The sequence below is a fragment of the Dethiosulfovibrio salsuginis genome, from assembly GCF_900177735.1.
Lineage (GTDB): Bacteria > Synergistota > Synergistia > Synergistales > Dethiosulfovibrionaceae > Dethiosulfovibrio > Dethiosulfovibrio salsuginis.
Map to the genome: position 1 here is coordinate 1 of NZ_FXBB01000011.1, position 57671 is coordinate 57671.

The 57671-nt window shown below is 53.1% G+C and carries 52 protein-coding genes (1 of these 52 running past the window's edge); 25 read left to right on the forward strand and 27 right to left on the reverse strand.

The features are described from left to right. The first annotated feature begins 193 nt into the window (after positions 1–193). On the forward strand, positions 194–886 hold the full coding sequence (locus B9Y55_RS05415) for a TVP38/TMEM64 family protein (RefSeq protein WP_234986142.1): 693 nt from the start codon (positions 194–196) through the stop codon (positions 884–886). A 6-nt stretch (positions 887–892) separates the two neighbouring features. On the opposite strand, the gene B9Y55_RS13600 is transcribed toward B9Y55_RS05415, so the two are convergent. Together B9Y55_RS13600 and B9Y55_RS05420 are read right to left on the reverse strand one after the other, a co-directional pair. Continuing rightward, the gene (locus B9Y55_RS13600; protein ID WP_268753283.1) at positions 893–1015 is read right to left on the reverse strand and encodes a hypothetical protein; all 123 of its coding nucleotides are present in this window, start codon (positions 1013–1015) and stop codon (positions 893–895) included. 3 nt (positions 1016–1018) lie between these two features. Then, complete coding sequence (locus B9Y55_RS05420; RefSeq protein WP_159448246.1) at positions 1019–1819, reverse strand: sulfurtransferase; 801 nt, start codon at positions 1817–1819, stop codon at positions 1019–1021. A gap of 101 nt (positions 1820–1920) precedes the next feature. On the opposite strand from B9Y55_RS05420, the gene B9Y55_RS05425 reads away from it, so the two are divergent. From B9Y55_RS05425 to B9Y55_RS05455, 7 genes are all read left to right on the forward strand, one after another. Then, positions 1921–3042: a heterodisulfide reductase-related iron-sulfur binding cluster gene (locus tag B9Y55_RS05425; RefSeq protein ID WP_268753284.1), complete on the forward strand. Its 1122-nt coding sequence runs from the start codon at positions 1921–1923 to the stop codon at positions 3040–3042. Then, complete coding sequence (locus tag B9Y55_RS05430; protein ID WP_085544355.1) at positions 3039–4037, forward strand: biotin synthase BioB; 999 nt, start codon at positions 3039–3041, stop codon at positions 4035–4037. The genes B9Y55_RS05425 and B9Y55_RS05430 overlap by 4 nt, the downstream gene beginning before the upstream one ends. Before the next feature lie 283 nt (positions 4038–4320). Then, positions 4321–5256, forward strand: coding sequence for an ABC transporter substrate-binding protein (locus B9Y55_RS05435; RefSeq protein ID WP_200806629.1), 936 nt, complete (start codon positions 4321–4323; stop codon positions 5254–5256). Next, on the forward strand, positions 5253–6035 hold the full coding sequence (locus tag B9Y55_RS05440) for an ABC transporter permease (RefSeq protein ID WP_200806630.1): 783 nt from the start codon (positions 5253–5255) through the stop codon (positions 6033–6035). The genes B9Y55_RS05435 and B9Y55_RS05440 overlap by 4 nt, the downstream gene beginning before the upstream one ends. Beyond that, positions 6032–6769, forward strand: a complete 738-nt coding sequence (locus tag B9Y55_RS05445) for an ABC transporter ATP-binding protein (protein WP_085544357.1) — start codon at positions 6032–6034, stop codon at positions 6767–6769. Before B9Y55_RS05440 ends, B9Y55_RS05445 begins: the two co-directional genes overlap by 4 nt. A gap of 24 nt (positions 6770–6793) precedes the next feature. After that, positions 6794–8137 carry a TIGR04283 family arsenosugar biosynthesis glycosyltransferase gene (locus tag B9Y55_RS05450; protein WP_085544358.1) on the forward strand — a complete coding sequence of 448 codons (1344 nt, stop codon included), beginning with the start codon at positions 6794–6796 and terminating at the stop codon, positions 8135–8137. After that, complete coding sequence (locus tag B9Y55_RS05455; protein ID WP_085544359.1) at positions 8134–8796, forward strand: TVP38/TMEM64 family protein; 663 nt, start codon at positions 8134–8136, stop codon at positions 8794–8796. The genes B9Y55_RS05450 and B9Y55_RS05455 overlap by 4 nt, the downstream gene beginning before the upstream one ends. Positions 8797–8818: 22 nt before the next feature. On the opposite strand, the gene iadA is transcribed toward B9Y55_RS05455, so the two are convergent. The 10 genes from iadA to hcp form a co-directional block, all read right to left on the reverse strand. Then, a complete protein-coding gene (gene iadA / locus B9Y55_RS05460) occupies positions 8819–9988 on the reverse strand; it encodes a beta-aspartyl-peptidase (RefSeq protein ID WP_234986143.1) in 1170 nt (389 codons plus the stop codon). Further along, a complete protein-coding gene (gene nhaC / locus B9Y55_RS05465; protein WP_085544360.1) occupies positions 9985–11439 on the reverse strand; it encodes a Na+/H+ antiporter NhaC in 1455 nt (484 codons plus the stop codon). Before nhaC ends, iadA begins: the two co-directional genes overlap by 4 nt. Before the next feature lie 106 nt (positions 11440–11545). Beyond that, positions 11546–12457, reverse strand: a complete 912-nt coding sequence (locus B9Y55_RS05470; RefSeq protein WP_085544361.1) for an isocitrate lyase/PEP mutase family protein — start codon at positions 12455–12457, stop codon at positions 11546–11548. Continuing rightward, positions 12454–13356 (reverse strand): hydroxymethylglutaryl-CoA lyase, encoded by a 903-nt coding sequence (locus B9Y55_RS05475; protein WP_085544362.1) that lies wholly within the window; start codon positions 13354–13356, stop codon positions 12454–12456. The genes B9Y55_RS05470 and B9Y55_RS05475 overlap by 4 nt, the downstream gene beginning before the upstream one ends. Then, positions 13356–14549, reverse strand: a complete 1194-nt coding sequence (locus B9Y55_RS05480; RefSeq protein ID WP_085544363.1) for a CaiB/BaiF CoA transferase family protein — start codon at positions 14547–14549, stop codon at positions 13356–13358. The genes B9Y55_RS05475 and B9Y55_RS05480 overlap by 1 nt, the downstream gene beginning before the upstream one ends. Before the next feature lie 58 nt (positions 14550–14607). Beyond that, positions 14608–15888, reverse strand: coding sequence for a TRAP transporter large permease (locus B9Y55_RS05485; RefSeq protein WP_085544364.1), 1281 nt, complete (start codon positions 15886–15888; stop codon positions 14608–14610). Beyond that, a complete protein-coding gene (locus tag B9Y55_RS05490; RefSeq protein ID WP_085544406.1) occupies positions 15885–16334 on the reverse strand; it encodes a TRAP transporter small permease subunit in 450 nt (149 codons plus the stop codon). Before B9Y55_RS05490 ends, B9Y55_RS05485 begins: the two co-directional genes overlap by 4 nt. A gap of 137 nt (positions 16335–16471) precedes the next feature. Then, positions 16472–17464, reverse strand: coding sequence for a DctP family TRAP transporter solute-binding subunit (locus B9Y55_RS05495; RefSeq protein ID WP_085544365.1), 993 nt, complete (start codon positions 17462–17464; stop codon positions 16472–16474). A gap of 67 nt (positions 17465–17531) precedes the next feature. Next, complete coding sequence (locus B9Y55_RS05500; protein ID WP_159448247.1) at positions 17532–18215, reverse strand: GntR family transcriptional regulator; 684 nt, start codon at positions 18213–18215, stop codon at positions 17532–17534. 419 nt (positions 18216–18634) lie between these two features. Continuing rightward, positions 18635–20296, reverse strand: a complete 1662-nt coding sequence (gene hcp / locus B9Y55_RS05505) for a hydroxylamine reductase (protein ID WP_085544367.1) — start codon at positions 20294–20296, stop codon at positions 18635–18637. 123 nt (positions 20297–20419) lie between these two features. On the opposite strand from hcp, the gene B9Y55_RS05510 reads away from it, so the two are divergent. From B9Y55_RS05510 to B9Y55_RS05535, 7 genes are all read left to right on the forward strand, one after another. Further along, a complete protein-coding gene (locus B9Y55_RS05510) occupies positions 20420–21109 on the forward strand; it encodes a Crp/Fnr family transcriptional regulator (RefSeq protein WP_143340825.1) in 690 nt (229 codons plus the stop codon). Positions 21110–21132: 23 nt separating this feature from the next. Continuing rightward, positions 21133–23697: an ATP-binding protein gene (locus tag B9Y55_RS05515; RefSeq protein ID WP_143340826.1), complete on the forward strand. Its 2565-nt coding sequence runs from the start codon at positions 21133–21135 to the stop codon at positions 23695–23697. 26 nt (positions 23698–23723) lie between these two features. Further along, the gene (locus tag B9Y55_RS13210; protein WP_159448248.1) at positions 23724–24035 is read left to right on the forward strand and encodes a hypothetical protein; all 312 of its coding nucleotides are present in this window, start codon (positions 23724–23726) and stop codon (positions 24033–24035) included. Continuing rightward, a complete protein-coding gene (locus B9Y55_RS05520) occupies positions 23981–24520 on the forward strand; it encodes a substrate-binding periplasmic protein (RefSeq protein ID WP_234986144.1) in 540 nt (179 codons plus the stop codon). The genes B9Y55_RS13210 and B9Y55_RS05520 overlap by 55 nt, the downstream gene beginning before the upstream one ends. Beyond that, complete coding sequence (locus tag B9Y55_RS05525; RefSeq protein WP_085544371.1) at positions 24498–25403, forward strand: acetamidase/formamidase family protein; 906 nt, start codon at positions 24498–24500, stop codon at positions 25401–25403. Before B9Y55_RS05520 ends, B9Y55_RS05525 begins: the two co-directional genes overlap by 23 nt. Before the next feature lie 49 nt (positions 25404–25452). Further along, a complete protein-coding gene (locus B9Y55_RS05530) occupies positions 25453–26217 on the forward strand; it encodes a substrate-binding periplasmic protein (protein WP_085544372.1) in 765 nt (254 codons plus the stop codon). 69 nt (positions 26218–26286) lie between these two features. Continuing rightward, positions 26287–27066 carry a substrate-binding periplasmic protein gene (locus B9Y55_RS05535; RefSeq protein WP_159448250.1) on the forward strand — a complete coding sequence of 260 codons (780 nt, stop codon included), beginning with the start codon at positions 26287–26289 and terminating at the stop codon, positions 27064–27066. Positions 27067–27104: 38 nt separating this feature from the next. Here B9Y55_RS05535 and B9Y55_RS05540 read toward each other — a convergent pair whose 3' ends face one another. Continuing rightward, positions 27105–27521 (reverse strand): hypothetical protein, encoded by a 417-nt coding sequence (locus B9Y55_RS05540; protein WP_085544374.1) that lies wholly within the window; start codon positions 27519–27521, stop codon positions 27105–27107. 383 nt (positions 27522–27904) lie between these two features. Between B9Y55_RS05540 and B9Y55_RS05545 the strand changes: the two genes are divergently transcribed. After that, positions 27905–30427, forward strand: coding sequence for a winged helix-turn-helix domain-containing protein (locus B9Y55_RS05545; RefSeq protein WP_085544375.1), 2523 nt, complete (start codon positions 27905–27907; stop codon positions 30425–30427). A gap of 48 nt (positions 30428–30475) precedes the next feature. On the opposite strand, the gene fumC is transcribed toward B9Y55_RS05545, so the two are convergent. After that, entirely contained in the window at positions 30476–31846 is a 1371-nt protein-coding gene (gene fumC / locus B9Y55_RS05550) for a class II fumarate hydratase (protein WP_234986145.1), read from the reverse strand. Between the two features lie 46 nt (positions 31847–31892). Between fumC and nikR the strand changes: the two genes are divergently transcribed. Continuing rightward, entirely contained in the window at positions 31893–32306 is a 414-nt protein-coding gene (gene nikR, locus B9Y55_RS05555) for a nickel-responsive transcriptional regulator NikR (protein WP_200806631.1), read from the forward strand. Positions 32307–32349: 43 nt separating this feature from the next. On the opposite strand, the gene B9Y55_RS05560 is transcribed toward nikR, so the two are convergent. Both B9Y55_RS05560 and B9Y55_RS05565 read right to left on the reverse strand, forming a co-directional pair. Continuing rightward, positions 32350–32724: a RidA family protein gene (locus tag B9Y55_RS05560; RefSeq protein ID WP_085544378.1), complete on the reverse strand. Its 375-nt coding sequence runs from the start codon at positions 32722–32724 to the stop codon at positions 32350–32352. A gap of 285 nt (positions 32725–33009) precedes the next feature. Further along, positions 33010–34701, reverse strand: a complete 1692-nt coding sequence (locus tag B9Y55_RS05565) for a diguanylate cyclase (protein ID WP_159448251.1) — start codon at positions 34699–34701, stop codon at positions 33010–33012. Positions 34702–34804: 103 nt separating this feature from the next. Between B9Y55_RS05565 and B9Y55_RS05570 the strand changes: the two genes are divergently transcribed. The 6 genes from B9Y55_RS05570 to B9Y55_RS05595 all read left to right on the forward strand — a co-directional run bounded on the left by B9Y55_RS05570 (position 34805) and on the right by B9Y55_RS05595 (position 42687). Further along, positions 34805–35590, forward strand: coding sequence for an LmeA family phospholipid-binding protein (locus B9Y55_RS05570; RefSeq protein ID WP_234986146.1), 786 nt, complete (start codon positions 34805–34807; stop codon positions 35588–35590). 10 nt (positions 35591–35600) lie between these two features. Then, positions 35601–36743, forward strand: a complete 1143-nt coding sequence (locus B9Y55_RS05575) for an MFS transporter (protein WP_159448252.1) — start codon at positions 35601–35603, stop codon at positions 36741–36743. 19 nt (positions 36744–36762) lie between these two features. Beyond that, positions 36763–37440: an L-serine ammonia-lyase, iron-sulfur-dependent subunit beta gene (sdaAB, locus tag B9Y55_RS05580; RefSeq protein ID WP_085544381.1), complete on the forward strand. Its 678-nt coding sequence runs from the start codon at positions 36763–36765 to the stop codon at positions 37438–37440. Next, on the forward strand, positions 37437–38318 hold the full coding sequence (gene sdaAA / locus B9Y55_RS05585; protein WP_085544382.1) for an L-serine ammonia-lyase, iron-sulfur-dependent, subunit alpha: 882 nt from the start codon (positions 37437–37439) through the stop codon (positions 38316–38318). The genes sdaAB and sdaAA overlap by 4 nt, the downstream gene beginning before the upstream one ends. Before the next feature lie 13 nt (positions 38319–38331). Beyond that, positions 38332–41139 carry a UPF0182 family membrane protein gene (locus B9Y55_RS05590; protein ID WP_085544383.1) on the forward strand — a complete coding sequence of 936 codons (2808 nt, stop codon included), beginning with the start codon at positions 38332–38334 and terminating at the stop codon, positions 41137–41139. A 165-nt stretch (positions 41140–41304) separates the two neighbouring features. Continuing rightward, positions 41305–42687, forward strand: coding sequence for a 4Fe-4S binding protein (locus B9Y55_RS05595; RefSeq protein ID WP_085544384.1), 1383 nt, complete (start codon positions 41305–41307; stop codon positions 42685–42687). 250 nt (positions 42688–42937) lie between these two features. Here the strand turns inward: B9Y55_RS05595 and B9Y55_RS05600 are convergent, their stop codons facing one another. Next, the gene (locus tag B9Y55_RS05600; protein ID WP_085544385.1) at positions 42938–44164 is read right to left on the reverse strand and encodes an FprA family A-type flavoprotein; all 1227 of its coding nucleotides are present in this window, start codon (positions 44162–44164) and stop codon (positions 42938–42940) included. A gap of 97 nt (positions 44165–44261) precedes the next feature. Continuing rightward, entirely contained in the window at positions 44262–46391 is a 2130-nt protein-coding gene (locus B9Y55_RS05605) for a methyl-accepting chemotaxis protein (protein WP_085544386.1), read from the reverse strand. A 151-nt stretch (positions 46392–46542) separates the two neighbouring features. On the opposite strand from B9Y55_RS05605, the gene B9Y55_RS05610 reads away from it, so the two are divergent. Beyond that, positions 46543–47208, forward strand: coding sequence for a transglycosylase SLT domain-containing protein (locus B9Y55_RS05610; protein WP_085544387.1), 666 nt, complete (start codon positions 46543–46545; stop codon positions 47206–47208). On the opposite strand, the gene panF is transcribed toward B9Y55_RS05610, so the two are convergent. The 9 genes from panF to dnaA all read right to left on the reverse strand — a co-directional run bounded on the left by panF (position 47205) and on the right by dnaA (position 56441). Then, positions 47205–48680: a sodium/pantothenate symporter gene (gene panF, locus B9Y55_RS05615; protein WP_200806632.1), complete on the reverse strand. Its 1476-nt coding sequence runs from the start codon at positions 48678–48680 to the stop codon at positions 47205–47207. The genes B9Y55_RS05610 and panF overlap by 4 nt on opposite strands. Further along, positions 48673–48939 carry a YhdT family protein gene (locus B9Y55_RS05620; protein ID WP_085544388.1) on the reverse strand — a complete coding sequence of 89 codons (267 nt, stop codon included), beginning with the start codon at positions 48937–48939 and terminating at the stop codon, positions 48673–48675. Before B9Y55_RS05620 ends, panF begins: the two co-directional genes overlap by 8 nt. 55 nt (positions 48940–48994) lie before the next feature. Next, the gene (locus B9Y55_RS05625) at positions 48995–49720 is read right to left on the reverse strand and encodes a hypothetical protein (RefSeq protein WP_085544389.1); all 726 of its coding nucleotides are present in this window, start codon (positions 49718–49720) and stop codon (positions 48995–48997) included. Positions 49721–49761: 41 nt separating this feature from the next. Then, on the reverse strand, positions 49762–50241 hold the full coding sequence (locus tag B9Y55_RS05630) for a DciA family protein (RefSeq protein WP_085544390.1): 480 nt from the start codon (positions 50239–50241) through the stop codon (positions 49762–49764). Next, positions 50217–52109, reverse strand: coding sequence for a tRNA uridine-5-carboxymethylaminomethyl(34) synthesis enzyme MnmG (gene mnmG, locus B9Y55_RS05635; protein WP_085544391.1), 1893 nt, complete (start codon positions 52107–52109; stop codon positions 50217–50219). Before mnmG ends, B9Y55_RS05630 begins: the two co-directional genes overlap by 25 nt. Positions 52110–52113: 4 nt before the next feature. Further along, complete coding sequence (locus B9Y55_RS05640) at positions 52114–52623, reverse strand: hypothetical protein (RefSeq protein WP_085544392.1); 510 nt, start codon at positions 52621–52623, stop codon at positions 52114–52116. 2 nt (positions 52624–52625) lie between these two features. Then, entirely contained in the window at positions 52626–53690 is a 1065-nt protein-coding gene (gene recF, locus B9Y55_RS05645; RefSeq protein ID WP_085544393.1) for a DNA replication/repair protein RecF, read from the reverse strand. A 3-nt stretch (positions 53691–53693) separates the two neighbouring features. Next, entirely contained in the window at positions 53694–54857 is a 1164-nt protein-coding gene (dnaN, locus tag B9Y55_RS05650) for a DNA polymerase III subunit beta (RefSeq protein WP_085544394.1), read from the reverse strand. A 261-nt stretch (positions 54858–55118) separates the two neighbouring features. Then, positions 55119–56441 (reverse strand): chromosomal replication initiator protein DnaA, encoded by a 1323-nt coding sequence (gene dnaA / locus B9Y55_RS05655; RefSeq protein WP_085544395.1) that lies wholly within the window; start codon positions 56439–56441, stop codon positions 55119–55121. A 355-nt stretch (positions 56442–56796) separates the two neighbouring features. Between dnaA and B9Y55_RS05660 the strand changes: the two genes are divergently transcribed. Continuing rightward, positions 56797–57671: the 5' portion of an aminotransferase class V-fold PLP-dependent enzyme gene (locus B9Y55_RS05660; RefSeq protein ID WP_085544396.1), read on the forward strand. The gene runs 289 nt beyond the window's last position; only the first 875 of its 1164 coding nucleotides appear in the window; it begins with the start codon at positions 56797–56799; its stop codon lies beyond the right edge, outside the window.

The window sequence follows — 57671 nt, forward strand, 5'->3', positions numbered from 1 at the left end:
CCATGTCTATGGCTCTCGATGGTCAGATTCTCTTCCTGGATGGGGCGACTGAATAGTTACGTTGGAGGTATAATCTCCATTCTAAGATGTAATTTATCCGACGTAGGTGGAAAATATTCCCTTACGAGATATGGCGCTAGCTAAAAATAACGTGAGGTGATCGTCTGTGGGAAGGTTTTTTAGCAGGTCTTTTTTGTTGAAGGTTTGTCTGCCGGTGGGCTTGGTCCTGGGGGTGATGGCGTTCAAGCCATCGAGGGATTGGGTAAAACAGGTCTTTTTGATGTTTCAGCTTTTGGACGTAAACCTGATAAGGGGATATATCCTGTCCTTCGGTATATGGGCCCCTGTGATGTCATTTTTCCTCATGGTATTTCAGTCGGTGGTAGCTCCTCTCCCGGCGTTTTTGATAACCTTCGCCAACGCAGGGCTCTTCGGGTGGTGGAAGGGGGCCATACTGTCCTGGTCCAGCGCCATGGCAGGGGCGGCCCTGTGTTTCTTTATCGCAAAATGGTACGGAAGAAAGCCGGTTGAGCGCCTGACATCCAAGGCGGGACTTGAGGGAGTGGACCGCTTCTTCGACCGTTACGGCAATTACGCGGTTTTCATAACGAGGCTGCTTCCCTTCGTGTCCTTCGACATAGTTAGCTACGGCGCCGGGCTGACCTCCATGAGGTTCTGGCCATTTTTTCTGGCGACAGGATTGGGTCAGCTGCCGGCGACGATAGTCTACTCCTACGTGGGGGGAATGTTGACCGAGGGGACGAGAAAATTCGTCCTGGGCCTTTCCCTGCTTTTCGTTTTAACCGCATTGGTCGCGCTGTGGAAGAAGATATATAGGGATCGCAGAGACCCGGAAAGCTGCGTCGATTTTTCTACTGGAAAATGACCGAGGCTACTTTTCCATGGGCATATCCTCGTTTCCACCCCACTCGTATATGGATCCCTCGTAGTTTCTGACTCGCTCAAAGCCGACGGCTCTGAGGACCGAGGTTACGTACCCCGATCTTATTCCCATCGTTCAGTAGACCGTGAAGGAATCCTCAGGTGTCAGGGCAAATCTATCCTTCATGATGGACCTGATCTCCTCAGGTGACCTGGGGCTGCCGTCTTTGTTCAGGATATCCAGCCACAACATCCATTTTGCCCCTGCTATGTGGCCTCCTCTGGGTTCCCCGGCGTTGGTGCTGCCGTCGAACTCCTTCTTCGTCCTGGTGTCTATGAGCAGCTCCACGCCGAGGGATTCATGCACCTGGTCCATCGTAGCGTACCATGAACGATCGTAATCGTGAAGGGTCAGGGCTCCCTCGTCGGAGGGAGAGGGCTTGGTGACCTCCCTCGTCAGCTCGTATCCTAACGAACTGTAGAGTGGCAATCCACCGTAGAGGAGCTTTACGTTCTTCATACCGGCCATCCTAAGCTGCCAGAAGTTACGCCCGTCCGCCCCTGGCCCCTTGAACATGTCGGAGTAGAGCACGACGATAGAGTCATCGTTGATGCCGAGCTCCCTCAGTTTGGGCCCGAGCTCTTCGATAGGCAGAGACGTCCCCCATCCCGGGTCACCGGGCTTTCCCACCGTTTTGGAGAAGAAGTGGAAGCCGACGTGAACCGCCCCTGGGATGTGTCCCTTACCGTATACCTTGGGGTTGTTCCCGTCCAGAAGGACTAACTTGGGATCCCCCAGCATGGAGTGAAGCTTCTGGGGCGTTATGAAGTACTCGGGATGAAGAAAACCGGATAGGTCCGGCTCCTCGGCCCAAGCCGCCACAGATATGACCAGCACGAACATGGCAAGCCACGTTCGCATCAAGACATGTTTCATTAAAAAAAACTCCTTTCGCATGAAAATAAAATTACAATACGACCCCTACGAATGGATATTATACACACTATGACTAACGGTGACTAGAGCTATGAAGTTGATTGGGGGCGATCCACCTGAAACTGAACGAGACTGAGCTGTCAAAGCTGCGGCTTTTTGCGGATAGGTGCGTCGATTGCGGCCTGTGCCTGAAGGGATGCACGATGTCCGACGAGTTGAGAGACGGTCCTAAAAACGTCATATCCCGCTTCCTGACGGAAGGCACCATCGACGACGACTGGGCCTTTAGGTGCTCACTATGCGGTTACTGTTCAACCGTCTGCCCCACAGGAGCGGACCTGAGATCGGTCATGATCGCGCTCAGGGAGGCATCCTGCAAAAAGCCTCCGCTCAGAATGAAAAAGATTTTCGCAGGAGTCCTTCTCTTCCAGTTCATGGCGACATGGAGATATATGGGAACGCCTCCGGTGTTTCCTAAAAAAAGGGGCAAAAGACTGTTTTTTCCCGGCTGCGCCATGGCATCCTCCGACCCGGAGTTAGCCCTCAAGACGTGGAGGGCGTTGATATCCATGGACCCCGACATGGGGATCATGGTGGATTGCTGTGGAACCCCTGCTTCGTCCCTAGGACGAAGGGACATCTTCGAGAGGATAAGGGGCAGGCTCGAAAAAACCCTGACCGTCTGGGGAGTGGAGGAGATCATCGTGGCCTGTCCCAACTGTCTGAAGGCCCTATCGTCCCTCCCAGTGAAGGTGACCCCTGTGTGGGGATACCTGGAAAATACCATATCCGGCTTACAGGCCCTAGAGGGCAAGGAAGCCATGTTTCACGCTCCATGTCCTCTTAGGGACGAGAACAGGGAGTTGGCCGAGGTCGAACGGTTGGCCAGGACCCTGTTCCCCTCCATACGCACAAAACCCTACGGAGCTAACGGCGGGATGTGTTGCGGAGCCGGAGGAATGGTCCCTATCGTGCATCCTAAAACGTTCTCCGATTGGTCCAGGAGGATCTCCGATTACAGGAAGGACGGGGAGATCGTCCTGTGCTGCTGCCAGAGCTGCGTCGACGCCATGGGAGGACGGGATGCCGACGTGATCCACCTCCTGAGAGCAATGCTCGGTGGGGAGGCTCCCCCACCTCCGACGAGCCTCGGCAGGTGGATCAACCGCAGAAAACTGAGAAGGGCCATATTAGGCAAACAAAATTGGAGGGGTTCTTTATGACTTGGAAGATAGACGTCAAAACAGGGGAAATACTGAAAAAAGGCTCAGATGGGTCGAGCATAGACAGAGATGAGGCCCTTTATCTCATGGCTCTCCCGTTGGGCTCGAAGGAGACCTACGGCCTCATGGAGGCCGCCGATTACCTCTCCAGGGAGACGTTCCAGAATAAGGGGGAGAGACACTTTCACATAGGGCTGAACGTGGCGCCCTGTCCTCTCAACTGTAGCTTTTGCTCTTTGACCGTAAAGGCGGGGATATTCAAGGACTCCATCGACTTCTCCGACGATCAGATACTGGAATGGGCCAGATACGGTGAGTCTCAAAAGGCCGACTCGCTCAACCTCATGACGACGGGGAACTTTCCCATGGAGCGGCTTTTACACGTCGGCAGGATGCTGAGGGACAAGGTGAACGTGCCCCTTGTGGCAAACACCAGGGACATAAACCACGAGGAGGGCGAGGCCCTGCTCGACGCCGGTTTCGTCGGGGCCTATCACGCTGTAAGGCTGGGGGAGGGCAGGGACACCCCTCTGAAAAGAGACAAGAGGATCGAGACGATAAAGGTGTTCAGGGACGTGGGGCTCAAATGGATGAACTGCGTGGAGCCGGTGGGGCCTGAGCACGAGGCGGAGGAGATAGTGGACCTCATGTTCCTCGCCAGGGAATACGGGGCCACCTACAGCGGGGTGATGAGGCGGGTCAACTTCCCTGGCTCCCCTATGGAAAAGTTCGGAATGATAACCGAGCGAGAGATGGCCAGGATGGTGGCGGTGTCCCGACTGGTGATGGGGACGGTTCCCAAAGCCCACTGCACCCACGAGCCCAACTCCCTTTCCCTGATCGCCGGGGCCAACCTGCTCTTCCCTGAGGTTGGCTCCAGCCCCAGAGACGGCGAGGCTGACACCGCCAAGGGAAGAGGCAACACCGTCGAAAGCTGCGACAAAATACACATAGAGACCTGCTGGGACCCGGACAAAAGGTCAAACTGTTTCTAGCAGTAACCGCAAACTCACCTTTGAGTCCCCTCGGAGAGACCGTTCCGACGGCGCCCTGTCTCGCCCGGACGTATACTCGACCTGCCTGTTCCGTACGAACCGCCTCGGAGGGCACGTCCTGTGCCCCCTCGGCTTGGGGCGACGTCCTGTCGCCCCATTCATACTACACGACGGCAGGTCGAGTATACGGGCTCGAATGGGCTTCGTCGGAACGATCTCTCCGAGGATCAGAGTTTTAGAAGTTCCCCTAATAGAAAGTAAAAAACCGAAAGGACGTGGCTGTGTGAAAAAGATCATCGCTTTAGGCTTGCTATGTCTCTGTCTGATCTCGCCTGCGTTCGCCGAAAGACCTGTCAAGGTGGGCACCTGGAAGACCGCCCAGACGATCCAGCCCTTTTTCTACGGCGACTACACGTCGAGGGACATCGAGATCCTCTCCTTCACAAACCCGGCGGACCAGAAGACCGCCCTTTTGGCTGGAAACCTGAGCATGTGCGGTACGACCCTGGCCCACGCTATACACTCGGCCTCCCAGGGACAACCGGTGGTTCTGGTGGCGTCGCTTTGCAACCGATGTTCCGCCCTGGTTGTGAGAAAAGACGGCCCCGTAGAGAAGGTCTCCGATCTAAAGGGCAAAAAGATAGGCTACGTGCCTGGAACCATGCACGAGATCCTGCTGCGGGAGACCTTATCCCGAAACGGTCTGTCCCCCGACAGGGACGTGACCCTGGTCAGAATAGACTTCTTCGACATGGGAACGGCTCTGGCAAGAGGCAGCATAGACGGCTTTTTGTCCGGCGAGCCCTTCCCCACCATAGCCGTTACCGAGGGATACGGAAGGATACTGTCCTACCCCTACTACGACGACAGCGTGGGAACCATAAACGCAGGAATGCTGGTGACAGAGGAGACCGTAAGGGAGAATCCCGAGCTGGTACTGGACCTGGTGAGGGGCCACGCTATGGCGACGGAGAGCCTAAAGGCCAACCTCGATCTGTGGTTTAAAAAGGCCGTCTCTTTCGGGACCGAGAGGTCGGTTATGGAGGAGGCTTCCTCCAACATAGAGCTCTCCTGGGATATGGACGAGGCCTTCGTGAAGAGGGCTAAGGCCCTCGGTGCAAGGATGGAGGCCCTGGGGGTCATAGACCGTCAGCCGGACTACGAAAGGCTCTTCGACCTCTCCTTCGTCAAAAAGGTCAAAGAGGAGAGGGGACTTTGAGGGGAAAGCACCTGTTACTTCCCTGGATAATACCTATCGGCCTTATATCTGTGTGGTTATGGGCCAGTCGCACCGGGATTGTCCCCACCTATCTCCTGCCCGACCCGGCTCAGATAGGGAGGTCGGCCTGGACCTACATCTTCGGCGAGATCGGAAGCGCCCCTTATGCCGGAAGGTTCCATGGCGACCTATGGGCCAGCTCTGTCCGGGTGATCGGGGGATTCGCCCTGGCAGTCGCCCTGGGCATTCCACTGGGGGTGGTGTCCGGCAGGGTCCCTGCTGTGAGGAGCCTGCTGGGGACAACTATAAACGGCCTTCGATCGGTGCCGGGGATAAGCTGGCTCCCTCTGGCTATGGTGTGGTTCGGAGTCGGAGTTAAGACCACCGTCTTTCTGGTGGCCCTGGCGTCGTTCTTCCCTATATACCTTAACACCGCCATCGGGGCCAGAAACGTCGACTTCATCCTGTACCAGGCCGGAGCCACCATGGGAATCGGCAGATTTAGGGGGGTCTACGATATTCTCCTTCCAGCGGCAATGCCTCAGATACTGAGCGGCCTGAGGCTGGGGCTCGGGACGTCCTGGGCCTATCTGGTCCTGGGAGAGCTGACAGGGGTCCCCTTCGGCCTCGGCGCTTTGATAATGGACGCCAGGATGATGGGAAGGATAGACATGATAATAGTCGGCATAGTGGCTATAGCTGTCATGGGAAGGGTCAGCGACCTTCTTTTGACCCAGACTATGAAGTTTTGTTTTAAATCGGCGAGGCGGATGGCATGAGTTTAGGGCTGAACCCATCGCCACCGACCCTGTCGGTCAAAGGCATCAGCAAGGGCTTTTCGGAGAAAGGCGGAGAGCTCCAGGTCCTCTCGGACGTCACCTTCGAGATCGAGAGGGGGGAGCTGGTCTGCGTCCTTGGGCCAAGCGGATGCGGCAAGAGCACTCTGCTCAAGATCGTGGCTGGGCTGGAGGCTCCCGACGAGGGGACCGTGGAGGTGGATGGCAGGGCGGTATCGACCCCGGGGAGCGACAGGTGCGTGGTGTTCCAGGAGGACGCCCTCTTTCCCTGGCTGACGGTCTCGGAGAACGTGGCCTTCGGAGCGAGAGGAAGGATGTCAAAGTCGGAGCTGAAGTCGGAGGTCGACGGCTATCTGGATATGACCGGACTATCCCGCTTCGCCGACTACCTTCCCAGGGAGATTTCCGGCGGCATGAGACAGAGGGTCGCCCTCGCCAGGGTCCTAATACTGAAGCCCAAGGTTTTGCTGATGGACGAGCCATTCGGGGCGCTGGACGCACAGTCCAGGGAGGCCATGCAACGGCTGTTGCTGTCCATCGTAAAGGACCTCTCCCACACGGTGATGTTCATAACCCACGATGTGGCAGAGGCGGTGGCAATAGCCGATAGGGTTATAGTCATGGACAGGTCGCCGGGCAGGATAAGCTCCATCGTAACGGTGGAGGACCAGGCCGAGACCCACTCCAGGCTGAGGGCAATTATGCATAGCCTGTAGCCCCCTTGAGAGGAAGTGTTTTTAATGGACAGGGTGATAGTGTTCGTCAAATGGCCCGAGCCGGGCAGGGCGAAAACCAGGCTGATTCCAGCTCTGGGGCCTCAAGGTGCCGCCGAGCTGCACGATAAAATGGCCAGGAGGACCCTTTCTTCCGTGAGGCGAGGAGCCAAAAGGGCAGGTTGTTCGGTGGAGGTCCGATCCACCGGCGCGGTGACAGAGCGATTTCGAGGTTGGCTTGGAGACGACCTCTCTGTCGTGGACCAGGGCGACGGCGACCTAGGGGACCGAATGGCTCTGTCGGTATCCGACTCCCTCGATGGAGGGATAAAAAAGGTGCTTCTCCTGGGGACCGACTGCCCCGACCTGGATCCCTCTTTTATACATCACGCCATGGGCCTTCTCGAAGGCCATCCGGTCGTAATGGGCCCAGCATCCGACGGAGGGTACTACTGTCTGGGAATAGATCTATCCAAGGTGGGGGAGAGGGCTTTAGGGCTGTTCCGTGGCGTTCCCTGGAGCTCCAGCGCGACAGGAGAGGCCACATTGGATAGGGCTCGCTCTCTAGGGTTGAAGGTGGCCAGGCTTCCTGTCCTCAGCGACGTGGACAGGCCCGAGGACCTTCCCGTGTGGGATAGGGCTTGCCAAAAGATATCGGTGATTATCCCCACCCTGAACGAAAGGGACGGCATATCGATGTGCATAAGGTCCGCCCTGGGTGCCCAGGACGTGGAGGTCATAGTATCCGACGGAGGCAGCACCGACGGGACCATCGAGGTCGCCGAGAGCTATGGGGCCAAGGTGGTCCGTTCCCCTAAGGGCAGGGCCGCCCAGATGAACGCTGGAGCCAAGGTGGCGTCGGGGGATATCCTGCTGTTTCTCCACGGCGACAGTATCCTTCCATGGGGTTACGGGAGGTTGGTTCGGGAGGCTCTGAGCGACAAAAAACTGTCCCTAGGGGCCTTTTCTCTCAAAATAGGCCTGGCCGGAGAGCTGAATGACCCCGAGTTTCGCTCGTCGATGGACATGATCTCATTCTGGGCCAACGTCAGGTCGAGGTGGCTGTCCCTGCCCTACGGGGATCAGGGTTTTTTCATGGGGAAATCCCTCTTTCACCGTCTAGGGGGCTTCCCAGAGATGCCCCTTCTCGAGGACGTGAGCCTGGTCAGATCGGCGTCGAAGGTCGGCAGGATAGGGACCATTTCGGCGACGATCCGCACCTCCTCCCGTCGCTGGCGAAAACTGGGCGCGGCTAGGACGTCGATCCGCAACTCGATGATAATGCTAGCCTGGGCGATAGGGGTATCCCCAACTACATTGGCTGGGTGGTATAGGGCGGATAAACCGAGAAAAGGGGGAGTTTCGTCTTGAAAGGTAGACCGATAAACAGGATCCTTGTCGTCGCAGGTGGGCTTATAGCCCTATTCGCCGCGCTTCGTCTGTGGGGGATAGATGGAAGCTGGTTTAGCGAGGAGAACATCCTTTCCTTCGGCCCGATGGCTCCCCTGGTCTTCACCGCCATGTTCTCTATCGCTGTCATACTTGCCGTCCCAGGTGGTCCCATAACCCTACTGGCAGGCAGCCTCTTCGGCGTGATCCAGGGGACGATCGTCGTATCGGCAGGGTCCACCATAGGGGCGATGGCGGCCTTTCTCATTGCCAGATATGCCGCCAGGGACCACGTGGCCCGATGGCTCGCCGACAATCCAAGATTCCTGAAGCTCGACGAGATGATCAGGAAAAAGGGCTTTATAGTAGTGGCGTTGGTCAGGCTGATACCGCTCTTTCCCTTCAACCTCATAAACTACGGCATGGGACTGACGTCGGTGTCCTTCGGATACTACCTGTTCATGTCGTGGCTGTGCATGCTGCCTGGAACTATCCTCTACGTGACTGGAGGGGACGTCTTCAAGCGATTCTTTGTCGGTGGAGACCTATCGTGGCAGGCGATATCCCTCTGCGGTGCGATAGCCCTATGCCTGAGTGGGGCCTATCTATTGCTGAAAAATTCATTAAGAGGACGGCTTTGAAAGCCGTCCTCTTTCTGCAAAATTAAACCTCGAAATTGCCCTTAACCAAAACCTTCCCGTCCTTCATGGAAGTCCGCCCCCTCGATAGGACGTGGAGAAGCTCCAGGCCCTCACCCAGCACCACCGTATCGCCGTCGAAGCCAGGGGCTAGCCTGCCCTTGCCCCTCAGGCCCAGGTGGTCGGCCACGTTTTTGGTCGCCATGGAGACCATGGTCTCCAAAGGAGCGATATCCGAAAGGACCGTTGCCCTGATCTGGTTAAGTATGGAGTCGGGAGTACCTACCCCCATCCCTATCATACGCTTGTTCTCGTCGAAGACCGGAAGGCTGCCGTTGCCGTCGGAGCTTAGGGTGACCCGAGACATATCAGCCCCGGCCTTGAACAGCCTCTCCACGGAGGACGGTGTATCGTCCCCGGCGGTGAGATCCACGTGTCCTCCCTCGGAGATAAACCTGATTCCGTCCTCCAGGAGCTCGTCACAACGGCTGACGTGGGTCGGCAGGAAGTGGGGCATGGGGATATCGGTCCCACTCAGGGCCTCCCTCAACGGTTCAAGCCCCGATGACTCTGACCCCATGTGGACACACACGATGCCCGGTTTTCCCGATATCATCCCAGCCACCCTGACGTCTGACACCAGCCGCCGAAGCTCCTCGAGCGACGGATGGGAACACCGGTGATCCGACAGGGCCATCTTCACCCCTATGACCTTGTCTATCAGGGCTATATCCCTCATGACCGAGCCGGTCAGGGTCGGAGAGGGGATCTGATAGGAGCCGGTGTAGATCCAGGTGCTAAGCCCCTCCTCCTCAAGCCCTCTGGCCTTGGCCAGAAGCTCCTCCAGGGAGCGACATATTCCGTCGGTACCCAACAGCCCTACAGCCCCGGTGATCCCGGCCTTCACGAAGGACGAAAGCTGGGCCGGAGGGGTCCTGAAGGCAGGACCTCCCTCGCCTCCCGCGCCGTTGAAGTGGTTATGCTGGTCTATAAGGCCAGGTACCACCTTACAGCCGGAGCAGTCCAGGATTGAAAGGTTCGGCACCGCCGACAGGAAGGACCTGTCGATGGAGGGCTGTATGGAGGCCACCTTGCCGCCCAAAATGAGAAGGTCCATTTTCCCCAGGTATTCCGGCCCATAGACCTCTCCACCGGTCAAAAGAGCGTTTCGACTCGCCGTTCGATCATCTATCACTCTTTGGTCCCCTTATTCGTGCGCATGATGCCTATCCCGGTGAAACCGTAGATCCAGGCTACGATCGCTCCGGCGTAGCACATAACCGCCCATGGCAGGTACTGAAGCACCGGCACGTCAAGGACCGAGGACATGTAGATACCGGCGGCGGACCAGGGGACTATGGACACTATGACAGTGCCCGAGTCCTCCAAGGTACGGGAGAGAATTCTTCTGTCCACGGAAAGCTCGTCGCAGAGGTCTTTGTACATGGTCCCAGGCATGATTATGCTCAGGTAGGAGTTTCCAGTTCCAAGGGCGGTGATTATTCCCGTCAGGGACACGGAGAATATAAACTTGCCTACACTGCTCTTTATGAACCTCTCTCTGAGAGCGGTGGTCACTATTTTTATGGTTCCCGAGTATTCAAGCTGTCCAGCGAAGATGTAGGCGAAGAACACCACCGCCACCGCACCGGCCATGAAGGAAAATCCACCTCTGTTCAGAAGCTTGTCCACCGCCTCCGCTCCTGTAGCGAGAGAGGGTCCCTTCGCCATTATGGAGACTATCTTTGACAGGCTGTTGCCCTGCATCATGGCGAGAGGTGCGGCGGCTATCATGGAAACCCAAAGTACGGGAAGGGTCGGGTAGCGCATGTAGGCCAGCACCAGCAGAAGCACCGGGGGGATAAGGACCACCGGACCGAGGTTGAAGTTCCCCTGAATGGCGGAGATAATCACGTCTATCTTGGACATGTCCATCTCCCCGACGCTCCTGGAGCCCACTACGCCGTATATAGCTAGGCCGATCAAAAAGGCCGGCAGAGTGGTCCACAGCATGGACTTGATATGGTCGATCAGATCCGCCTCGGCGGTCGCAGCCGCCAGAACAGTGGTGTCGGAGACAGGGCTCATTTTATCCCCGAAGTAAGAGCCTGCTACTACCGCCCCCGCTGCCGCAGGGAGGGGAACCCCAAGGCCGTAGGCTATTCCCATGAAGGCCACGCCAAAGGTGGCGGCGGACCCCCAGGACGTTCCGGTCAGCACCGACGACATGGCGCAGATTATGGCGGCGGAGACCAGGAAGGTCTTTGGTGTCAGTATCTGAAGCCCCAGATATATGAGGTATGGGACCGTCCCGGAGGCCATCCAGAGGGCTATCATAGGACCGACGGTGAGCAGTATTAGGATAGCCCCAGAGGCCCTGGCTATCATGGGGATAACCCCTCCGTCGAAAAGCTCCGTCCAGGTAAAGCCGTAGCCGAAGATGTAGATCGCCGACGTCACCACCGACACCATCATTATAAGAATGGCGGTATCAAAACCCATAAAGAGCTTGCCGACTATCATCATCGCTAAAATGGTAAAAAGTATAAAAACCGAGCCCTTGAGGCCAACCTCCCTGTGTGCTGAACCACTTTCCTTCACAAAAACCATCTCCCTTCGCTTTATGAATCCCTTGTATGTATCCATAAACAGAATAAGCTCTAACGGCTAGGCTGTCAATAGAGAACTATCGGAATCACATAAACAAAAGAGAGGGGCCATAAATGGCCCCTCTCTTTTGTTGACAGGACGATCAGACTATCCTGGACCGTCCTCCGTATTTATTCATCTCACCTGGAGGAAGGTAGCGTTCCTCCATCTCCCTTATCTCATCAAGCCCTACGATATCCACGAAATCGCCGAAAGACATCAGCCTCGCCATAAGCGACTCGGAGAGGCCGTTTTTTCTGAGTTCCTCCATGCTTTCCCTCAAGGCCGCCGCCGCGGCGAAAAGAGGGGTCACAGGGTACATGACGTACTTAAAGCCCATAGCCTCGGCCTCGGACGTCGATATTAGAGGGGTCTTTCCACCCTCGACTAGGTTGAGCATCAGAGGTATCGGTATCTCCCTGACGGCCCTCTCCATCTGCTCTATCGTCTCGAGGGCCTCGACGAAGACCATGTCCACGCCTAGGTCAGCAGCGGATCTAGCCCTGTCGATGGCGTCGTCGAATCCCGACACTGCCACAGCGTCGGTCCTGTAGACGATCAGGGCGTCTTTATCCTCTCCGTCCCTGGCGAACAGGGCGGCCCGGAGCTTTCCCATCATCTCTTCCTTGGAGACGATCGCCTTTCCTGCCATGTGACCACATCTTTTTGGGATAACCTGATCCTCTAGAAAAAGACCTGCTGCACCAGCCCAGATATACTCACGGACCGTTCTGTCGACGTTAACGGCGTTTCCAAAACCGTTATCGGCATCCCCGATGATGGGGACGTCGACGGCCCTGACCATGCGGTGAAGCTGATCCCTCATCTCGGTCATGGATAGAAGGCCCACGTCTGGCCTTCCCAGAAGAGAGGCCGCCGTGCCGTACCCAGTATGTTGAAGCACCTCGAACCCAGCCATCTCGCATATCCTGGCGCTGAGGGCGTCGAACACCCCTGGAGCTACAACGATACCTGGCTCGGCAAGCCTCTTTCTGAGCCGTTTCCCCTTGGTCATTTTTTACACCTAGCGGATAGATGGCTGTTGACCGCCAGCCCCATTTCCTTCATCCTCGCAGCGACCTCAAGGACCTTATCAAGCCTGACCCCTGTAGACACGCCGATCCTCTCGAAGAAGTTGACCATATCCTCGGTAGCCACGTTGCCTGCGGCCCCTGGAGCGAAGGGGCATCCTCCCAGCCCTCCTGCTGCGGAATCGAAACGATAGAACCCGAGGTCCATCGCCGCCATGGTGTTCACCATAGCCATTCCGTTCGTGTCGTGGAGGTGAAGGAAGAAGGGATATTCGCCAAAACGACTTCGAACCTCCGTGAGGGTCTTCGTCAACATTAGTGGGTCGCAGGTTCCAACGGTATCGGCCAGAGTGATGGAGTCCACGCCGATCTCCAAGGCTTCCTCCACTATTTTTACTACGGCTTGAGGGTCGACCGGGCCGTCGAAGGGACATTCGAATGAGGTCGCGACAGATACCCCCAGTGCGGTATCTCCCTTTATGGAGGCCACCGACCTCAGCTCGTCCATAGATTCCCTGACCGATCGCCTGGTGTTAGCCATATTGTGGGCCTCGCTGGCTGAGACGACGAACCCAACCGCGTCGGATCCTACAGCCAGAGCCCTCTCCGCTCCCTTTAGGTTCGGTATCAGAACTATGGACTCCACCTTGCCCCTCCAACGACGGTTGAAGTGCTCCATTACCTCCGATGCGTCGGCCATCTGAGGTATCGCCTTTGGACTTACGAAGGAGGTCACCTCCATGATCGAAATCCCGGTCTGGGCCATGGCGTCCACCAGGGCTATTTTTTCCTCCGTTGGGATAAAATCCCTCTGGCTCTGAAATCCGTCCCTGGGACAGACCTCCCTTATCTGGACGTTTGATGGAAGCTTTTTATCGAACATCAGATGACGCCCTGAGAGCGAAGGTCCTCTACCTCCGCCTCGGTCAGACCGAGAAATTCACAGTAGACCTGGGAGTTATGCTCTCCCAGTACAGGGGAGGGCGTCCTTATCTCCGCTGGCGTGCCGGACATCTTGATATGGTTGCCTGTCAAGGTGGTCATGCCAGCCACAGGATGGTCCACAGGGACGAACATTTTTCTATCCCCTGCTATGTGGGGATCGCTGGTCACCTGATCGATGGACATTATGGGGGCGCATGGAATCCCCGCCTCATCCATCAAACGACAACAGTTCTGAACGGTGTTGCCCATGGTCCATTCCTCGATGATCGGCTTAATCTCGTCGTGATGGGCCACCCTGTCTCGAACCCTGAGGTATTTGGGGTCCTCCGCGATCTCAGGCCGCCCTATAAGGGAACACAGGCTCTGCCACAGCTTGTCGTTGGCCGCCCCTATAACCATACTGCCATCGGAGGCACGGAAGGAGTCGTAGGGATAGGTGGACTCGTAGCGGTTCCCTATGCGCTGGGGGACCCTGCCCTCCACAAGATAGATCATGTTTATTATCTCCAGGCTTGCCACGGCCGAGTCGACCAGGGCCACGTCTATCTTCTGTCCCTCTCCTGTCAGGTTTCTGCCGTTTACCGCCGCCAGTATCCCTATGGCACAGGAAAGTCCGGCAAGCACGTCTCCCATGGCGGTCCCGGTCCTGGTCGGTTCCCCTCCCGGCCAGCCGGTGGTGCTCATGAGTCCGCTCATCGCCTGGGCTATTATGTCGTAGCCAGGACGCATCTTGTAGGGTCCAGTGTGTCCAAAACCGGAAATCGCGGCATAGATGATTTTAGGGTTTATTTTTTTCATGTCTTCATAACCAAACCCCAGTTTCTCCATCGTGCCAGGGCGGTAGTTTTCCACGACTATATCGGCCTTTTTTACCATCTCGGCGAAAATATCCTTGCCCCTTTTGTGCTTGAGGTTAAGGGTCACTCCCCTCTTGTTTCGGTTGAGGTTCATGTAGTAGGCGCTTTCTCCCTTGACGAAGGGCCCCATCTGTCTCGTGTCGTCGCCTGTCTCCGGCACCTCTATTTTTATGACGTCCGCCCCCATATCGGCGAGCAGCATTGTGCAGAAGGGACCAGCCAGAACCCTGGTCAAGTCCAGAACCACCAAATCGGATAGCGCACCTTTAATCACCGTCGTCACATCTCCTTTTTTACAAAAAATCCACCGTTTCCCCTTTTACGTAAAGACCTCAGTGCATCACCGACGGAAGCCACGTGCTCAAGGTCGGGAACGCCATCACTATGATCAACATAACTACAAGCAGAAGCATGAAAGGAAGCACACCGGATATGATCTCCCCCATACTGATGTCCTTTCTCAGGCCCTTTATCACGTAGAGGTTCATTCCCACCGGTGGAGTTATTAGCGCCATGGTCATGTTGACCGTAAGTATGATGGCATACCAGATAGGATCTATGTGCAGCGCCAAAAGTATCGGCGTGACCAGCGGCATGGTAAGCAGCACGATGGACACCGTCTCAAGGACCATTCCCAGGATGACCATCAGCAGGTTCATCGCTATGATAAACATCATGGGAGAGAAGTTGTTCTGGATGATGAGCTCCGTAAGCTTCTGGGGGATCATGAGCAACGTCATAACCCTTCCGAACAGCACGGCTCCGGCTATGACCATGGCGATCATGCAGGAGGTTCCCAAAGCTTTCATGCATATCTCAGGGATATCCTTTATCTTTATGGTCCTGTATATGACCATGGTGATGAACAGGCTGTAGACCAGACCGACAGCGGCGGCCTCCGTTGGGGTAAAAGCACCGCTGTATATCCCACCGACCACCAACAGCGGCAGGATTATCCCCCATATGTTCTTTGCCGTAACCGATAGACGCTCCTTCCACGGGACCTTAGGCATAGGGGTGAAGCCGCCCCTCTTGCTCTTGACCACCGAGTAGACGACGAAAATACCTGTGAGGATGAGCCCAGGGATTATTCCAGCGATGAAAAGCTTTCCTACGGACTCCTCGGTGATGGCACCGTAGAGGATGAGTGGGATGCTGGGCGGTATCAATATCCCTAAGGTCCCTCCGGCTGCGAGAAGACCGAGGGTAAACTTTTTGTCGTAGCCCCTCTCTATCATGGCAGGATAGGCAACCATCCCGATCGTGGCAGCGGTGGCGGCGCCAGATCCGGTTATGGCCGCGAAGAAAGCGCACGCCATTATCGTTGCTATGGCTAGACCACCAGGAAGGTGGCGAACCCAGGCGTTCATTACCTCAAAGAGGTCGTCCCCTATTCTGCCGTCGAGAAGAACCTGGCTCATGAGGACAAACAGTGGTATGGACAGCAGGACGAAGCCCTCAAGGGACGTGAAGATAGACTGAGACAGGACCTTCATCGGCAGATCGTAAACCAAGGTTAAAAGGACCGACGTAGCCCCCAAGGAGAAGGCCACAGGCATGCCCATGAACAGGACCACCAGCAGAAGCAATATCACCAGCAGAAAAGAAGTCATCTATGCCCACCTTCCTGAACCGCCGGCCTCTCTCCGGTCCTGAGAAAATCAAACTCATCCAACACGATCACCACAAACTGTAGGGCTAAAAGGGCAAATCCGACGAACAAAGCGGACTGAGGTATCCAAAGAGGTATCTGAAGAGGCGTGGGGGAGTGCTTTTGATATTTCACCGCACTGGCTATCATTCCCCATCCCTGAACCGCTATCTCGCTGCAAAAGGCGACCCCGACCAGGCTGGTCAAGACCTTCAAAAGGCTCTGCTTTTTCTCCGACATCCTCATGGTCAGGAGGTCTATGTTGACGTGTTTACCTTTTTGAAGAGCGTAAGCCGCCCCGCCAAACATGCACCACATGAACAGATAGACAGAAACCTCTTGCGTCCATACAGTTGGAGAGTTAAAGAAATACCTCATAATAACCTCATAAAAAAGAATCAAACCCATCAACAAGATGCCAAGCCCACATAGACACCCTAAAGCATAGCTGAAACGATTGACCGTCTTTCTGTAAAATTCGATCACCTAAAACCCCTCCAAAAACCCTTTAAAGGAGGGAGAGGGAACCCCCTCCCTCTTTTCCATCACTCCAACCCCAGGGCGATGTCGACCAACTGCTTGCAAAGAGGGCTCTTCTTGGCGAACCCACTCCTGACCGTTTCAGTGGCCTCGACGAAGGCCTTTCTCTGAGCGTCATCGAGCTCCAGTATCTCAAGCCCTGCATCGGCTATGACCTTCTGAGCGTCGATCTCCGACTGGGCTATCTGGGTTCTGAGCCACGCCTCAGCGTCGCTTCCGGCTCTCTTAAGGATATCCCTATCTCCGTCGGAGAGCTTGTCCCACCACTCAAGGTTGCACTGAACCACGAACTGAGCTGTGGTGTAGTTGCAGACTGTGAGGTATTTTTGAACCTCGAATATCTTCCTGGAGACCGCCGCAGGCATACCTGTTGTCGCTCCATCGACGGTACCCCTCTGAAGCGCCATGTACATCTCCGAGGAGCTCATGACGACCGGCGTTCCACCGAGGGCGGCAACGGTCTCAGCGGTGCCGTTGCTGAAGGTCCTGATCTTTAGACCATCAAAATCTGAAGGAGCGGCGAGGGGCCGCTTGCTGTTGAAGAACTGCACGAAACCGTAGTCTGCCCAGAAAAGGTTGGTGACTCCCTTTTTCTTGAACTCCTCGTTCAGGAGGTCGCCAGCTCCGGCATCGATGAACTTCTTTATGGAATCAAGACCTTTAAAGACGAAAGGAACCTCGAATATATCCGTAGCCGGTATCATTCCAGCCCATTTGTTGACCGGTACCAAAGCTATTGGGACCAACCTCTCCTGAAGGGCCTCTACGACCTCTGTGTCCTTAAAAAGCTGAGCCGAATGGAATACCGTCACGGTCATACCCCCACCGGAGTATTCCTTGACCTTGTCGGCAAAGAGATCCAATGCCTTTGAGATATGGTGAGAGGGGGGAAGCTGGTTGGACAGCTTTACCTCGACAGCGTAAGCCGCCAGTGTGGATATGGCGACGGTCGCCATGGTTATGCTGGCACACAACACCTTGCGCATAGTTCCGTTCATGACATTACCTCCATCGATATTGAACAAAATAAAATCAACAAGCCCTCTTCCGCCTTTTTATCCTCTCTCATCCCCCCCCAGCTCCCTCTAGGGTGGTCTTTCTCCTGTTGAAATAGCTGTACCTTCTATCGGAGGTCAACTTCTCCAAGTCTCCGCTGGATAGATATTCAATTATGTGATAATGAAGTCTCACAAGATCGGCCAGCACCTCAACCTCCTCTAGCTCCCCCAAAAGGGCTAGGTGAAGCTGACAGTAGAGGGTCTCGAGGGCCCTTGAGGTCCAGATTTTACCTGAAAGCTCCGCCAGTGATTTATGAAATGCCAAGTCTCTGTCGCAGAAAAGCAGAATCTTATCCCGCCTGGATCCTTCGCCCTCGCATATGAACAAGAGTTCCTCCAACATTTTTTCGAACTTGGGCCTCACCTCGGAGGTAAAAAGACCGTTCTCGACGATGGTCCTGAATACTACACCCTCAAGAATAACCCTCATCTCGTAAAGCTCGTCCAGTTCCTCCTTGGAGAAGAGGCGGACCTTAACCCCTCGCCTCGGGACCGATACGACGAGCCCCATCATCTCCATCTGCTTTAAAGCCTCCCTGACCGGAGCTCGACTGACCCCAAGTCGCTCAGCTATATCCCCTTCCCTTATATAAACGCCGTCCTTGAACTCAGATGAGACTATGATCTCCCTCCGAAGGTAGTCGAACATCTGGCTGCTCAGCGTGACGTACTCCAAAGATCCAACCGTCATGACAATCCCTCCACAACTCGGTATCCTGTCGACCGAATAATTAAAGTATATTTCTTTTTTCTCTTCTGTCAAGAGGTTGCTCTCGAAATATAGAGACAAATCCCAAATATAAGAAAGCGAGCCGATCTCGTCCTTGAGATCGGCTCGCTTTCTTATAGGCATCTCTAAAAACGCTGATCCTCGGAGAGATCGTCCCGACAGAGCCCGTTCGAGCCCGTATTTTCGACCTACCGTAGTGTAGTACGAATGGGGCGACAGGACGTCGCCCCAAGCCGAGGGGGCACAGGACGTGCCCTCCGAGGCGGTTCGTACGGAACAGGCAGGTCGAGTATACGATTGGGTGAGACAGGGAACAGGCGGGACGGTCTCTCCGAGGGGACTCAAGTGTGAGTTTTTAGAGGTTCCCTTATGCTTTTTATCTATTTACCCGCCATTATGGCAGCCACGTCGGACTCCACCGTGTCTATGCCCTTTATGCCGAAGTTGTCGACCAACACCTTTGCCACGTTAGGGGAGAGGAATCCCGGTATGGTGGGCCCAAGCCGGATATCCTTCACTCCAAGGAAGAGCAGGGCCAGCAGGACCGCCACCGCCTTCTGCTCGTACCAGGCTATGTCGTAGGAGATAGGAAGCTCGTTGATATCGCTAAGGCCGAAGGCCTCCTTTAGCTTCAGGGCTATGACCGCCAGGGAGTAGGAGTCATTGCACTGACCCGCGTCCAAAACCCTGGGAATGCCACCTATATCTCCCAGGTCCAGCTTGTTATAGCGGTACTTGGCACATCCTGCTGTCAGTATGACCGTGTCTTTAGGCAGTGCCTGGGCCACCTGGGTGTAGTAGTCCCTGGACTTATGGCGACCGTCGCACCCTGCCATTACCACGAAACGCTTGATAGCCCCCGACTTGACCGCCTCGACAACCTTATCCGCCAGTGCCATGACCTGGTTGTGGGCGAAGCCTCCCACTATTTTGCCCGTCTCAAGCTCTTTAGGGGCGGGGCAGGCCTTGGCCTTCTCTATGACGGCGGAAAAGTCCTTTGGCTTTCCGTCCTCTCTGTCCGGTATGTGGACCACGTCGGGGTAGCCCGTCATCCCTGTGGTGAAGAGCCTGTCCTTGTAGGTGTTGTTGGACTTTAGGGGAACCAGACAGTTGGTGGTCATGAGTATGGCCCCGTTGAAGGCCTCGAACTCGTCGTTCTGGAGCCACCAGGAGTTGCCGTAGTTGCCCACGAAGTTGTCGTACTTCTTGAAGGCAGGATAGTAATGGGCGGGAAGCATCTCGCCGTGGGTGTAGACGTCCACCCCTGTGCCCTCGGTCTGTTTCAGCAGCTCCTCCATGTCCCTCAGGTCGTGACCGCTTATCAGTATCGCGGGGTTTCCACGGACCCCCAGGTTGACCTCGGTTATCTCCGGGTTGCCGTAGGTCTCGGTGTTGGCCTTGTCCAGCAGAGCCATGGTCTTTACGGCGTAATCCCCGGCCTTCATCACCAGAGCCACCATCTCGTCCACCGATAGATCTCTGGTGGTGGACTCGAGGGCCTCCATGAAGAAGCGGTATATACCCAGGTCCTCGTAGCCCAGAACCGCGGCGTGGTCGCCGTAGGCCGCTATCCCCTTGAGCCCTATGACAAGAAGCTCACGAAGGGAACGGACATCCTCGTTCTCCGTGGCGAGTATGCCCACCGATAGGGCTTTTTCGGCGTAGGCCGAGACAGGTCCGTTCCATGTGGCGCAGTCGTGGACCGATCCGTCGAACTCCGATCCGTTCTTGGCCTTATAGGCCGCCTTGAAACGGTCCCTGACGTCGTCCCTTACCGTCACAGCTTCGCCTATGAGCTTAACGAAGCGTCCATCGTCCCAGTTGGCGTTGGTTATGGTCGCAAATAGCCCCTGGGCCACGAACAGGCCGTCGAATTTGCGAAGCACACCGAGCTCGTCGGCCTTTACCCCCCAGACGGCAATCCCCTTTAAAATATATATCAGCAGGTCCTGAAGGTTCGCCGTCGATTCGGGCTTGCCGCACACGCCCCTCACGGTGCAGCCGCTGTTTTTCGCCGTTTCCTGACACTGGAAACAGTACATAAACTCTCCCCCTTCTGACTTGTGTGTGGATTTTGTTGACCGTAATACTATAATGACATATAGGGATGCTCTTTTCCTTGACATGGATCAATTTTGAAGTTTTCGGCAAAAGGAGGGGTAAGGTTGGAGGACAGAAAATCGCTTCTCACCGTTATAGCTGGATTTCAGGGTCTGGACCGAGAGGACCTTGAAAAACTGAGAGCTATCATAGTCCAGGGAGAACACAAAAAAGGGGACCTTATCTTCTCCGACGGCCAGGAGGGAAGGGGATTTTTCGCCGTTTTGAGAGGACAGGTCAAGGTCTACAAAATGTCTCCTGAGGGAAAAGAGGTGATCCTCCACGTATGCGGACCAGGGGATCAGTTCGGCCAGGCAGCTATGTTCGGGAATCAGCGATATCCCGCCTGGGCGGAGGCACTCTGTGCCAGTACGGTGGCCCTTTTTCCCGGAGAATCTTTTTTGGAGCTGATAGGGAGATATCCTCACATAGCCCTCGCCATGTTTCAGGATCTGTCCTCCAAACTCAGACAGCTCACCTCCCAGGTGGAGGGCCTTGCCCTTAAAGAGGTCCCCGGTAGGCTGGCGTCCTATCTGGTCTATCTGGCGGAGGAGCAGAAAAGCCCTGGATCTATAGTTTTAGACACGTCAAAATACCAGCTTGCCTCTATCCTCGGCACGACCCCGGAGACACTGTCTCGAATACTTTCCGACATGACAGAGAGAAATCTAATAACCGTAGATAGACGAGAGATAACCCTTTTGGACCACGACTACATTATCCAGCTGGCCAAACAGGGTAGATACGGAGCCTAGAGAGGAGTTTTTCTATGAAAACCATGGCCAGTAAGATAGCCCTTCTCATTGGGCTAAGCGTTATCTCCACAGGAATAGCCCTGTCCGCCCTGTCCATATTGGAAAACGACAGGCTCGTCCGATCTATGACCATGGTCACCAACGAAATACTGGACCATGACGTCCAAAACAAGTTAAAAAACGATGAGCTTTCGTCGGAAATATACGGAAAAGCGATGATCGACTACATGACCAGGATAGCCATGCCCCCCCTATGGGACCTAAACTACCGAACCTTAAAGGACTACGCCGACAGCATGGTCCAGGTCCCCGAGGTGGTGGCGGTGGCCATCTACCAAGAGGACGGCTCGGTGGTAGCGGGAAAACCGATGGATCGGGAGAAGGGGGGAGACTTAAACCTTTTTTCCTCCGATATAGTCAGAAACGGCGATATTATAGGGTCTATCAAGGTTTGGATAAGCAGGGAGAGGGTAAAATCCCTGAAAGTGGAGAACGAGGCGGTAAAAGATCTGTTACTGAGCTCTTTCCAGGATAGCTCCACCCACGCCAAAACCCAGGCATCCTCCAGAATGCTGCTCATGTCTCTGGCGGTCACTATATTAACGGTCCTAATTAGCTTTGTGCTGGTTTTTTACCTCATAAATCCTATCAGGAAGATCACCTCAGCCATAAGAAAGATAGGAAACAGCTCTACCGATAGATCGGTATCCGATTCAGGCAACACATTAGGTTCAAGGCTCTCGGAGCTAAGGACCTATCTGGAGAGCAACACATCCACCGTAGGTGACGAGGCCTCGGTACTATCGGACGCCCTGATCCGAATGGCGACCCTCATAGAGTCCCACGTAGCGATCCACAGAGCCGTATCGGACATAATGAACGTCGCCGCCGTATCCCAGACGAAAGACGATTTTGTCTGGAACTTCGTCAGACTTATTATGAGGGAAACCCCCTCCTGTATGGCCTCCTTCTACGTCGCCCGAGAGTCGGACCCTAAGTTTATGGACCTCATAGCCTCGGTGGGATTGCCAGCAGAGGCTCCAAAGTCCATAAAGATCGATCAATTAGAGGGACAGTTCGGCACCGCCATCATGGACGGCAAGGTCAAAATCACCGATGTTCCGCCGGGAAGGTACCTTCCCTTCAGGACAATGGCGGGAAATATAGCCCCGGTTCAGTTCATAACCGTCCCCCTTAAAAGCCAAAACAAAATAATGGCCCTTTTCTCCATGGCCTCTCTGACCTCCTACCCCGAAAACTACCTGCGAATCTTCTACCTGGTCCAGGAGGGGATGAACGCCGCCTTAGGCAACATGATCGCTGGAGAGAGGGAGAGGGAGCTGGTCCAGGAGCTCCAGGCCGCCAATCAGGAGCTGGCGGCCCAGTCGGAGGAGCTGGAGTACCAGGCGGGAGAGCTGGAGATCCAGAACCAGGAACTGGAGGTCCAGAGGAGAAAGTCCGAAGAGGCAAGCAAACTTAAGACCGAATTTCTGTCCAACATGAGCCATGAGCTGAGGACCCCCTTGAACTCCATTCTGGCCCTCTCAAGGGTCCTGAGGTCCGAGGGTAAGGAGCGGTTCGAGGAGGAGGAACTGCAATATCTGGAGATAATAGAGAGAAACGGCAAAAACCTCCTGGGGCTTATCAACGGCATACTGGATCTGGCGAGGATAGAGGCGGGGAAGGAAGACCTAGAGCTAAAGGAGTTTAACTTAAACTCCCTTCTGATCGACCTCACCGACAGCCTTCGCCCGATAGCCTCGGATAAAGGGATTCAGCTGGAGCTGTCCCTGCCTAATAAACCTCAGACGATAGTGTCCGACATCGACAAGCTGAACAGAATAATAAGCAATATAGCCTCTAACGCCATAAAGTTCACCGAGAGCGGAGGGGTATATATAAAGGTACTACCCGGAGGGGCCTCCATCTCGGTGGAGGTAGAGGATACGGGCATAGGCATACCGGAGGAGGACCTGGAGCTGATCTTCGACGAATTCCGTCAGGGAGACGGCTCTACGGTGAGGAAATTTGAGGGAACAGGTCTCGGTCTTTCCATAGCTAAAAAATACGCCGATATGTTGGGCATATCCCTGTCGGTGAAAAGCGAGGTTGAAAGAGGAACGACCTTTACCGTTACGATTCCCTACCAAAACGACGTAAAAAAGGAAAAACCACTGATGCCCCTACAGATGGAGGAGATAGGCATAGAGAGCTCTCCGACGGTTTACGTCATAGAGGATAACCTCGTATCCTCCAGCAACATCAGAAGAATTCTGGTGGCCCACGAGATAAGGACCATCACCTTCTCCAGAGCGAGAGAGGCCCTAGACGCAATATCCATAGCCCCTCCAGATGGCATAGTCCTCGACCTGATGATGCCCGAGATGGACGGATTTGAGTTCTTAAAGGAGCTTCGTTTTAAAACCCACGGGATCCCGGTGATGGTGCTGACCGCAAAGGTCCTGACCAGTGAGGATAAACGGTTTTTAAGGGATCACGAAGTGGACTGTATCATGTACAAAGGTGACGTAGAGTCACGAATACTGGTTACAAAGCTCAGGAGCCTCATGAAAAACAAGGCAACCTAACCTAATAGTCACATCGGAGGATTGTTATGCTTAGAAAGATTGCGATCATGACGATAACTACCTGCCTTTTGTTGCCGAGCATATGCTTAGCTGGGGAGAAAATCCGTATCGGAGTGGGAGAGATGCCTCCCTACGTATCGGAGAGGCTGGAGGAATACGGTTTTTTAGCGAAAATAGTGAAAGAGAGCTTCGCCTTTTCCGACATAGAGACCGAGTTCCATTTTGTTCCCTGGAACAGGGCCATAGAGAACACCAGACTGGGGCTTCTCGACGGGACGCCAGGATGGTTCAGCACCCCGAGAGGGAGAGGGACTTCCACGTGTCATCGCCTTTGGTGAACGATACCCAGTCCTTTTTTCATCTCAAGACATTCAAATTCGATTGGGAAACCGTGGAGGACCTGAAGGGAACGGTTATAGGTGCAACCCTTGGATATAGCTACGGCAAAGTTTTCGATCAGGGGGTCAGGGATGGCAAACTGGAGATCGACTGGATATCGACCGACTTACAGAATTTTCACAAACTACTGGCGGGCCGAATATCGCTCTTTCCTATGAACACCCTGACAGGGCTCGACATGATCGGCAAAGAGTTCTCGCCTTATCTAGCTAAGAAAATCGTATATCATCCCAGACCGCTGAGATCGGAGCCTCTCCGTCTTCTGATATCGAGAGCAACACCGGAACACAAAAATTTGCTCGACAAATTTAACCAGGGACTTGAGGAACTCCACAGAACAGGCGAATACGACGAGATAGCAAATAACTACTCAATAACCATCGACCTAAAGGAGGTTAACGATGAAAAAGCTACCGAAAAATAGCCTGATATACGCCTTTGAGCCCGACATGGATCCTGTCATTACGGTAAACCCAGGGGAGACCCTTCGGGTGGAGACCTGGGATTGCTTTAAGGGACAGATCCAGTCGGAGGACACCCGATGCTCTGAGATAGACTTCGGCCAGATAAACCCAGCCACAGGCCCTATCTTCGTCAACGACGCCGAGCCAGGGGACACCCTTAAGGTGGAGATAATGGGCATGGACATGGCAAGCCAGGGGGTAACGGTCATAGTCCCAGGAGAGGGAATCTTAGGCCACATGGTCAAAGAACCTGTCACAACGGTCATGCCGGTCAAAGACGGTTTCTGCCTTTTCAAAGACATAAAGATACCTATAAAGCCCATGATAGGGGTCATAGGGGTGGCCCCGGAGGAGGGATCCTTTCCCACCGGGACTCCCTGGCGACACGGCGGCAACATGGACAACCGATACATCGGCCCAGGAGCGACGATCTATCTGCCTGTGAGACAGAAAGGAGCCCTTCTTGCCCTGGGAGATTGCCACGCCGTCATGGGCGACGGCGAGTTGTGCTGTTCGGGCTGCGAAATCGACGCCACAGTTACCCTCAGGCTGGACGTTATAAAGGGTTCCTCCCTTCCCTGGCCTCTGGTTGAGACCTCTCAGGTAATATCACTGGTGGTATCGGGAGAGAACCTTAACGGCGCAACCGAGGAGGCCACCAGAGAAGGGGTTGCCATGATCCAGAGGGCAAAAGGACTGTCATGGGAGGATTCCTACATGCTCTCCAGCCTTGTAATGGACCTGGAGATATGTCAGCTTGTCGACCCCAAGAAGACGGTGAGAGCCACCTTCCAGAGGACTTTTATGACCGCCAAGGGCTTGCTTAAAGGCACTCCAGTATAGGATAATACAGTTAGATAGGTTAGGTTAAAAGTGAGAGGAGAGATGACACATGAAAAAAAGCCTAAGCATAGTAGCTGTGATGGTCCTCGCCCTTTTCGCCGGTTCAGCCTGGGCCTCCCAGAAGGTGGTGGTCTACGGAGACAACGGATATCCCCCCTATTCCTACGGTGAAGGCAGGGATGTAAAGGGAATCTACGTGGACATACTGAAGGAAGCCTTCTCAAAGATGGAGGGCTACGACGTGGAGATCAAGGTGTTGCCCTGGAAGCGGCTCATGGCCGAGCTTGAGTCGGGCAAGATAGTGGCGGGCTTTCCTCCCTACAAGGTCGCCGCTAGACCCTGGATGGTCTACTCTGAGCCAATACTCCAGGAGAACGTGGTGGCCTTCGGCCTCAAGTCGAAGGTGGAGGGCAAGAACAACTGGCCCGAGGACTTCTACAGCTCCAGGGTAGGCCTTAACCACGGATTTTCCTACGAAAATCTTCTTGGACATGAAGGGTCGAATGCGGTAGCGGAGGGCAAACTCACAGTAGAGGAGGCGATGGATAGCCCTACCAACCTAAGGAAGTTAGTAGCAGGTCGAATAGATGTCTACGTAAACGACCAGCTCACCGATATATCGGGGTTCTCCTCTGAAGAAGATCCTATAATAATAGCTGCAACGGTAGGAGGACAGTGGGGATACCTGGGCTTCAGCTCTAACAACAGAGCCTTCCCCTACGCCGACGAATTCAGAGCCGCCTTCGACGAGGTAATAAAGGAAATGAAGGATTCGGGAAGAATCGACGAGATCCTTAAAAACTACATGAAGTAACCCCCAGGGAGGGATAGATCGGACGATCTCTCCCTCCCTGTTTTGTATCCCAAAGAGGAGGGATCCAAGGTGAAAAAAACCTTACTTAAGGCGATTACGGTGTTTTTTATCCTCCAGGCAACCGGAATAGGCTGGGCCAGCCCTATCAAGGTGACGGTCTACGGAGAGGACGAATATCCTCCATACTCCTACAGAGATGGCAGGGAGATAAAGGGAATATACCACCAAATACTGACCGAGGCATTTTCAAGAATGGAGGGATACGACGTCAGGATAGACGTCATGCCATGGAAGAGGATGATAGGGGAGCTGGAGAGAGGGAGGATATTTGCCGCCTTCGCTCCCTACAAGGTGGACACCAGGCCATGGATGATCTACTCCACGCCGATTCTTGAGGAAAAAGTGGTGGCCTTCGGCCTCAAATCAAAGGTGGAGGACAAAAAGCTGTGGCCCGAGGATTTTTACGGATCCAAAGTCGGGATAACCATGGGCTACGACACGGAGGTGCTTTTCGGCAAAAAAGGGGTTATAGCTATTGGGGACGGCAAACTAGAGTCAAAAAGGACGATGGATAACGCCACAAACCTTTTCTTGCTCCAATCCGGTAAAATAGACCTGTACCTCAACGATAGCCTGACCGACCTAGGGGGCCTGGATAAATCGGACGATCCGGTGGTTATAGCGGCGGAGGTGGGCAGCCAATGGGGACACGTTGGATTCACCTCCAACCTGGAGGATTTTCCCTTCGTACAGGATTTCAAAGACAAGTTCGACGGGATAATAGATGATCTGAGGGCAGAGGGTTTTATAGACAGGATATTGGAGGAACATACAAAAAAATCGTCGTAGCAGAGATGTCGGTCTCCGCTACGACAAAAAGGGGTGGGCTAGTTGATCTCTATGGAATCGATTATAGCCTCCATGTCGTCGTGCTCTCCTATCATAACAAGCATAACGTACATGTCGTCGTCTCCGGTTATGACAACGTTACACTCAACATCGTTAGGGTTCTTGAATGTAAAGGTGTAGACATCGTCGTCTACATCGGGCTTTGTAGCGTTGAACTGCTTGGCGTACTCGTTGGCGATAAGCTTGAGATCGGTTCCGTCGTTGTCCTCAAGGGTAATAGTCAGAGCTGCGGAGTTGTCGTCGGCGGTAAGGCTGACGGTGGAACCGTCTTTTCCCGCACTCCATCCGTTAGGAACCTCTACAGAAAGAGGACCAAAGTTTTTAACTGCGGCAAAAGCGACGGAGGAAAGGGCTAACACTGCGAGCAGAGCGAATATAATGGACTTTCTTTTCATACGAAAAAACCTCCCGAGTTAAACCTTGTTTTTGAGACCGAATCGTCCCTACGTGGAAGATTGTAAATCCCCCGTCCACGAAGGTCTATTACCCCAGGTCAGTACATACAGACCGGATATGGCTTTTTTTGGGAAAAAGGGGATTTTCAACAAAGCAGACCGAGAGACTTTCCCTTTTCAACTAAAGAGCACCTCTAGAAACTCACCTTCGAGCCCCCTCGGCTTGGGGCGACGTCCTGTCGCCCCATTCGACTACAAGTATATGGGCTCTGGGCTACGTCGGAACGATCTCTCCGAGGATTAGAGTTTTTAGAGGTTCTCTAAAATACAGACACTATTCCGAGAGGAGAGAGGCTGATCAACATGATTAACAGCCTAACGCGATGGGATACTTAGAGGATTTCTGCCCTCCAGAGATAGATGGAAAACAGATATACCGCCAGAGGATAGCCTCTGCCTTGGACGAGGCAAAGGGTAAAAAAGGGCATTGGGTATACGTCTCCGCACCGGGAGGATTTGGAAAGACCGTTGCGGTCTCCCAGTGGCTTAAACCTCAGAAAAATAAACTGGCCTGGCTCAACATCAGCGAAAGGGACAACGACGAAGGGACCTTCGTCCGTCGGTTTCTAGGTGCCCTTAGCTTCGCCCAGAAGGCCAACAGGAAACTACAAAGAGAGGTGAAAAGGACAAGCCCACCTTTTGTAGAGCATCTTTTTAGGTCTATAAACCTGATGCTGGACAACGACAAACAATACGTAATCGTCTTAGATGACTTTCACTGCATAAATAACAGCAAAATACTAGACATATTCCCTATTTTAATTAAAACTCTACCTAAACAGGTAACAATTTGTTTTATAGGGCGATCGATTCCTAACGACGTATTCGTCGATAGTATCTTCAAAAACAATATAACCCTAATATCATCCAAAGACCTCGCTTTCGATAGTTTTGAGCTAGAAAGCATTCTAAAACAAAACAGATCCCAACAGGACGTAGAGGATATTATATCCAGAACAGGCGGCTGGCCTATCGCGGTCAGGGCTCTGACGATGAAATCCTCTGAGCTGCCCGACCTGAGGAACAGCTCGATTCAGGAGGATCTGCTTTTTCGATACCTCGACCTTCACGTCTGGCAGAGGTGGGACGGGAAAAGCCAGGAATTTTTCATGGACCTGTCGTTAGTCCAAGAGCTGGACGAAGACATATGCAGAGCTATAACAGGTATAGAAAACAGCTTCGACCTCCTGAGGGATTTCTACGCTAAAGGTAACTTTATGAACTCCATCGGAAAGGGAAAATACCGACTCCACGATCTATTTAGGGACTTCCTGATGGAAAAACTCAACGCCACAAAGACAGAAGAGGAGATAAAGGAGCTCAACAAAAGGATAGGCGACTTTTTTTACGAGCAGGGCGATTACTGCTCCGCTGTGTCCTTCTACGTCAGATGCCAGGACCTCCAGGGCATATCGGACTGTAGCGCCTCCTTCACACAGTATGATCCATCGCTGTCGATAGAGGCCAGAGTGGAGTTTTTTAAAAAGAACATAATGGACAACGGCCATCTCCCTGTGGAGAAAAACCCCCACCTATGCGCCCAGTGTGCCTTTATACACTACATGGAGGGGAACGCCAGAAACTTTATTACCTCCATAGAAAAACTATATGATTATTTAAAAACAATAAACGATCCTAAACTGAAAGCCCTCATATATGTCCTGAGGTGTCTGGATTTCAGGATCCATCTCACCGATTACGCCCAGGAGTTGACTGAGACCAAAGCAAACCATCTCCCGGAAAAGGGCAAAATAAGGACCGGTACCTTTACCGCCGCCATGCCGATCCTACATAGGTCCCTAAGGGAACGGTCCGAGTTGGCCCTTGAGCCTGAAAATCTCTCCCAGAACGTCGAAAAGCTCTTCGCAGGACTGTCGCCTATTTTCGGTTACGAACACGAGGCGATGCTCCACTGTCAGATGGCTGGCATCCTCTACGAGCAGGACAGGCTCACCGAGGCCTACAAGTTCGCCCTGGAAAGCCACAGATCGGCGATAAACGGCGGATCTCGACCGGAACTGTCCTTCTGCTCCAGGATGATACTCATCGCCATACTGAAGGCAATGGAGAGAGGCAATGAGGCGGAGATTCTTGGGTCGGAGGTGGGAAAATGGATAGAGGATGAAAATCTTCTATTTTTGATACCTAACTTCAGGGCTTGGCGGTTCAGGGAGAGGATGGAGAAAGGTGAAATAGAGGCGGGGAAAGAGTGGCTAAAATCCTATTCGGTCCCCTTGATGGGAAACCTCCCTCTCTACAAGATGTATCAACACTTCACCACCTTGAGGGCACTGATAGCCACAGGATCAAACGCCCTAGGGGTCATGTTCGGAGAGAGGATCCTCCAGTTAGCCAGGGATTTTCACCGCCCCAGCGACGTAATAGAGAGCTCAATTCTGCTCTCCGTGGCCAACTGGAACATCGGCGACAGGGAAAGGTCGCTGCAATACCTGGAGGAAGCCCTTGAGGAGGGCTGTAAATACGGCTATATAACCTTATTTACCGAGGAAAGAGAGTGGTTAAGATCGATAGTAGAGGCCTATCTGAAGGGAGCGAAGCAAGACGGAAGGGAGCTATCCCATTACTCGATGAAAATTATCGTCTCCATAATAGAGCGATCAAACGCAGGTGAGGAACGTAGGCCTCTTCCCGAGGTATCTCTGACCGACAGGGAGAATCTCACCCTGAAACTTATATCTCAAAATCTCAGCTACAGGATGATAGCCCAGGAGCTAGGAATCAGTCACTCTACGGCAAAATACCACGTGTTAAAGCTATACAGGTCTTTAGGGGTATCCTCCGGCCCAGAGGCCTTGGTAAAGGCAAAGCAGATGGGCTATATCTAATTTACGGTATGGGATCTGATCCTGAAATTAGATCCCATACCGTAATATTTAGACCATCCTCTCGGGCACCACCAGTTTGTCGAACTCGTCCCCCGTAAGGACCCCCATGGACACGGCAGCCTCCTTAAGGGTCGTCCTCTCCTGGTGGGCCTTTTTAGCCACCGATGCGGCGGTATCGTATCCCAGAGCAGGAGCAAGGGCGGTGACCAGCATGAGGGACCTGTCCCTGGTGGATGATAGCCTCTCCTCGTCTGCCTCTAGGCCTTTGAGACATCTCTCGGTGAAGGAGTTGATTCCGTCGCTGAGGAGCCTCACCGACTGGAGGACGGCGTTGATCATCACCGGCATAAACACGTTAAGCTGAAAGTTTCCCTGACTCGCCGCGATGCCTACGACGGCGTCGTTGCCCATGACCTGGACCGATATCATGGTGATGGCCTCCACCTGGGTGGGGTTGACCTTCCCGGGCATTATAGAGCTACCTGGCTCGTTTGCCGGTATAACCAGCTCTCCCAGGCCACACCGAGGGCCCGAGGCCAGCCACCGAACGTCGTTGGCTATTTTCATCAGGTCCGCCGCCAGGGCCTTAAGGGTACCGTGGAGGGCGACCAGCTCGTCCTTACTGGTGAGGGAGTGGAACTTATCCGGCGCCGATCTAAAATCGATACCCGTGATATCCCCGAGCTGGACCGCTACCTTTTCACCGAAGCCATCTGGGGCGTTGAGCCCAGTCCCTACCGCCGTTCCCCCTATAGCGAGGTCTTTAAGGTATTCCACCGACGTCATTATCATAGACTGACAACGCTCGATCATCCTGAGCCAGCCACCTATTTCCTGACCTAAGGTGACAGGGGTCGCGTCCTGAAGGTGGGTTCGTCCTATCTTCACCAGACCGGCGTAGCGATCCCTTTTTTCACCCAAAACCCCCGCCATCCCCTCCATAGCGGGTATAAGCCTCTCCTCCACCGCCAATACAGTGGCTAAGTGCATAGCTGTTGGAAATACGTCGTTACTGCTCTGGCTGCGATTTACGTGGTCGTTAGGGTGGATCGGCTCTCCTGAATACTTTGACGCCAGGTTGGCCAGGACCTCGTTGACGTTCATGTTGGTCTGAGTTCCGCTGCCGGTCTGCCAAAGGGAAAGTGGAAACTGATCGTCATGGTCTCCGGCTATAACCTTATCCGCCGCTCTAGCTATCGCTACGCCCTTTTCCTTATCCAAAACCTTTAGTTCAACGTTAACTATAGCTGCGGCCTTCTTTATCATTCCGACGGCCTCAATTACCTCGGAGGGCATTTTCTCCGTGCCTATGGGAAAGTTCACCAAGCTTCTCTGAGTCTGAGCGCCCCAAAGGGCCTGTTCTGGCACTTGAACCTCTCCTAGAGAATCTCTCTCTACTCTGTATTTCAAAATATACACCTCCGTTTTTTTCTCCTATAATAAAACCATGGGGGGAGATAGAGATATGACAGGCGACACGTTGATTCGTTTCGGGGTGGCGGTTCCGGAACGGCTCCTACGGGAGTTTGACCGCCATATCGAGTCTCAGGGTATTCCAAATCGGTCGGAAGCACTGAGACAGCTGATAAGGGACTCTCTGGCTGAAAAGTGCTGGGTTCAGGGGAAAGGGCTGGTCTACGGCTCTATAACCATATCATACAACCATCACACCAGAGAGGCCTGTTCCATCCTGACCGATATACAGCACCGGTTCAGCGACGTCATAGTCTGCACCACACACGTCCACGCCGACCAGGACAACTGTCTGGAGGTAATAGTGGTAAAAGGGGAGGCTGATTTTGTCAGATCACTGATACAGGAGCTATCGGGAGTCAAGGCGGTAAACAACCTCTCTCCGGTGGTTGCGTCGGTGCTGTGACAGATAAGGCCGACGGTAGATCCGTCGGCCTTATGCTATAGGCTTACTTAAGGGCAACTACCTCTATCTCTACCATGCCGTCCATAGGGAGCTTAGCGACCTGGAAGGCGCTTCTGGCGGGGCAGTCTCCGGTGAAAAACTGGCTGTATACGCCGTTCATGGCGACGAAGTCGTTCATGTCCTTGAGGAACACGGTTGTCTTTACCACTTTATCCATGGAGGAACCGGCGGCCTCAAGAACCGCCTTGACGTTCTCCAGGGCCCTCTTGGTCTGTTCTTCTATCGTGGGGGCGAACTCTTTGGTCTCAGGGTCCATTCCAAGCTGTCCCGAGGTGTAGACGAACTGCTCGGTCTCCATGCCCTGGCTGTAGGGTCCGATCGCTCCCGGCGCTTTGTCGGTGATAATAGGTTTTCTCATAGACGATACCTCCTGTTTTATGGTTCTACATGGACATCTCTAAAAACTCAATTTTAAGTTTCCTCGGAGAGATCGTCCCGTCTACGCCCTGTTTCGCCCAATCGTATACTCGACCTGCCTGTTCCGTACGAACCGCCTCGGAGGGCACGTTCTGTGCCCCCTCGGCTTGGGGCGACGTCCTGTCGCCCCATTCGACTACACGACGGCATGTCGAGTATACGGGCTCAAATGGGCTACGTCGAAACGATCTCTCCGAGGATCAGCGTTTTTAGAGGTCCCTATACATCAATTATAGTCACAGGAGCCGAATACCACCACCCGATTTCTTCCTTTTTTCTTGGCTTTATAGAGTGCATCGTCCGCTTGGAAGGCAAGCTCGTCGAAGGACATACATCCATCCCATGGAGCGACCCCCAGACTCGCCGTAACCGATGGAAATTCGAGTCTCAGGGAATCGTATATTACGTCTTTTAGATCCTGGGCCACCAGAGCGGACCTCTCCAGATCCTGTTCCAGCGCCACCATGAACTCGTCCCCTCCCCAACGACAGAAAAGGTCGTCCCTCCTAAGCCGTCTGGTCACAGCCTGACAGGTCCTTATCAAGGCCCTATCGCCTGCCTGGTGGCCCTGAGAATCGTTAAGCTCTTTAAACCTGTCCAGGTCGAACATTATAAGGCATATAGGCATGACGCCCTGGACCATTCGTTCCTGGACCATTTCATCAAACCTCTGGCGGTTCAGTATTCCAGTCAGGCCATCGATAGAGGCCATTCTCTCCAGCTTTCTGGTGAGGTTCAGTCTCTCTTCCTCTATGCGCTTCCTTCGATCTACGTCCATCAAGGTGCCTAACATCCTGAGGGGACGGCCATAGGGATCTCTCTCCACCACCCTACCTCTGTCCAGCACCCATATCCACCGGCCCCCTTGGGCCTTAAGCCTGTACTCTATTCTGAAGTCCTTTCCCGACGAAAGGTGATCCATCAGGGCCTCGTTCAGCCTTGATACGTCGTCTATGTGGATCCTCTCGAGCCAAGAGCTGTAGGATAGGGTGGATTCCGGCCCGATAAGCTTTGGAGCGCCCTCGAAGTCGATGGTCATTGTGGTAACGTCCAGCTCCCATAGACAGTCATCGTTGGCCTCTATGGTCATTCGGAGCCTTTCCTCGCTCCGCCTGAGGGCTTTTTCCGTCTCCATCCTCTCCGATATATCCCGAACCACGACAAGGAGCGTTAGCCTTCCCTCTAGAAAGGTCATTTTAACCGTCAACTCAACAGGTATCTCGCCTTTGGCACCTACGTGGAGAGACTGGAACATAGTTCCTTCCTCAGGGCAGGTTGATAGTTTTCTAAGAAACAGGTCTAGCTCCTCCTGAGGCATGAGATCGTCCAGGGAACAGCCTATCAGACGGCTCTCGGATAAGCCGTATATTGACATAGCCGCCCCGTTGACCTCAAGTATCTCCCTGGTATCCGCGGAGGCCAGGAGTATGCCGTCCCTGAAGGATGAAAACAACAGAGCATACCGGCTTGAGGCCTCAGGACCGACGGGGAAGGACCTCTCTTCCGCCTGGTCTCCGTCGGGGATCGAGTGATGGACGTGGACCTGAAGCCATTTATCGCCCTCTCTACGGTATACCACCGTTCTCCTTGAACGATACAGAAGTCTCTCGCCTTTAACGACTATCTCGTAGGTAGCCCTCAAAAGGAGCCATCCCCAGTCCTTCCACGATCGGACGTAGACCTCCCCGTCGACCATTTTAAGGCACTTAACCTCGGCGAAGTCCTTGGAGAAGCCCTCTTTTAGGGGAGCGGAACCTAGGTTGAGTTCGTTCCATCCGGTACCTACCGAAAGCACGTCAGGGTCGATGGAGGCCATGACCCCATCTACGTCTCGGTTATTATAGCTCTCAACCCAATCTATAAAGGCGGAGAATAGGGATAGGTCCCCTTCGGTGGGATTCTCGTTTATAAGCCTCAAGCGCACCATCTCCTGTCCTGTTTTCTTTCGGTCTTTCGGTTATGATGATAAGATACGGCAAAGGTTATTACAACACGTAAACGTAGGTGAGGAGGGGTTTCAGGTGATAAAAAAGGGTTTCAGGCTTGCGTTGTGCTTGCTGTTCATCTCTATATCCACCCAGTGCTGGGCGAAGGAGATGGGTCAGAAGCTGTTCGACGGGTTTATCGGGGAGACCAACCCTGAGTGGGGGGAGATGATACTGGACGGACCTCCTGACGAATCGGGACGGATAAGGCATATATATATCGATCTCAAAGGGGCGGATATAGGGGGAGTCAGAATAGATCGAATAACCGTGGAGGGGTACGACGTCGTCCTGACCTCGCCGGATACCTGGGGAACCGAGGAGGCAAACGTCCTTTCGGTCCTGTCCACCAACGCCGTAGCGGTGATAAAAGAGGAGGACATAAACAGCCACCTCAAGAGCAAGGAGTTCGGCGACGACGAGAGCTGGAATAACCTCCACCTGGATTTCTCGCCGGGAAAGGTCTACGCCAAAGGATATTATCTGGCGGACCTTAAGCTCTTTAAGCTCAACATACTGATAGAGATCGACGGAACCTTTAAGGTCGTAGGAGGCAGGCAGATATGGCTGGACGACTATAAGCTGAAGGTAAACAGGGCCAAGGTTCCCGACGGCCTCACCGACAGGGCGATGGAGAAGATACAGCCTATACTGGACCTAAGCCGATTTATATTCCCCATAAAGCTCTCCCAGGTGGTGCTGGACGACGAAAAGGCGGTCATAGAGAGTATCAGAAAGCCCGAGGGTTTTGAGGGACTTCGATTTGAGTACTTAAAGGACCTGAACGGGAAGGTGTCGCCGGATTATGAACCAAAGGAGTAATATATCGCCGATGAAAAAGGTGGTCCTGCTATCCACAGGACACTTCGTCAACGACGTCCACACCGCGTTTTTAGATACCTTTTTGCCCTATCTGGTCAGAAATCTGGGACTATCCTACGCCCAAGCGGGAATACTGACCTCCCTATCGGGAATGCTTCACACAGTCTTTCAGCCCATAATGGGACACGTGGCCGACGGTCATACCAGGCCATGGCCGGTTATGTTCGGTCCTATAGCGGCGGCCTTAGGGGCTTCGATGATACCTCTTTCCACCAGTTTCACAATGGCTCTGATGCTGGTCACACTATGGGGATTTGGGGCGGCGACCTTTCACCCCCAAGGTCAGGGATCTCTGGGCTACGTCACTCCACCGTCCCAGCTGGCACTGGCTATATCCCTTTTCGGCCTAGGGGGTATGTCCGGCAGCACAGTCAGCTCCCTTTACGCCATAGCCCTATATCGGTACCTGCCTCATTGGGCCATGCCGGTAGTGGCGGTTATACCGCCGATCATCATGGCAACTCTGTACTACAGGTATATGCCTAGAATAAGGGACTCGATCGAGAGAAAAGACTCCTCGGGAATTCTATCCAGCCTTACCTCGGTCTTCAGGCTGATATATCCCATATGGGCGGTTACATTTCTCAGGGACTGCTCTCAAAGAGGTCTCCGATTTTTGCTACCCCTTATAATAGTAGCAGGAGGAGGGAACGTCACAAAAGTCGGAACGGTGCTGTTCTCCATGTCCCTGATGGCCACGGTGTTTCCCTTGATAGCCGCCAGAATGGCGATGAAGTTCGGAAACGTGAGGATAGTACAGGCTATCCTTCCCACCGCCGGAACTCTCCTTACCGTGGCGTGGCTGCTGGACAACGGTATATCCCTTCCACTTTTCATCATAGGAGGGGCCCTGTTGACCTCCTGTGGACCGGCGACCGACGCTATGGCCCAGGGAATGGCGCCTGAGAAACGGAGCACCGCCAGCTCCCTGATGATGGGGTTCTCCTTCGGATTAGGAGGTGTAGCCATGGCCCCTTTAGGCTGGTTCTCCGACATAGCGGGGCTCAGGACCGCCCTGGGGGTTATAGCGGTAATGCCTCTGTTATCCATCCCGGTGATGGCCTTTTTGTGGCCCGCAAAGAAAATAACCTAGAAGACGAGAGGTGAATAATATGTCTCTAATGGAGATAATAGGTCCAGTTATGGTAGGCCCGTCGTCCAGCCACACCGCCGGAGCGGCCAAGCTGGGCAACGTGGCGAGAAGGCTTTGGGGAAAGGACGTAAAGGACGTCACCCTCTACCTGAGAGGGAGCTTCGCCGCCACCTACTGGGGCCACGGAACCGACAGAGCCCTAATAGGGGGCCTCATGGGGTGGCTACCCGACGACGAGAGAATACCGGTGGCCTTCGACATGGCGCGAGAGGTTGGGATGTCCTATCGGTTCAGAGAGGAGTTCGTCGACGGAGCTCATCCTAACTCGGTCAGATTCGTCATGTCCGACGGCGATAAGACCATGGAAATGGTCGGAGCGTCTATAGGAGGAGGGTCGGTCAGGATCCAGGAGATCGATGGTTTTCCTGTGGACATAGGCGGCGACCTCCCTGCCCTGGTCATATTCCATCGGGACAAGCCAGGGGTCATGGCCTCTATAACCACCGAGATATTCAGGATGAAACTCAACATAGCTCAGATGACCTTGAAGAGAAAGGCCAGGGGAAAGGACGCCATGGTCGTCATAGAGATGGACGGAAAGCTGGATCAGGAGGAACTGGAGAAGCTGGAGGGATTCCACTCGGCCTATACCAGGATGTTCCTCCTTCCCGCCGCAGCTGAGGAGGCACAATCGTGAGATCGTTCAGGGAAATGTCGGACTATATGGAGGCCAACAGGGTCAACCTAGTGGATGCCATTCTCGAGATGGAGGCGGTGGAGCTGGGCTGTACCACCGAAAAAGTTCTAGATGGCATGAAAAGCCGTCTCGCAGTCATGAGGCAGTCGGTGGAGGACGGAGCCAGAGGGGACTGGAGGCCAAAAATCGTCCAGAAAGACGGCCTTAAAATGACCTCCTACAGAAAACACAACAACCCCCTTTCCGGATCTATGGTCTCCAGGGCCTGTGAAATAGCCCTGTCGGTGAGCACCTGTAACGCCGCCATGGGAAGGGTGGTAGCGGCACCTACGGCGGGCAGCTGCGGCATATTGCCCGGGGTGCTCTTCGGCTGGGAGGAGGAGAGAATGCCGCCTATCGACGTTATGGCCCAGGGCCTCACCGTGGCCGCCGCTATAGGCAACGTCATAGCCGAAAGGGCTACCTTGGCGGGGGCGGAGGGAGGCTGTCAGGCTGAGTGCGGGGCGGCTATAGCCATGGCCGCAGGAGCACTGGCCTGGATGGAGACACGGGACGCAGCTATGACCTTCGAGGCGGCGACTATGTCTCTAAAATCCATAATGGGACTTGTCTGCGACCCCGTAGCGGGGCTGGTGGAGGTTCCCTGCATAAAACGTAACGGAATGCTTGTATCAATGTCCTTTATGGCGGCGGACATGGCTATGGCAGGGATATCATCGGTGATCCCCGCCGACGAGGTGGTGGACGCCCTTTACGAGGTTGGAAGAGCTCTTCCACCGAGCCTCAGGGAGACAGGAAGAGGAGGGGTCGCCGCCAGCTCCACAGGCAAGGCTATAGCGGCCAGACTCAGGGAATCGGCACCTTCCCTGGAAGATTGAAAAGGAGAAAAAAATGACCTTTAAAGATTGGTTTCCTAAAGACGAATCGGACTGGTTCGGCCCAAGGGAAGGGGACGGCGACAGGCCCGCGCCTCCTAAGTTAAAACTGCCGGTGAGCAAGCCGGTTCTCATACTTCTGGCTATCTTCGCTGTGACGACCTTAGTCGTTCTGGCTTCAGCGGGATTTTTAACCGACCTGTACTGGTTTCAGGCCAGAGGGCTGACGTCGGTTTTCTGGACCAGAATACTACCACAGTGGGGACTTATGGTGGTGGCGTCGGCGGCGGCCTTTGTAGCTCTCTTCGGCTCCTTCAGGCTGGCACTTAAAAGGGCCGCCCAGATCCCTCTGCCGGAGGAGATCTCCAGGATGCTGCCTCTGAGGGCACCTTTTGCGGGAATACTGGTCTTATTAGCGGCACTGGTGCTGGCCTTCATATCGGGCAACGGCGTCAGGGACCAGTGGGAGATAGCCCTTAAGTTCATCCACGGCACCGCCTTCGGCACAACCGACCCTATTTTCGGCAATGACATAGGGTTTTACGTTTTCAGCCTGCCTTTTTACAGGCTGTTTCAGACATGGCTCATGCAGCTGCTGTTCCTCTGTCTCGCCGGATCGGCGGCTATATACGTACTGACGTTGCTGCCCAAGTCCCAGATAGAGAGGCGCATAGACGTACCTAGGCCGGTGAAGGCCCACGTACTCACCTTGGCGGCCCTGATGGCCCTTAATTGGTCCTTCAGCTACTGGCTTCAGAGGTTTTACCTGCTCTACTCTCCAAGAGGAGTGGCTTTCGGCGCAAGCTACACCGACATACACGCCGACCTTCTGGCCCTTAATGTCATGATGGTCCTGTCGACCATAGTGGCGGTTTTGCTGATAATAGGGATCTCGAAAAAAACCTGGAAGTACTCCGCCGGTGTGGTAGGGATACTGTTTCTGTCGGGCATACTGCTTAGGGGAATATACCCGGAGATAATACAGAAGTACGTCGTGGTTCCCAACGAGTTCTCAAAAGAGACCCCCTACATACAGTACAACATAGACGGAACAACCAAAGCCTACGGACTGGAGAATCTGACCGTCCTGAACGTAGATCCTAAAGACAGGGTGACCGAGGCGGACATAGAGGCGGACCCCGAAACCCTGGCGAACGTGAGGCTATGGGAGCAGGCCCCTCTTCTCAGGAACTACAAACAGCTTCAGGAGATAAGGAGCTACTACAACTTCGGAAAAGCCCACATAGACCGATACTGGATAGACGGCCATTACAGACAGGTAATGCTCTCCCCGAGAGAGCTAGACTTAAGGGAGCTCCAGAACCCCACCTGGACGAACACAAAACTGGAGTTCACCCACGGATACGGCATAGTGATGAACCCGGTAAACGAGGTAGGCCCAAGCGGGCAGCCGGTTTTCTGGGTCAAGGATCTTCCTCCTGTCGCCTCCATATCGATGGACATCGAAAGACCTCAGATATACTACGGAGATTCACCGGAAAACTACGTCTTCGTAAACACCACGGTGCAGGAGTTCGACTATCCCATGAGTGAGTCGAACGTCAGGACCACCTACGACGGCAAAGGGGGAGTTCCTATAGGGTCCATATGGAGGAGACTCCTGTACGCCCTGAGTTTCAACGACTCTAAAATCATATTCTCCGACGTATTCACCTCGGAGAGCAAGATAATGTACCACAAAAACATCAGGGAAAGGCTCCACAAGGCCGCCCCCTTCCTGGTCTACGACGGAGATCCCTATATGTCGGTGATCGACGGCAGACTCCTCTGGATACAGGACTGCTACACCGTCACCGGCGACTATCCATATTCCGAGCCGGTGGTCATAAGCACCGGAAAAGGCAGGGCCAGGATCAACTACATCAGAAACAGCGTCAAGGCCACGGTGGACGCCTACGACGGCACCATGAAGTTCTACGTTATGGATGACGAAGATCCTCTGATCGAGACGTGGAGAAACATCTTCCCCGCCCTTTTCACCGACGGATCGAAGATGGACGACAAACTCAGAAAACATATTCGCTATCCTAAGGGACTGTTCTCCATCCAGAGCGAGATATACAGGACCTACCACATGAGGGATCCTAACACCTTCTACAACAAAGAGGACGTTTGGGAGACCATAAGGATAGACGACAGAGGATCTATGGATTCCTACTATCTGGTGATGACTCTGGCGGGGGAGGATAACCCTGAGTTCGTCATAATATCCCCCTTCCTGCCGATTGCTAAAAACAACATGATAGCCTGGCTGGCGGGGAGGTCCGACGGAGACAGCTACGGAGAGCTGGTGGTCTACCGGTTCCCCAAACAGAGGCTAATCTTCGGCCCCACCCAGGTGGCCGCCCTGGTGGACCAGACCCCCGAGATATCCTCCCAGCTTTCCCTCTGGAGCCAGAGGGGCTCGGACGTAATAAGGGGCAACATGCTGGTCATCCCTATAGGCGGAGGGCTTCTCTACGTTCAGCCCCTGTATCTCAGGGCGGAGAGAGGGGAGTTGCCGGAGCTAAAGAGGGTAATAGTCTCCACCGGAGGAAAGGTAGCCTGGGCGGAGGACTTCGGCACAGCTCTCGCTTCCCTGGTAGGAGACGGTACATCCATACCGGTAACCGAACTATCGATACCCCAAGCCCACGCCGAACTGGGCATGAGCGATAAAGGGCTTTCGGAGCTGGCGGTAAAAGCCCAGAACGCCTGGGAATCCTCTCAGGAAGCTCTGAAATCTGGGGACTGGGAATCCTACGGAAAGTGGATGAAAAACCTGGAGAGCATAATCCTTCAGATGAACGCAATATCCGAATAGACCTGAGCGACCCCCTTGAGGGGGTCGCTTTTTATTTTCAATAGGCGTAATATACAGATATATACACGTAGTAACTTTACACTTCGTTACGTTTCGCTGATACAGACGGTATAGAGAATAGATCTCCGGTGCTATATGATTGAAAAAGAAAGGGGGAGTTATAAAATGAAGTGGAAGTCTCGAGCGATCAGATACACCGTCCAGATAGGTTTTTTGGCCTTTTTGACCTATCTCGGCTATATGCACCAGAAGCTAGGAGGAGGACCTGCTGGAATTCCTCCGGTGGACGCCCTCTGCCCACTGGGGGGGGCGGAGACCATATACAGCTACCTGAAGTCGGGAGTGTGGCTCAGGAGGACCGCTCCCAGTGCCCTCATTCTATTCGGATCGGTAGTGCTAATGACGGTGCTGCTAGGAAGGGTATTCTGCGGATGGATCTGCCCACTAGGGACTATAGGCCAACTATCCGCCTCTATTGGAAGGAAAATAGGGCTTAAAAAGGTGGAGGTACCTAAAAAACTGGACTCCATAATGAGGCTCGGCAAGTACGTAGTCTTGGCCATAGCGGTATTAGGATCCTGGTATTACGGCACCCTTCTCTGGAGAGGCTACGATCCCTGGGTAGCTTGGATGCACCTTTCCGCCGGGTGGGCGGAGATAGAGGAAAGCCCCTGGGCCTTCGCGATCCTCTTTGGAACGGTCATAGGGGCCTCTATGGTAATAGAGCGTTTCTGGTGCCGTTATCTCTGTCCTCTTGGAGCCCTTCTGTCCCCGCTACAGAAAATAAGCTTCATCAAGGTAAGAAGAAAGGACGACACCTGCGTCCACTGCCATAAATGTGGCTCTTCATGCCCGATGGGCCTCGACCCTGAGACGAAGGAAGTCGAGACCTCGGCGGACTGTATAGCCTGCGGAGACTGCGTAGAGTCCTGCCCGGTTAAAGATACCCTTATCATGGGATCCTCCAGGATTAAACTGTCACCTCTGGTCGTGGGGGTACTGGGACTGACCATTTTCTTCGGAATCTACGGCACAGCAAGGTATACAGGTATATGGAGCACTACCGCCTCTATGCCTAAGACCAAGGAAAACGTAAATCCGGCGGACTACGTCTACGGTTGGATGAGCCTTGAGCAGGTCTCAGGGGTTACAGGGCTTTCGGCTGAAAAACTTATCGAAATAGGACAACTTGACGGAGACATACCTCGAGATAAGCCCTTGAAGTCCATAGAAGGGATGGACAACCACATCTTCACCGACGATCTCAAGAGGTGGTTCGACAGCGACGAAGCTAAATTGCCATCTAGCGCCATACCAGCTCCACCGTCGAACGTGGACGAGCTGAGAGGGAGCCTGACACTGACCGAGATAGGGGCAATTTACGGCATAGATCCGTCGGACGTAGTGAAACATCTCGCAGAGGTGGACCTCTGGACCGGAGAGATACCCCTGGATATACCTATAAAGGATATAGCTAAGCCCAGAGGGGAAGAGGTCCAGGTAATTAGAGAGGCTGTTAAGGCTACTTTGGCCCAAAGGACCCTCTAAAAACGCTGATCCTCGGAGAGACCGTTCCGACGTAGCCCAGAGCCCGTATACGATTGGGCGAAACAGGGCGCAGGCGGGACGGTCTCTCCGAGGGGACTCAAAGGTGAGTTTTTAGAGGCACCCAAAAAAGAGGGCTTGAGAAAAAAGACAAAAAGAGGTATGCTGTGCGAGGTAGATCAAGTTTTCTCCATACCAACAACCTCCAGAGATAAAGCCGGCAGGGAATCCCTGCCGGCTTTATCGTTTTAGATCACGACTGGGAGGAACAGCCGTTGGAGGAAAGGATCATGTGGGCCATATTACGGCCTAGCTCCGACCCCTGATCAAGGTCCGACTCGGAAGGTCTGCTCAGCACCTCTATCTCCGGGCCAACCTTCGTCCAACAGGGCTGGTCCGCAAAGACCCTCATAGGCTTCATAGCGGCACCTTTGCTCCAGGTATAGGATCCGCATACCCCGATGAACCGATTGGCCATCTTCTTCCCCTCTAAGGTTCCCATGAAATGGGCTATTTTGGGGAACACCCCTCCGTTATAGCTACAGCCAACCAGGATCAGCCCACGGCATCTCCAGGCGTCCCTCACTAGCTCGGAGGTCTCGGTTTTGGAGGAGTTTCTGACCACAACGTCCAGCAGTCCCCCTTCCCTCAGCCCCTTAGCCACAGCCTCCGCAAGCCTTGCGGTGTTTCCGTACATCGACCCGTAGACAACTAAAGCGGCGGGATCGGTCCTCTGACAGGCCATATCCCTGTAAAAGTCCACTATATACGCCGGATTTTTCCTGTACACCGGTCCGTGAGAGGGACATACCATGGTCAGCTCTATTCCAAGATCCTGGATCTTAGCCAGGGCCTTTTCCACGAAGGTGGAGTATTTGCCCACTATGTTGGAGAAGTAGCGGTAGGTCTCCCCTCTGTAGGATTCGAGGTCCAGCTGATCGTCGAACAGACCTCCGTCGAGGGCCCCAAAGCTGCCGAAGGCGTCGCAGGAGAAAAGGCACCCTGTGTTGTTGTCGTAGGTGACCATGGTCTCCGGCCAGTGAACCATGGGAATAAGGGCGAAAGTCAGCTTATGGGAGCCCAGGTCCAGTGTGTCCCCGTCTTTTACCTCCAGGGATTTAGGTATATCGCCGTAAAACTGGGAAAGATACTGGATGGTCTTGCTGTTTCCCACCACCGTCATGTCGGGAAAGGCCTGAAGCATCATCTCCACCGCTCCCGAGTGATCCGGCTCGACGTGGTTTACTATCATGTAGTCCACCGTCTTACCGGATCCTATGATCCTCTTTATGTTCTCTATGTAGTGAGGATAAAAATCGGACTTAACACCGTCTATAACCGCCACCTTGTCGTCGTCTAAGAGGTAGGAGTTATAGGAAATACCGTTCGGCAGGGGCCAGAGGGCCTCAAAAAGGTCGGTTGTCCGGTCGTTCACCCCTATCCACCAGGTCTTATCGGATATCTTAGCAGGTCTGTTCATGTTATCTCTCCTCCCAACGTCTTTGCTTCATATCATATCATACAAGTAGGGTATAGCACAGGGAGAGGCTGAGCCTCTCCCTTATTGTAAACCTATTTTACCGATTCAGGGGCTTAAGGCCCTGCTTTACGTCCACTTTGAAACGATTTACCTTCACCTTAAGGTCCTCCATTGAACGGGACAGGTCCTCCGCCTCCTTGGAGACGCTCTCCGCCGCCTTAGTTGTCTTATCGGTAGAGCCCTGAATGGAGTTCATCGACTCCACCGACTCCATGGTTGAATCGGTAACCGACTGAATCGCCGAGGTCATCTCCTCGCTGGCCGCCGCCTGCTCCTGAGCAACCGCCGCTATGTTTTGAATGGCGTCGTTGACGCTCTTCATCTGGGTCATAGCCCTTTGGAGCTGGGATTCGGCGTCTTTCGCCTCCGAGACCGCTTCTCCAAGTATAGAACCGGTCCTCTCGGTAGCCCCTATAGACCTCTTAGAGCTGTCCTGAAGGCCCTCGATAAGCGAGTCTATCTCCTTTGCGGATGTAGCCGACTCCTCCGCCAGCTTTCGGACCTCCTCGGCGACCACCGCAAAGCCTCTACCGGCGTCTCCAGCTCTGGCAGCCTCTATTGCGGCGTTGAGGGCCAGAAGGTTCGTCTGGTCCGCTATACCCGTTATGGTGTCCACAAAGCCCGATATGGACTCTACTGCCTTGGCGAGCTCTTTTATCCTGTCGATGCTCTCCAGAGAGACGTCACCGGCCTGTTCCATTTTCTCGATAGTTCTAAGAACCTTGTGGACGGCGCTCTCCGTCTCCTCCATGCCCTTCTCCGAGGCCTCCGCGCCGGAGGAAGCATCGTGGGCGGATTGCTGGGCTCCGGAAGCCACCTCTTCGACCGAGGCGTTGCTCTCCTCCAGGGCCGCCGAGTTGCCCTCGGAGATGGTCAGCATACGCTCCAGAGCCGCCTGGACCTCCTCCATGGATGAAGCCATATCACGGGCCATAGAGCTCATGGACTCGGACCTCTCGGTGACGGCGTCGGTCTGGTCCATAACCCCTTTCATCGCGTTCCTCATGCTCTCGGTCATACCGGCCAGGGCGTAGGCGAGCTGAACGACCTCGTCTTTCCCTTTTATGATTATCTCATCTCTGGAGAAGGTTAGGTCCCCTCCCTCGAGCCTCTTGGCGACGGACACCATCCTCTTTAAAGGGGCCGATATACTCCTGGATAGGATAAAGGTCATTATGACCGCCAGCACCAGAACCACTAAGGAGGATATCAAAACGCTGATCTTAAGGCCGTCCAGGTCGGATAGAGCCTCGGACACCGGAGCGGAGACCGCTACAATCAGGCCGTTTTTAAGGGTAGAATAGGATATTATCCTCTGGACCGACCCTAAAGAGGCGTTTTTTACCCCCTCTTTTTCCGATATAATGGATCGAAAGAGGTCTCTCTGACCTCCCTTCTCGATATCCACCATAGTGGGACCGTCGATAGATAAAGTGGGGTGGGTTAGATACCTGCCGTCCTGATCTATCATAAAGGCGTAGCCTGTATCGAATATATTACGGCTGGAAAGTTCCTTTTCGACGAAGGAAAAATCGAGAGACATGCCTATGACGGCTATCTTCTTGCCGTTCATCTCCACCGCCATATCGTAGTCGATCCTCTTTCTCCCCTGGTCATCAAGATAGGCGGAGGACCAGACAGCCCTGCCGGTATCCAGAGGCTTTCTGAACCACTCGGTCTTAGGGTTGTTACGGTCGAAAAGCTCCTTCACTGTGAAGTTCTCGTCCATAACCGCCTGTATAGCTCCGTTCGAGGACCTGCTAAACCAGAGCTTCTGCACGGTGGATATGTCGGGAAACAGCTCTGGGTTGAACACTATGTATATATCCAGCATCTGTGGCATCTGTTCCGCCATTCGGCCCACGAAGGACACGTTTTGGGAGATAAACTGATAAAAATAGAGCTCCCCGCTGCTCTGGGCCAGGTCTAGATTGAAGGTGGAGTTTATGGCCGCCTTTAGCGCCAGTAGCTCTCCGTCGAACCTTCCGAAACGTCCCTCTATAAACTGGGCGTTCTTTCGGGCGACCTCCAGACAATATTCGTTAGAAGACTGGATCAGGGCCTTACGGCTCTGCCAGTAGGACGTCCCCGCCACTAGGGCTGTGGTAGCGAGGAGAAGTAAAACCACGAAGGTGGTTATCTTGCTCCCTATAGTCTTGAACCTCATAAAAATCCCCTCCCGATAACAGTTACACACCGTAACATACTTGTATCCATAATATAACAGCTGACCTGTTAGTTCTAGTGTTTTGATTATTTTTGTCAATGGAAGCTAAGATAATGTATAATCCCCTTTATATCGTTTTGTGGAGGTCGAGATGATTGAGCTGACGAGAAAATATTACCTGACCCTTTTATTTATAACCGCAGCCATATTCTTGCTAATCACATTAAACCAACCAGAGTTTAAAAGGGACGTAGCTTTATCCGGCATAAACAACCTTGAGGGCGGCGTTATCAGGATGGCGGACAGAGGACTGGGCGTCGTAAAAGAGGCCTACGATGCCGCTTTCTCCGTTATATCCGGCGCTGGGTTGGAGACCTTTGCCCTGGCGGAGTTTATAATGGACCAAAACAGAGAGATTCCCCAGCCCACCGCCCAAAAGCAGGCCGCCGCCTTCATAAGGTACAGCAGAATTTACGGCATTCCCCTGAAGATCGCCGTCGCAGTAGCGAACACCGAGAGCCATTTCAGGCCGGACGCTAAAAGCTCCCACGGCTCCGCAGGGGTCATGCAGGTAACCTGGAGGATCCATAAAGAAGCCCTTCTCGCCCACGGTTTTAAGGGCAAAGAAGAGCTTCACGATCCTGTCCTCGGGATAAAGGCGGGATGCCTTATACTTTCCAGATACATAGCCAACACCGGTAGCCTAAAGGCGGGGTTAGGCCGATACTACGGCGGCTCCCCGGAGGTCTACTGGAGAAGGGTGTCTAGAAACGTAAAGAGATACGAGAGATACGAAAAGAGCAGAGGAGAGCTCTAGCCCCAGAAGAGCTCTATGGCGCTTTCCTCCGTAGGCCTGGTCGCCAGGCTTACCAGGACGAATACCACCAGCCCTATGACCAGAGTGGGGACGATGACGTTCATGCCCATAAAACTCTTGACCTTCGAGACCATGTAAACGTAGGATCCGACCCCTACGACCATGGAGGAAAGGGCTCCCTGGGCGTTTGCCCTCCTCCAGTACAGACCGAGCACCAGAGGCCATAGAAAGGCGGCCTGCATTCCTCCGAAGGCGAATATGTTTATCCATACTATAAGCTCCGGAGGCCTGACGGCAGCCAGAAACACTATGATACCCAGTATAGCGGTAGACGATAGGCTAAGGAACTTCACCTTTTTGAGCCCTCCCTCCTCGGAGAAAACTTTAGGGTTGACGTAGTTTACGTATAGGTCTTTGACTATAGTGGCGGAGGCCAGTATGAGCTGAGAGTCTATAGTCGACATAACCCCTGCTAGAGGTCCCGCTAAAAAGATACCCGCTATAATTGGAGGAAGGACCTTCAGAGACAGCAGGGGCATTATGGTGTCCCCTACGGTTATGTCTGGAACTATGGCCCTCCCCAGGGCACCGCAGAGGTGCATCCCTAACATGACGAAGGATACCACGAAGGTCCCTATCACTATGGCCTGATGCATCGATTTAGAATCGGTATAGCCCATACACCTGACGGCGGTGTGAGGTAGACCGATGATACCAAAACACACCAGAACCCAGAAGGAAAGTATAAAGGGTTTGGATATAAAACCGCCAGGACCGTAAGGTGTTATGAGAGATGGATCTATAGTCTTGAGCTTTAGGACCACCGACTCCATGCCACCACCGGCGGATATTATCCCTATAAGCAAGGCGGTAGTGCCTATAATCATAACCACTCCCTGAAGGGCATCGGTCAGAGCCACCGCCCTAAAACCGCCTACGGTGGTGTAGAGGACAACCGTAGCGGCGAATATGCCGAGCCCCCAGTTATAGGATAGTCCTGTCATACCCTGAAACAGTCTGGCTCCCCCTATAAACTGGGCGGTCATGGCGGCGACAAAAAACGCCAGAAGGCTAATCGAGGCCACTATAACCACCCAGGGACTGGAATACCTCGCCCTGAGAACCTCGTTTACGGTTACAGCGTTTATCCTCCTGGATATTATGGCGAACTTTTTCCCAAGCACACCGAGGGTAAGCCAAGCAGTCGGGACCTGTATCATCGCCAGCAAGACCCACCCTAGTCCCATTTTGTAGGCGACCCCAGGTCCTCCTATAAAACTGCTGGCGCTGGTGTAGGTAGCTACCAAGGTCATAGCTAAGATGAATCCCCCCATACCTCTACTTCCTATAAAGTACTCCTCCATAAAGTTATCCGACTTTGAGAGTTTTCTGTTGCATATAACCGCCATGGCGTAGATAAATACAAGATAACAGGCCACAGGTATCATAACCGAGTAATTAATATCACTCATCCCGATCCTCCTTGGAGTCCAGGCTGACAGGCCTGAAGAGCAACTTAACCATAGCCCAGGCGAGGACACAGAAGACAAAAGGCCCTAGGACTGAGCTGAAAAAAAACCATCCTGGCAATCCCATGACGAAATGGAACGATTCAGGGTCCTCCGGTGTGCCGTGGTAGGCAAAGCCGTACCACCAGGTAAAATAGAGCAAAGCCAGCGCTACAGAGCAGATAGCCTCGAATCGGGCTATTTTGAAACGACGATCTTCCATTCCTGACACCTCCTATTTAGCGGGAAAGTAGCTATTGTTTCACGTGAAACAACGGTCAGAGCCCCGGTATCCACAGGGGATTACGACGATCTACCACCTGATATATCCTCCCTGACGAACGATCCCAACAGTAAGGCCCGTTGTTAGAGGGAACCCCAGAGCCGTCCAGAAAACCCATTCCTTGAGCTATAGCTGAGCTTTGAGAGATGGTTCCACCTACAGGGGCCGCCAGTGGCAGGACTCCCTCGATATCCGTCGGCTTCCACGACCCTGGCATCCCTGTCCTGCTCGCCAGTTCGGATAAAACGTCCTCCATACCCTTCGGCGATGTGTCTATGAAAAGGTGTTTGGCCCTGGAGGAAGATCCAAAGGACCTCAAAAGCTCAGCGGCGAGGAAATCCCCTCCCTCAAGGTCCGTGAGCGATCGAACGGAGACCATTAAAGCATCAACCGCCATCAGAGGTCGTGGAATCAGGGAAGGATATACAAATCCCAGGACCTCTCCCCATCTTGACGGATCGCCCTGGGGATATATAGCCTCGATGAGAGCGAGACCGACGGAGGCCCTTTCCCTGGATGACCCCTCCCACAGGGACTTCCAGAGGATCAACTCCGATTTAGAGGGAGCTTCGGATAGAAGATCTTTTTTAAGGTGACCGCCGATAATTTCACCTTCTTCTCGCTTTAAACTCATCTCGACCATCGAGTCGTACCTATCCTGCCATCCCCAGGCCACCGAGGACATAAGGCAAAGAGCTATAGTTATCAGCTTAAAGATCAAAAAGACACCTCCTTAGTACCTCGGAGAGATCTCTCCGAGAATTAGGGTTTTTTATTCCCTTTAGGAAATTTTTTCATATATGTAGCCATAAGCCTCGCCAAGGCCTCCGCTATCTCCTCGTCCTCTATTTTCTCCGATGTGTAGCTCAGACAGGCTCGAATGGACGCAGGAGAGGGCTCTATCCTATAGGGTTTAGGGGGAGGGATCTCCCTGGGCTCCTCGATCCTCCCTACAACTACCCTTATCCCCTTTATTCCCAGCTTCCACCTTTTCTCTATGCTTCTGATCAATCCTCCCGCCTTCATGGTGATTACTTTAGCTATTGATGGGGTGAGACAGACCACCACAAGGACGTCCCTCTCTATGCTGACCGGTCTGCTTTTCTCGGCGAGGTTTTGCCCCGCCACCCATTCCCATTCCTTTACCATCTCCGCTATGGACATGGCTATAGAGAGACCCGCGGGAATCCTGCCGGGGATAAGGGACCCTAGGCTCTCTACTTTGCTCTTTCTTCGGTACATTTCCTTCTCCTGACCGACAGCGCCAAGGAGAGAAGTTGAAGGTCCGTAGGGGTCACCCCGGAGATCCTCTTAGCCTGTCCCAAGGTCCTTGGCCTTATTGACTCAAGTTTTTCGAGACTCTCCGCCAGCATACCTTTTAGGGACCTATAGTCAAAATCATCAGGGATGGTCAAGTTCTCCATACCCTCTATCTTTAAAACGGATCTCTCCTGACGGGCCACGTATCCGGCGTATTTGACCTCTATCTCAACTCGTCTGGTTATAGATCGGTCTAGATCCTCTCCAGGAGGGATATGGCCGCTGACAAAGTCGTAGGTGACCTTAGGCCTTCTGAGCAACTCAGCCGCCGATACGGAGCGATCTATCGGTGGCTCTCCGATGGAGTAAAGATCCGAGTTGACAGCGTCGGTAGGGGATATTCGTATCTTTTCGACCCTTTTAACCTCTCTATCCAGAGACTCCCATACCCTCTGGAGCACAGCCCATCGATGGTCATCGATCAGCCCCAGCGACCTCCCTATGGGAGCCAGCCTCCTGTCGGCGTTGTCGTGGCGCATCAGTAGCCTGTGTTCACACCGGCTGGTGAGCATTCTGTAGGGCTCTTTGGTCCCTTTTGTGACTAAGTCGTCCACCAGAACGCCTATATAGCCCTGATGTCTCCTTAGGACCAGAGGCTCCTCCCCTCTCATGATCAAAGAGGCGTTAACCCCGGCCATAAAGCCCTGTACCGCCGCCTCCTCGTAGCCTGAGGTGCCGTTTATCTGTCCTGCGAGAAAAAGCCCTCTTACCGATTTAGTCTCAAGCCAGGGTGTAAGCTGGGTAGGGTCGACGTAATCGTACTCTATGGCGTAACCGGGCCTCATAATCCTTACGTCTTTACATCCAGGCAGTTTTCGGGACATCTCCACCTGGACGTCGTAGGGAAGGCTAGTGGAGAAGTTCTGTATGTATATCTCCTTGCTGCCTCTCGCGACTGGCTCGAAGAAAACCGGATGGCTTTCCTTCTCGGGAAACTGCATCACCTTGGACTCTATAGAAGGGCAGTATCTCGGACCGGTCCCTGTTATGGTTCCCGACTTTATAGGGGACCTATCTATGTTTGCCTGGATTATGTCGTGAATATCGACGTTGGTCCTGCCTATACCGCAGGTCATATCCCGGTATACCTTGGGTTCGTCCCAGATATCCATGGCCTGAGGTTCTATCTCTCCCTCCTGGATCTCCAGGGATTTCCAGTCTATAGAATCGGAGTGAAATCTCGGAGGAGTCCCGGTCTTTAGCCGTCCCATCCTGAACCCCAGCTCTCTGAGAGAATCTCCGAGGCCGTGGGCTGGAATCTGGCCTAAAGGGCCGGAGGAGAAGTTGACGTCCCCTATATGTACCCTGCCGTCCAGATATGTGCCGGTGGTCAATATGACCGCTTTGCAGGAGTAACTCAGTCCGTAGAGGGTTGTTACCCCTTTAACCTTCCCTTTCTCAACCACAAGTCCGGTAACGGTGTCCTGATGGAGCTCTAGGTTAGAGCAGTTATCGATAACATGGCGATAATGGCGATGGTAGTCGTGCAGATCGCACTGTGCCCTTAGTGCCCTGACAGCAGGGCCTTTTGAGGTGTTAAGCCATCTCATCATCAGAGCCGATCGGTCGGTGGCCCTTCCCTGCTCTCCTCCTAAGGCGGATATCTCCCTTATGAGATGGCCCTTGGCGGGGCCCCCTATGGAGGGATTACAGGGCATGAGGGCTATGTTATCCAGATAGAGGTTCAACAGTAGAGTCCTGTTTCCCATCCGTGCCGAGGCCAGAGCGGCCTCACATCCTCCGTGACCAGCCCCTACCACTACAACGTCGAAGACATTTTCTTTTGTCATCGTATTATTTATTTTCCTCCCCAAAATCGTAGGTAAGGACGGTGGTATGCCCTGTCCCAGATCTACCGTCGCAGGACAGTATTATTTGCATTCCGTCCTGAGACCATTTCTGCGTCTCACCTCTGTCGTGAGACTCTATTTTTCTGTCGTAACCGTATTTAGACCTGAGTTTAAGGGTCAGTTCCGAGTAGTTTCCCAACATGTCCCCTATGTCATCGCTGGTAGGACCCTCTTTTTTGAGAAAGATAAACTGAAATAGCTCAAGTCTATTGTCCTTAAAAACAGTCTTTATCACGGAAGGTCTATCGAAAAAAGATCCGTCGAAAAAGACCTCCCTCGATCTACCCATATCGATGGCCGATATGTCCAGTCTCAAGGAACATCCTCTTTCCTCCATAGCGGCTACGACCGTATCGAATCTAGACCCTCCTGGGATACCCCATACCGAAGGTGATGCTATCGCCGCCGTCTGGATAACCAGAGACAGGCAGATAGCTGCTAATATTTTCATCATAATTAAAGTTCCTTTCGATAGAAGTCGCCTTTATCGGCGTTCCAGATAGCTCCAGGCCAGTCGAAAACGTTTTCCTCCGCCGTGGCGGCTATTACCTGCCATTTTAGATTTTTAAGGGTCTCCACCAGTATTCGCCTTCCGTTGGGATCCAGCTCCGAGGCTACCTCGTCCAGTAGAAGTATAGGTTTCTTTTTAAGTTTAGTCTGAATAACCCAGCCTGCGGCCACGATGAGGGATATGGATAACCTTCTCCTCTGTCCTCGACTGAAAACCGACGAAGCGGCCATAGATCCCGAGAGGACTTTTAGATCATCCCTGTGAGGTCCTACCAAAGGCCTGATAGAACCTCTCTCCCTCTGGGAAAATCTATCCACCGAAAGGTAATAGTCTTCCTCTCCATCCTCTGCAAGCCCTCCTCCTCCTCTTTCCATGAAAAAGGATACCTGACCTGGGGGAAGATCTCCCGACGCCTCCAGGCCCATTCTAATGGCCTTAACGGCCCTATCCCTACAGGACCATATCCAGGAGGCCATAGGCGCTACAGCTCTGTCCACGAGAACGGTGGATCTGCCCGATACAAGAAGGGCCTTTTTATGGGCTATGGCCCTTCTGTATTCGGTCAGCCTGAGGGCGTACATCGGGTATATGACCGCACATAACACGTCCATAAACCTCCGTCTGACGGCGGGAGATCCCTCTATTAGCGCCATGTCCTCGGTTAAAAATGATAAAGTCGGTATTTTGAGCCTTATATTTGAACAGTTGCTCCTTTTATCGTCACACTTCATCGAACATCGAGAGGTAACTGAGGTCTGGACGGTTACCTCTTCTTCCCCTCCTGCTACTGCCTGGAGAAAACCTCTTTTATCGTCGCTGTCCCAGTTGACCATAGAGGACTTGGCGGCGGATTTAAAAGGTCCCCAACCGGAAAGTATATTCAGAGTTTCTATTAGATTAGTTTTACCGGACCCATTGGGACCCAACACTAAATTAAGCCCTGGGTTCCAGGATAACCTGGATAGAGCTATATTTTTAAAATTTTTTATCCCTGTCTCTTTAAAAAACACGATCTAAAAAGGTGACTCCTCGAACTCGTCCAGTCCATCTAGGTCGGAGCTTTTAAGTTTCATAGGCATCAGCATGTAGAGGAAATCGCTCTCTTTAGGCCTGAGCATCATCATCTGCCCTTCCTGGCCGTTGAAGGAAAGGGATACGCTATCTCCATGGAAGGCCTTTAGACCGTCTATCATGTAACCCACGTTAAAAGCGACTTTTAAAGGCTCTCCTTTTATTATTCCGTCCACCACTTCCCTGGCCTCACCTACGTCAGGTGCTTTACCCCAGAGATGGAGATCACCTCCAGGGGACAGGATAAGGACTACCATCCTGGTGCTGTCCCTTACGACTACGTCGACTCTTTCGAGGGCGGATATAAACTGAGATCTATCTATCTCCAAGGTGGTGGTTGTGTTCGGGCTTAGGATCCTCTCGTAGTTTGGAAATGTGGATTCCACCCTTCTGACGGAAAACTCTATGTTATCCGATGAAAAATAGCCTAGAGCTCCGTCTAAGGATATTTTTATGTTGCTCTCGACCTCTACCGAGGAGAGTATCCTCAAAAATTCCCTTATAGAGCTGAGAGGCAACAGCATATCCTGATCTTTTGAATCTTTATCGACGTATGCCTTTGAGAGTGAAAGCCTCCTTCCATCGGTAGATACGCAGTGAAACTCGCCGTTTTTTATCTGAAGAAGCTCCGCCCCAAGGTATTTGGGAAATTCCTCCCCCATATTCCCCGCTATTCCACCTTCGTCCAGTATCCTATGAAGCTCGTCTTTTGATATTTCGCAAAAGGAAGATGCCCCTGAGGAAGAGGGAAGTTTAGGAAATTCTTCCCATGGATAAGTTGAAAATCTGTATCTATTTCTGCCGGATATAAGAAGTCCTTTTCCGTTTTCGTCAACCTCTATATCGAATATAGAGGTTGATGCCTTTTTAAAAAGCTCTCCTACTACCTTCACGGGAAAGACGGTTTTTCCCGGTTCTTTTACGGTTATACCGTCTACGTAGGTTTTTATAGAGGTTTTCAGGTCTGTCGCTAGAAGTGTGGTTTTATCTCCCTCTGAATCCAGCAGTATTCCTGAAATGACGTTCATAGGGCTCTTCGATGCCGATACTCTCTCGGCCATTTGCCATGCTTTCATAAAGATATTTTTATCGATAGAGAGTTTCATATAGGGTTTTGCTCCTTTCGGATTTTGTGTTTGTGGATAAAATGCCCACTGTGGTTTTCTACTCTCTTTATATCTTGTAAGGCAGTAGTTGTAGTAGTAAGGGCTGTGTATATGTGTATAACCGTGTCACTGCCCCTTATCCACTGAAAATCCACTGTGGATAGATAAGTGTCAACTCAGGGGACGTTTATCCACAGTATCCACATATATTTTGTGAATAAGGCAAATCAGCGGTTTATGCACATGGAGATACACCTAAAGTCACAGCTTTTTCTCGACGTTATCCACAATGTTTTTCACCCTCTGGTTATTATCAAGCATCTGTTCTATCTTTTTCTGGGCGTGAAGCACTGTGGTATGGTCCTTTTTGTTGAAAGCAAGACCTATCTGCTGAAGGCTGCTCTCGGTGTGTTTTCTGCACACATACATAGCTATCTGTCTGGCGAGAGCTATCTCGGAGGTCCTTTTACTGCTTATAAGATCTTCGACGCTGAAGGAACATTCCTCCGCCACTATCTGCTGTATTAGATCCACGCTGACCGGGCCCCTTGATGTGTTTCTGACTATGTCTTTTAGCCATTCGGAGGCGTTATCCACGGTTATAGGCTCGCTGTTAAGCTCCGCGCAGGCTATGACCCTGTTGAGCGCTCCCTCTAGCTCCCTTATGTTGCTTGGTACGTTCTGAGCCAGGTATATAACCACCTCGTAGGGTATGGAGTAGTTTCTAAACTCCGCTTTTTTGGTGAGTATGGCTATTCTCGTCTCGTAGTCCGGCGACTGTATGTCGGTGACCAGCCCCCACTCGAAACGGCTCACCAGCCTGTCCTCTATGGATTTTATGTCCTTCGGCGGCCTATCGGAGCTTAAAACTATCTGTTTTTTGTCGTTGTGCAGGCTGTTGAAGGTGTGGAAAAATTCCTCCTGGGTGCTCTCTTTACCGGCCAGAAACTGTATGTCGTCTATAAGGAGCAGGTCCATCGTTCTGTATCTGTTCCTGAATTCCGAGGTTCTGTTGTTCTTTATGCTTGTTATCAGCTCGTTGGTGAATTTTTCCGAACTGACGTAGGATACCTTCAGGTTTCTGTTGTTCTGGAGGGCGTGGTGCCCTATAGCGTGCATAAGGTGGGTTTTCCCCAGACCGACCCCTCCCCATATGAACAGAGGGTTGTATGCCGCTCCCGGATTTTCCGCCACCGCCAGGCTAGCTGCGTGGGCGAGCCTGTTCGATTTTCCCACAACGAAGGAGGAAAAAAGATAGTTAGGGTTAAGACCGCTTATGTTCGACGAAGACTGAGGTCTTACCGTCTTTTCAGCTCTTTCCTGTTCCTTTCTGTTTTCACCGTCCCCAACGCTTAGCCTGAGTCCCGTTCCATAGCCTAGGTCCACCATGGTTTCCTCCAGGATCTTCATAAATCGGTCCTGTATCTGGACCTTTATAAAGTCGTTTGCCACGTCCAGGGAGAGAAAACCGTCCTCTATCTCCAGAGGTACACATGTCTTGAGCCATATGTCCACCGCTCCTTCCGGTAGCCGTGGAGTGGCCGCTGCGATAATGTCCTGCCAAACCTGTTCAAAGTCTTTCACCGAATGTCACCTCAAGAGGTTCAAATTTTAGGAAATTCGTCCACAAAAGTTATCCACATATCCACAGGTATAATACATCACTATGTGTAAAAAGCGAACCCCATTGTATCAGGGGAGTTACGGATTGCAAAAGTTATCCACACAATTTGACGAATCCTGTCAAAGCCCATCGTAGCTGGAACAGGAGATCTATCCACATTCTATCCACTATTGTGGATAGAAAAACTCACCCTGTAGAGGTGAAGTGGATATTATAATACAGACCGACGGCCTGTGTGGATAAACCGAACCCCTTTACACCCTGGTGGTTATGTGAATAATAGAGATAGAGATTATTCTTACAGGGGGTATCTAGATGTCCACGTATATGAACAACGCAGCGACTAGCTGGCCCAAGCCCGATCCGGTTCCTAAGGCGGTTTTCGATTTTATGGTAGGACGGGGAGCTAACCTGGCCAGAGGTGCTGCTGCCGGAAGGGACCTCGAGACTATGGATATGGTTATGGAGTGCAGGGAAAAGGTAGCTGCACTGTTTGGTGGTCACAAAAAGGGAGATCCTCGTTATGTTTCTTTTTCCTCAAATATAACGGAATCTTTGAATATAGTGCTAAAGGGGTTTTTGAAGCCTGGAATGACGGTGGTTACCTCCTCTATGGAGCACAACGCTGTTATTCGACCTTTGAGGAGCCTGGAAAAAAAGGGGATAAAGCTGGAGATTTTGCCCTGCGATTCCTGTGGAAAACTGGATCCTCATGGCTTTGAATCGCTCTGTGGTTCTAAAAAAGTGGATATGTTGGTGATTGCCCACGGCAGCAACCTGTGCGGAGTTATCCAGGATGTGGATAGTTTATCCAAAATTTGCCGGGAAAAAGATATCCACTTTGTCCTGGACACAGCTCAGACCGCCGGAGTTATCCCCATTTCCGCCTCTGACCTCGATCTCGCCGCCCTGTGTTTTACCGGCCATAAGGGACTGATGGGGCCTCAAGGTGTAGGTGGGATATTGTGGAAGCCCTCCTTCGCCGAGGTCTGCGACCCCTTCGTGGAGGGCGGTACAGGAAGCTTTTCCCACGAGGAATACCAGCCTAAAAGTATGCCCGATAAGTTCGAGTCTGGGACACCTAACCTGCCGGGCATAGCGGGACTTCTGGCGGCTGTTCGGTGGATAGAGGAGATAGGCATCGAAACTATCCACCGCCGGGAGGAGGAACTGGGCTCCAGGCTCTTAGA

Bases quoted from the DNA above. Each gene is read 5' to 3' on its own strand.
- B9Y55_RS05610 (WP_085544387.1), top strand. From the start codon at position 46,543: ATGATTGAGCTGACGAGAAAATATTACCTGACCCTTTTATTTATAACC.
- B9Y55_RS05525 (WP_085544371.1), top strand. From the start codon at position 24,498: ATGAAAAAGCTACCGAAAAATAGCCTGATATACGCCTTTGAGCCCGAC.
- B9Y55_RS05530 (WP_085544372.1), top strand. From the start codon at position 25,453: ATGAAAAAAAGCCTAAGCATAGTAGCTGTGATGGTCCTCGCCCTTTTC.
- B9Y55_RS05620 (WP_085544388.1), bottom strand. From the start codon at position 48,939: ATGGAAGATCGTCGTTTCAAAATAGCCCGATTCGAGGCTATCTGCTCT.
- B9Y55_RS05475 (WP_085544362.1), bottom strand. From the start codon at position 13,356: ATGTTCGATAAAAAGCTTCCATCAAACGTCCAGATAAGGGAGGTCTGT.
- B9Y55_RS05420 (WP_159448246.1), bottom strand. From the start codon at position 1,819: ATGAAACATGTCTTGATGCGAACGTGGCTTGCCATGTTCGTGCTGGTC.
- panF (WP_200806632.1), bottom strand. From the start codon at position 48,680: ATGAGTGATATTAATTACTCGGTTATGATACCTGTGGCCTGTTATCTT.
- B9Y55_RS05560 (WP_085544378.1), bottom strand. From the start codon at position 32,724: ATGAGAAAACCTATTATCACCGACAAAGCGCCGGGAGCGATCGGACCC.
- B9Y55_RS05430 (WP_085544355.1), top strand. From the start codon at position 3,039: ATGACTTGGAAGATAGACGTCAAAACAGGGGAAATACTGAAAAAAGGC.
- nhaC (WP_085544360.1), bottom strand. From the start codon at position 11,439: ATGGATACATACAAGGGATTCATAAAGCGAAGGGAGATGGTTTTTGTG.
- B9Y55_RS05605 (WP_085544386.1), bottom strand. From the start codon at position 46,391: ATGAGGTTCAAGACTATAGGGAGCAAGATAACCACCTTCGTGGTTTTA.
- B9Y55_RS05495 (WP_085544365.1), bottom strand. From the start codon at position 17,464: ATGAACGGAACTATGCGCAAGGTGTTGTGTGCCAGCATAACCATGGCG.
- B9Y55_RS05445 (WP_085544357.1), top strand. From the start codon at position 6,032: ATGAGTTTAGGGCTGAACCCATCGCCACCGACCCTGTCGGTCAAAGGC.
- B9Y55_RS05595 (WP_085544384.1), top strand. From the start codon at position 41,305: ATGAAGTGGAAGTCTCGAGCGATCAGATACACCGTCCAGATAGGTTTT.
- sdaAB (WP_085544381.1), top strand. From the start codon at position 36,763: ATGTCTCTAATGGAGATAATAGGTCCAGTTATGGTAGGCCCGTCGTCC.
- B9Y55_RS05490 (WP_085544406.1), bottom strand. From the start codon at position 16,334: ATGGGTTTGATTCTTTTTTATGAGGTTATTATGAGGTATTTCTTTAAC.
- B9Y55_RS05450 (WP_085544358.1), top strand. From the start codon at position 6,794: ATGGACAGGGTGATAGTGTTCGTCAAATGGCCCGAGCCGGGCAGGGCG.
- nikR (WP_200806631.1), top strand. From the start codon at position 31,893: ATGACAGGCGACACGTTGATTCGTTTCGGGGTGGCGGTTCCGGAACGG.
- B9Y55_RS05575 (WP_159448252.1), top strand. From the start codon at position 35,601: ATGAAAAAGGTGGTCCTGCTATCCACAGGACACTTCGTCAACGACGTC.
- B9Y55_RS05590 (WP_085544383.1), top strand. From the start codon at position 38,332: ATGACCTTTAAAGATTGGTTTCCTAAAGACGAATCGGACTGGTTCGGC.
- mnmG (WP_085544391.1), bottom strand. From the start codon at position 52,109: ATGACAAAAGAAAATGTCTTCGACGTTGTAGTGGTAGGGGCTGGTCAC.
- hcp (WP_085544367.1), bottom strand. From the start codon at position 20,296: ATGTACTGTTTCCAGTGTCAGGAAACGGCGAAAAACAGCGGCTGCACC.
- B9Y55_RS05500 (WP_159448247.1), bottom strand. From the start codon at position 18,215: ATGACGGTTGGATCTTTGGAGTACGTCACGCTGAGCAGCCAGATGTTC.
- B9Y55_RS05630 (WP_085544390.1), bottom strand. From the start codon at position 50,241: ATGTACCGAAGAAAGAGCAAAGTAGAGAGCCTAGGGTCCCTTATCCCC.
- dnaN (WP_085544394.1), bottom strand. From the start codon at position 54,857: ATGAAACTCTCTATCGATAAAAATATCTTTATGAAAGCATGGCAAATG.
- B9Y55_RS13600 (WP_268753283.1), bottom strand. From the start codon at position 1,015: ATGGGAATAAGATCGGGGTACGTAACCTCGGTCCTCAGAGCCGTCGGC.
- B9Y55_RS05520 (WP_234986144.1), top strand. From the start codon at position 23,981: ATGGTTCAGCACCCCGAGAGGGAGAGGGACTTCCACGTGTCATCGCCT.
- B9Y55_RS13210 (WP_159448248.1), top strand. From the start codon at position 23,724: ATGCTTAGAAAGATTGCGATCATGACGATAACTACCTGCCTTTTGTTG.
- B9Y55_RS05640 (WP_085544392.1), bottom strand. From the start codon at position 52,623: ATGATGAAAATATTAGCAGCTATCTGCCTGTCTCTGGTTATCCAGACG.
- B9Y55_RS05545 (WP_085544375.1), top strand. From the start codon at position 27,905: ATGGGATACTTAGAGGATTTCTGCCCTCCAGAGATAGATGGAAAACAG.
- B9Y55_RS05540 (WP_085544374.1), bottom strand. From the start codon at position 27,521: ATGAAAAGAAAGTCCATTATATTCGCTCTGCTCGCAGTGTTAGCCCTT.
- B9Y55_RS05485 (WP_085544364.1), bottom strand. From the start codon at position 15,888: ATGACTTCTTTTCTGCTGGTGATATTGCTTCTGCTGGTGGTCCTGTTC.
- B9Y55_RS05600 (WP_085544385.1), bottom strand. From the start codon at position 44,164: ATGAACAGACCTGCTAAGATATCCGATAAGACCTGGTGGATAGGGGTG.
- B9Y55_RS05515 (WP_143340826.1), top strand. From the start codon at position 21,133: ATGGCCAGTAAGATAGCCCTTCTCATTGGGCTAAGCGTTATCTCCACA.
- B9Y55_RS05470 (WP_085544361.1), bottom strand. From the start codon at position 12,457: ATGACCAAGGGGAAACGGCTCAGAAAGAGGCTTGCCGAGCCAGGTATC.